At 68.7% G+C, this 50,201-nt stretch carries 48 protein-coding genes and 1 tRNA gene; 30 read left to right on the top strand and 19 right to left on the bottom strand.

Translation table 11 applies throughout. The annotated features are described in order from the left end of the window. The 5 genes from carB to HY049_12485 form a co-directional block, all read left to right on the top strand. A partial coding sequence (gene carB, locus HY049_12505) for a carbamoyl-phosphate synthase large subunit (GenBank protein ID MBI3449722.1) occupies positions 1-3,070 on the top strand: 3,070 nt, incomplete at its 5' end. Beyond that, positions 3,067-4,344 carry an aspartyl protease family protein gene (locus HY049_12500; protein MBI3449721.1) on the top strand — a complete coding sequence of 426 codons (1,278 nt, stop codon included), beginning with the start codon at positions 3,067-3,069 and terminating at the stop codon, positions 4,342-4,344. The genes carB and HY049_12500, both read left to right, overlap by 4 nt. Beyond that, the gene (locus HY049_12495) at positions 4,341-4,565 is read left to right on the top strand and encodes an addiction module protein (GenBank protein ID MBI3449720.1); all 225 of its coding nucleotides are present in this window, start codon (positions 4,341-4,343) and stop codon (positions 4,563-4,565) included. The genes HY049_12500 and HY049_12495 overlap by 4 nt, the downstream gene beginning before the upstream one ends. A gap of 379 nt (positions 4,566-4,944) precedes the next feature. Then, a complete protein-coding gene (locus tag HY049_12490) occupies positions 4,945-5,262 on the top strand; it encodes a hypothetical protein (GenBank protein MBI3449719.1) in 318 nt (105 codons plus the stop codon). Beyond that, complete coding sequence (locus tag HY049_12485; protein MBI3449718.1) at positions 5,259-5,705, top strand: type II toxin-antitoxin system VapC family toxin; 447 nt, start codon at positions 5,259-5,261, stop codon at positions 5,703-5,705. Before HY049_12490 ends, HY049_12485 begins: the two co-directional genes overlap by 4 nt. Here the strand turns inward: HY049_12485 and HY049_12480 are convergent. Genes HY049_12480 through HY049_12455 form a run of 6 tightly spaced genes read right to left on the bottom strand, consistent with a single transcriptional unit; the run spans position 5,702 to position 11,135 of the window. Then, positions 5,702-6,196 carry an adenylyltransferase/cytidyltransferase family protein gene (locus HY049_12480; protein ID MBI3449717.1) on the bottom strand — a complete coding sequence of 165 codons (495 nt, stop codon included), beginning with the start codon at positions 6,194-6,196 and terminating at the stop codon, positions 5,702-5,704. The two genes, HY049_12485 and HY049_12480, sit on opposite strands and share 4 nt — an antisense overlap. Next, positions 6,189-7,229 (bottom strand): bifunctional hydroxymethylpyrimidine kinase/phosphomethylpyrimidine kinase, encoded by a 1,041-nt coding sequence (locus HY049_12475; protein ID MBI3449716.1) that lies wholly within the window; start codon positions 7,227-7,229, stop codon positions 6,189-6,191. The genes HY049_12480 and HY049_12475 overlap by 8 nt, the downstream gene beginning before the upstream one ends. Continuing rightward, positions 7,229-7,801 (bottom strand): HAD family hydrolase, encoded by a 573-nt coding sequence (locus HY049_12470; protein ID MBI3449715.1) that lies wholly within the window; start codon positions 7,799-7,801, stop codon positions 7,229-7,231. Before HY049_12470 ends, HY049_12475 begins: the two co-directional genes overlap by 1 nt. A 12-nt stretch (positions 7,802-7,813) precedes the next feature. Then, a complete protein-coding gene (locus HY049_12465) occupies positions 7,814-8,779 on the bottom strand; it encodes a lysophospholipid acyltransferase family protein (protein MBI3449714.1) in 966 nt (321 codons plus the stop codon). After that, positions 8,776-9,828 (bottom strand): tetraacyldisaccharide 4'-kinase, encoded by a 1,053-nt coding sequence (lpxK, locus tag HY049_12460; GenBank protein ID MBI3449713.1) that lies wholly within the window; start codon positions 9,826-9,828, stop codon positions 8,776-8,778. Before lpxK ends, HY049_12465 begins: the two co-directional genes overlap by 4 nt. After that, positions 9,825-11,135 carry a 3-deoxy-D-manno-octulosonic acid transferase gene (locus HY049_12455; GenBank protein ID MBI3449712.1) on the bottom strand — a complete coding sequence of 437 codons (1,311 nt, stop codon included), beginning with the start codon at positions 11,133-11,135 and terminating at the stop codon, positions 9,825-9,827. Before HY049_12455 ends, lpxK begins: the two co-directional genes overlap by 4 nt. A 208-nt stretch (positions 11,136-11,343) precedes the next feature. Between HY049_12455 and HY049_12450 the strand changes: the two genes are divergently transcribed. The 3 genes from HY049_12450 (at position 11,344) to HY049_12440 (ending at position 15,602) form a co-directional block, all read left to right on the top strand. Further along, positions 11,344-12,327, top strand: coding sequence for a HAMP domain-containing histidine kinase (locus HY049_12450; protein ID MBI3449711.1), 984 nt, complete (start codon positions 11,344-11,346; stop codon positions 12,325-12,327). Further along, a complete protein-coding gene (locus HY049_12445; protein ID MBI3449710.1) occupies positions 12,327-13,760 on the top strand; it encodes an HD domain-containing protein in 1,434 nt (477 codons plus the stop codon). Before HY049_12450 ends, HY049_12445 begins: the two co-directional genes overlap by 1 nt. An 81-nt stretch (positions 13,761-13,841) precedes the next feature. Then, positions 13,842-15,602 carry an HD domain-containing protein gene (locus HY049_12440; GenBank protein MBI3449709.1) on the top strand — a complete coding sequence of 587 codons (1,761 nt, stop codon included), beginning with the start codon at positions 13,842-13,844 and terminating at the stop codon, positions 15,600-15,602. 2 nt (positions 15,603-15,604) lie between these two features. On the opposite strand, the gene HY049_12435 is transcribed toward HY049_12440, so the two are convergent. Beyond that, positions 15,605-15,856 carry a hypothetical protein gene (locus tag HY049_12435; GenBank protein ID MBI3449708.1) on the bottom strand — a complete coding sequence of 84 codons (252 nt, stop codon included), beginning with the start codon at positions 15,854-15,856 and terminating at the stop codon, positions 15,605-15,607. Between the two features lie 18 nt (positions 15,857-15,874). Between HY049_12435 and HY049_12430 the strand changes: the two genes are divergently transcribed. The 3 genes from HY049_12430 (at position 15,875) to lexA (ending at position 17,719) form a co-directional block, all read left to right on the top strand. Continuing rightward, positions 15,875-16,270 (top strand): HAD family phosphatase, encoded by a 396-nt coding sequence (locus HY049_12430; GenBank protein MBI3449707.1) that lies wholly within the window; start codon positions 15,875-15,877, stop codon positions 16,268-16,270. A gap of 3 nt (positions 16,271-16,273) precedes the next feature. Continuing rightward, entirely contained in the window at positions 16,274-17,011 is a 738-nt protein-coding gene (locus HY049_12425; GenBank protein MBI3449706.1) for a hypothetical protein, read from the top strand. A gap of 84 nt (positions 17,012-17,095) precedes the next feature. Then, positions 17,096-17,719, top strand: coding sequence for a transcriptional repressor LexA (lexA, locus tag HY049_12420; protein ID MBI3449705.1), 624 nt, complete (start codon positions 17,096-17,098; stop codon positions 17,717-17,719). Here the strand turns inward: lexA and HY049_12415 are convergent. Further along, positions 17,691-18,608, bottom strand: coding sequence for an ABC transporter substrate-binding protein (locus HY049_12415; protein ID MBI3449704.1), 918 nt, complete (start codon positions 18,606-18,608; stop codon positions 17,691-17,693). The two genes, lexA and HY049_12415, sit on opposite strands and share 29 nt — an antisense overlap. Before the next feature lie 114 nt (positions 18,609-18,722). Here HY049_12415 and HY049_12410 point away from each other — a divergent pair, with 114 nt between their 5' ends. Together HY049_12410 and HY049_12405 are read left to right on the top strand one after the other, a co-directional pair. Beyond that, positions 18,723-19,091, top strand: a complete 369-nt coding sequence (locus tag HY049_12410; GenBank protein ID MBI3449703.1) for a PilZ domain-containing protein — start codon at positions 18,723-18,725, stop codon at positions 19,089-19,091. Positions 19,092-19,209: 118 nt separating this feature from the next. After that, on the top strand, positions 19,210-19,851 hold the full coding sequence (locus tag HY049_12405; protein ID MBI3449702.1) for a hypothetical protein: 642 nt from the start codon (positions 19,210-19,212) through the stop codon (positions 19,849-19,851). A gap of 18 nt (positions 19,852-19,869) precedes the next feature. On the opposite strand, the gene HY049_12400 is transcribed toward HY049_12405, so the two are convergent. From HY049_12400 to HY049_12385, 4 genes are all read right to left on the bottom strand, one after another. Continuing rightward, positions 19,870-20,154, bottom strand: coding sequence for a hypothetical protein (locus HY049_12400; protein ID MBI3449701.1), 285 nt, complete (start codon positions 20,152-20,154; stop codon positions 19,870-19,872). After that, positions 20,151-21,023: a hypothetical protein gene (locus tag HY049_12395; protein MBI3449700.1), complete on the bottom strand. Its 873-nt coding sequence runs from the start codon at positions 21,021-21,023 to the stop codon at positions 20,151-20,153. Before HY049_12395 ends, HY049_12400 begins: the two co-directional genes overlap by 4 nt. 106 nt (positions 21,024-21,129) lie before the next feature. Beyond that, the gene (gene amrB / locus HY049_12390) at positions 21,130-22,305 is read right to left on the bottom strand and encodes an AmmeMemoRadiSam system protein B (GenBank protein ID MBI3449699.1); all 1,176 of its coding nucleotides are present in this window, start codon (positions 22,303-22,305) and stop codon (positions 21,130-21,132) included. Positions 22,306-22,369: 64 nt separating this feature from the next. Continuing rightward, a complete protein-coding gene (locus HY049_12385; GenBank protein MBI3449698.1) occupies positions 22,370-23,449 on the bottom strand; it encodes a N(4)-(beta-N-acetylglucosaminyl)-L-asparaginase in 1,080 nt (359 codons plus the stop codon). Positions 23,450-23,585: 136 nt separating this feature from the next. On the opposite strand from HY049_12385, the gene HY049_12380 reads away from it, so the two are divergent. The 14 genes from HY049_12380 (at position 23,586) to HY049_12315 (ending at position 38,499) form a co-directional block, all read left to right on the top strand. Next, complete coding sequence (locus tag HY049_12380) at positions 23,586-23,945, top strand: hypothetical protein (protein ID MBI3449697.1); 360 nt, start codon at positions 23,586-23,588, stop codon at positions 23,943-23,945. Between the two features lie 152 nt (positions 23,946-24,097). Then, a complete protein-coding gene (locus HY049_12375) occupies positions 24,098-25,393 on the top strand; it encodes a TolC family protein (protein MBI3449696.1) in 1,296 nt (431 codons plus the stop codon). Further along, positions 25,386-26,801, top strand: coding sequence for an efflux RND transporter periplasmic adaptor subunit (locus tag HY049_12370; GenBank protein MBI3449695.1), 1,416 nt, complete (start codon positions 25,386-25,388; stop codon positions 26,799-26,801). The genes HY049_12375 and HY049_12370 overlap by 8 nt, the downstream gene beginning before the upstream one ends. After that, positions 26,798-30,055: an efflux RND transporter permease subunit gene (locus tag HY049_12365; GenBank protein ID MBI3449694.1), complete on the top strand. Its 3,258-nt coding sequence runs from the start codon at positions 26,798-26,800 to the stop codon at positions 30,053-30,055. The genes HY049_12370 and HY049_12365 overlap by 4 nt, the downstream gene beginning before the upstream one ends. A 2-nt stretch (positions 30,056-30,057) precedes the next feature. Then, the gene (locus tag HY049_12360; GenBank protein ID MBI3449693.1) at positions 30,058-30,630 is read left to right on the top strand and encodes a c-type cytochrome; all 573 of its coding nucleotides are present in this window, start codon (positions 30,058-30,060) and stop codon (positions 30,628-30,630) included. Positions 30,631-30,653: 23 nt separating this feature from the next. After that, complete coding sequence (locus HY049_12355; protein ID MBI3449692.1) at positions 30,654-30,965, top strand: hypothetical protein; 312 nt, start codon at positions 30,654-30,656, stop codon at positions 30,963-30,965. Beyond that, positions 30,946-31,761, top strand: coding sequence for a DUF4198 domain-containing protein (locus HY049_12350; protein ID MBI3449691.1), 816 nt, complete (start codon positions 30,946-30,948; stop codon positions 31,759-31,761). The genes HY049_12355 and HY049_12350 overlap by 20 nt, the downstream gene beginning before the upstream one ends. 82 nt (positions 31,762-31,843) lie before the next feature. Beyond that, positions 31,844-32,170, top strand: a complete 327-nt coding sequence (locus tag HY049_12345) for a metal-sensitive transcriptional regulator (GenBank protein ID MBI3449690.1) — start codon at positions 31,844-31,846, stop codon at positions 32,168-32,170. A gap of 25 nt (positions 32,171-32,195) precedes the next feature. Then, positions 32,196-32,543, top strand: coding sequence for a mercury transporter MerT (locus HY049_12340; GenBank protein MBI3449689.1), 348 nt, complete (start codon positions 32,196-32,198; stop codon positions 32,541-32,543). A gap of 471 nt (positions 32,544-33,014) precedes the next feature. Next, entirely contained in the window at positions 33,015-33,398 is a 384-nt protein-coding gene (locus tag HY049_12335; GenBank protein ID MBI3449688.1) for a heavy-metal-associated domain-containing protein, read from the top strand. A gap of 4 nt (positions 33,399-33,402) precedes the next feature. Further along, positions 33,403-33,924 carry a copper chaperone Copz family protein gene (locus tag HY049_12330; GenBank protein MBI3449687.1) on the top strand — a complete coding sequence of 174 codons (522 nt, stop codon included), beginning with the start codon at positions 33,403-33,405 and terminating at the stop codon, positions 33,922-33,924. Between the two features lie 209 nt (positions 33,925-34,133). After that, positions 34,134-34,883, top strand: coding sequence for a transporter (locus tag HY049_12325; GenBank protein ID MBI3449686.1), 750 nt, complete (start codon positions 34,134-34,136; stop codon positions 34,881-34,883). Positions 34,884-35,173: 290 nt separating this feature from the next. After that, positions 35,174-37,177, top strand: a complete 2,004-nt coding sequence (locus HY049_12320; GenBank protein MBI3449685.1) for a hypothetical protein — start codon at positions 35,174-35,176, stop codon at positions 37,175-37,177. A gap of 80 nt (positions 37,178-37,257) precedes the next feature. Continuing rightward, positions 37,258-38,499 (top strand): hypothetical protein, encoded by a 1,242-nt coding sequence (locus HY049_12315; protein ID MBI3449684.1) that lies wholly within the window; start codon positions 37,258-37,260, stop codon positions 38,497-38,499. Here HY049_12315 and HY049_12310 read toward each other — a convergent pair. Continuing rightward, positions 38,492-38,779 (bottom strand): hypothetical protein, encoded by a 288-nt coding sequence (locus tag HY049_12310; protein ID MBI3449683.1) that lies wholly within the window; start codon positions 38,777-38,779, stop codon positions 38,492-38,494. The genes HY049_12315 and HY049_12310 overlap by 8 nt on opposite strands. A gap of 192 nt (positions 38,780-38,971) precedes the next feature. Between HY049_12310 and HY049_12305 the strand changes: the two genes are divergently transcribed. Beyond that, positions 38,972-40,888 carry a hypothetical protein gene (locus HY049_12305; GenBank protein MBI3449682.1) on the top strand — a complete coding sequence of 639 codons (1,917 nt, stop codon included), beginning with the start codon at positions 38,972-38,974 and terminating at the stop codon, positions 40,886-40,888. Positions 40,889-41,019: 131 nt separating this feature from the next. Next, on the top strand, positions 41,020-41,787 hold the full coding sequence (locus HY049_12300; protein ID MBI3449681.1) for a hypothetical protein: 768 nt from the start codon (positions 41,020-41,022) through the stop codon (positions 41,785-41,787). 88 nt (positions 41,788-41,875) lie between these two features. On the opposite strand, the gene HY049_12295 is transcribed toward HY049_12300, so the two are convergent. The 3 genes from HY049_12295 to HY049_12285 form a co-directional block, all read right to left on the bottom strand. After that, a tRNA-Phe gene (locus HY049_12295) sits at positions 41,876-41,950 on the bottom strand. Between the two features lie 111 nt (positions 41,951-42,061). Beyond that, positions 42,062-43,249 (bottom strand): recombinase RecA, encoded by a 1,188-nt coding sequence (gene recA / locus HY049_12290; protein ID MBI3449680.1) that lies wholly within the window; start codon positions 43,247-43,249, stop codon positions 42,062-42,064. Between the two features lie 134 nt (positions 43,250-43,383). Continuing rightward, on the bottom strand, positions 43,384-43,812 hold the full coding sequence (locus HY049_12285) for a hypothetical protein (GenBank protein ID MBI3449679.1): 429 nt from the start codon (positions 43,810-43,812) through the stop codon (positions 43,384-43,386). Positions 43,813-43,971: 159 nt separating this feature from the next. Between HY049_12285 and HY049_12280 the strand changes: the two genes are divergently transcribed. After that, positions 43,972-45,807, top strand: coding sequence for a LysM peptidoglycan-binding domain-containing protein (locus HY049_12280; GenBank protein MBI3449678.1), 1,836 nt, complete (start codon positions 43,972-43,974; stop codon positions 45,805-45,807). A gap of 27 nt (positions 45,808-45,834) precedes the next feature. Here HY049_12280 and HY049_12275 read toward each other — a convergent pair whose 3' ends face one another. The 3 genes from HY049_12275 to HY049_12265 form a co-directional block, all read right to left on the bottom strand. After that, the gene (locus HY049_12275) at positions 45,835-46,806 is read right to left on the bottom strand and encodes a hypothetical protein (protein MBI3449677.1); all 972 of its coding nucleotides are present in this window, start codon (positions 46,804-46,806) and stop codon (positions 45,835-45,837) included. Between the two features lie 178 nt (positions 46,807-46,984). Further along, on the bottom strand, positions 46,985-48,100 hold the full coding sequence (locus HY049_12270; GenBank protein ID MBI3449676.1) for a hypothetical protein: 1,116 nt from the start codon (positions 48,098-48,100) through the stop codon (positions 46,985-46,987). Then, positions 48,097-50,201, bottom strand: a 2,105-nt coding sequence (locus HY049_12265; protein MBI3449675.1) for a hypothetical protein, incomplete at its 5' end; no start/stop codon positions are given. The genes HY049_12265 and HY049_12270, both read right to left, overlap by 4 nt.

Below are 50,201 nucleotides of genomic sequence, written 5' to 3'. Positions count from 1 at the left end.
AACGATCATGACCGATCCGGATCTCGCGCACGCCACCTATATTGAGCCGATCACGCCGGAGATCGTCGCCAAGATCATCGAGAAGGAACGGCCCGACGCGCTCTTGCCCACTATGGGCGGGCAGACGGCGCTCAATTGCGCGCTCAGCTTGCGCAAGATGGGTGTGCTGGACAAGTTCAACGTGCAGATGATCGGCGCGACCGCGGAAGCGATCGACAAGGCGGAGGACCGCGCGCTGTTCCGCGACGCCATGACCCGCATCGGGCTTGAGACGCCGCGCTCGCATCAGATCAAGACGCTGCCGCAGGCGCTGGAAGCGCTGGAAGATATCGGCCTGCCCGCGATCATCCGGCCCTCGTTCACGCTCGGCGGCACCGGCGGCGGCATCGCCTACAACGTCGAGGAGTTCCGCGACGTCGTCTCGCGCGGCCTCGATCTCTCCCCGGTGCGCCAGGTCCTCGTCGAGCAGTCGGTCCTCGGGTGGAAGGAGTACGAGCTCGAGGTGATGCGCGACCGGAACGACAACGTTGTCATCGTCTGCTCGATTGAGAACTTCGACCCCATGGGCGTGCACACGGGCGACTCGATCACCGTCGCCCCCGCGATGACCCTCACCGACAAGGAATACCAGCGGATGCGCGATGCCGCGCTGCGGATCATCCGCGCGGTCGGCGTCGAGACGGGGGGGAGCAACATCCAGTTCGCCGTCGAGCCGAAGACCGGGCGGATGACCGTCATCGAGATGAACCCGCGCGTCAGCCGATCCTCCGCCCTCGCCTCGAAGGCCACCGGCTTCCCGATCGCGAAGATCGCCGCGAAGCTCGCCGTCGGCTACACCCTCGACGAGATCCCGAACGACATCACGAAGGAGACGCCGTCGTCCTTCGAGCCCACGCTCGACTACGTCGTCGTGAAAATCCCGAGGTGGGCGTTCGAGAAGTTCCCTCAGGCCGACGCGACCCTGGGCGTGCAGATGAAGTCCGTCGGCGAGGCGATGGCCATCGGCCGCACCTTCAAGGAAGCGCTGCAGAAGGCCCTCCGTTCCCTCGAGGTGGGCCGCCACGGCCTGGGCGCCGACGGCGCCGAGAGCGCCGACCTGTCGAAGCTCCGCGAGAAGCTCACGATGCCGCACGCAGACCGCATCTTCTACATCCGGCGGGCGCTGCAGGCCGGCCTCACCGTGGACGCCATCGCCGACCTCACGCGCATCGACCGGTGGTTCGTCAAGAACATCGAGCAGATCGTGAACATGGAGGGGAACCTCAGGGCCTTCTCCCTCGAGTCGCTTCCCGTCGATCTCCTGAGGCAGGCGAAGCGGTGGGGCTTCTCGGACCGGCAGATCGGCCACCTCGTCGGCGCGAAAGAGCTCGACGTGCGGGCGCACCGGAAGGCGGTCGCCATCACCCCGGTCTACAAGCGGGTCGACACCTGCGCCGCCGAGTTCGAGGCGCACACGCCCTACCTGTACTCGACCTACGAGCAGGAGTGCGAGGCGCGCCCCGACGCGAAGCGGAAGGTGATGATCCTCGGCGGCGGCCCGAACCGCATCGGCCAGGGGATCGAGTTCGACTACTGCTGCTGCCACGCCTCGTTCGCCCTCCGCGAGGAGGGGTTCGAGTCGATCATGGTCAACTGCAACCCCGAGACCGTCTCGACCGACTACGACACCTCGTCGCGCCTCTACTTCGAGCCCCTCACGTTCGAGGACGTGATGAACATCATCGAGGTCGAGCGGCCCGAGGGGGTCATCGTGCAGTTCGGCGGCCAGACGCCGCTGAACCTCGCCCTGGCCCTCCAGCGCGCCGGCGTCCCGATCCTCGGCACCTCCCCCGACTCGATCGACCTCGCCGAGGACCGGCGCCGCTTCGGCGATCTCCTCCGCTCGCTGAAGATCACCCAGCCCGAGGCCGGGACGGCGACCTCGGTGGACGCGGCGCGCGAGGCGGCGCGGCGCATCGGCTACCCGGTCCTCCTGAGGCCCTCGTACGTCCTCGGCGGCCGGGCGATGTGCATCGTCCACGACGAGGAGCGGCTGACCCACTACATGCGCCACGCCGTCGAGGCCAGCTCCGACCGCCCCGTCCTCATCGACCGGTTCCTCGAGGACGCCTTCGAGTTCGACGTCGACGCGATCGCCGACGGCGAGACGGTGGCGATTGGCGGCATCATGCAGCACATCGAGGAGGCCGGGATCCACTCGGGGGATTCGGCCTGCGTCCTTCCCGCGTACAAGATCAGCTCCGAAAACCTGGCCCGCATCCGCGAGATCACGGTCACGCTCGGGAAGGCCCTAGGCGTGCGCGGCCTCATGAACATCCAGTTCGCGATCAAGGACGGCGTCGTCTACGTCCTCGAGGTCAACCCGCGCGCGTCGCGCACGGTGCCCTTCGTGAGCAAGGCGATCGGCGTTCCGCTGGCGCGCCTCGCGACCAAGGTCATGATCGGAAAGAGCCTCAAGGAGCTGGGCTTCACGGTGGAGCCGGCCCTTCATGGCTGGTACGTGAAGGAGGCCGTTCTCCCGTTCGCGAAGTTCCCCGGCGAGGATCCCGTCCTCGGCCCCGAGATGCGCTCGACCGGCGAGGTCATGGGGATCGCCCCCACCTTCGGCAACGCCTTCGCGAAGGCGCAGATGGCGAGCGGCTCGTCCCTCCCGACCTCGGGGACCGCCTTCATCTCGGTCAACGACTTCGACAAGAAGAACGTCATCCCGATCGCGCGCGACCTCGCGGCCCTGGGATTCCGCTTGATGGCGACGCGCGGCACCGCGCGGGCCTTCGAGGACGCAGGGTTGTCGGTCGAGTCGGTCCACAAGGTCAACGAGGGGCGGCCGAACGTCGTCGACCACATCAAGAACGGCCAGATCCACCTGGTCGTGAACACCCCTCTCGGCGGCGGCTCGTACGGCGACGAGCCCGCCATCCGCAAGTCGGCCTACGCCCACGGCGTGCCGTGCATCACGACGCTGTCGGCGGCAGCCGCCTGCGTCTCCGGTATCCGCGCGCTGAAGGACGAGCCTCTGGCCGTCAAGGCCCTCCAGGACTACGAGCAGTACGCGTATCTGAAGCGGTGAAGCTCTTCTTCCTGATCGCCCTCTGCGGGGCCTCCCTCGTGATGGCCGGGGACGAGCTTCCGATCCTTCGCGCCCACTCCCGCGTCGTGGATGTCCGGGACGGCGACCGGCTTCTGAAGGGCGTGTGGGAGGCCGACCCCGCTGTCGATCTCGATGTCTACCAGGCTCGCCGATCGCCGCGCCCGAAGCGGGTGACGTTCATATCCGACGTGGATTCTCTCTCCTTCGACGTCGAGCCGGGGCGCACGTACGACTTCGTCGTCATGCTCGACGGGAAGGACGCCTGCCCCGCGCGTCTCTCGACGATGACGGGGGTCGCCGAGCGGGTCGGCGCCGCGTCGGGACCGGTTGAGATCCCGATCTCGATCCAGAGCGGCAAGCTCCACCTCGTGGGGAGGTTCAACGGCTCGCAGCCTCTCGATCTCATCTTCGACACCGGCGCGGACTCGCACGTCCTCTACCCTTCGGCCCGGGAGAAGGGCGCCGGGTTCCGGCTGGATGGCCACGCGACGAACCGTGGCACCGGCGGCACGACCCTCCGCCGGCTCGGCAGCGGCAACCGACTCGAGCTCGGCGATCTGAGGTGGAGCCACGAGTCGATCATCGTCGTGGAGAAGCAGGCCGACGCGGCCGACGGCATCGTGGGGTACACCGCGCTCGAGGACCGCGTGGTGGAGCTCGACTTCGATCGGATGGTGATGCGCGTGCACGACGCGCTGCCACCCCTTGCCGCCGGCTTCGTCCGCATCCCGATGCCGGACGCGGGGTCGCTGACGGCGGTGGAGGTTCGTTTGGGGAGCGAGGGCGGCCTCTTCGTCCTCGACTCCGCGGGGACGGGGGCGCTCATGGTGAACCGGGCTTTCGCGGCGGCTCACGGTCTGCCGGGCTCGCTGCGGGTCCTCGGCTCGAGCACGTCGCGGGGTGTCGGTTCGGGAGTGGTCCGGAACGCCGTGCTCCTCGCCCCCGAGCTGACGCTCGCCGGGGCCACGCTGCACGACGTCCCGATCGACGTGGAGCTTCCGGGTGACGGCGAGGCGGCGCCTCCCGGCGGCGCGCTGTGCATGGAGGTGCTGCAGCGGTTCAACGCGGTACTCGATTACCCGGGGAGGGCGGCGTACTTCAGGCCGAATGCGCGGTTCGCCGAGGCGTTTCCGTCGCGAACTTCGGGGCCTTCGACGGTCGTGGTGGCCGGGGTCGCGGTGGGCGTCGTGGGGCTGGCTGTGTTCGTGGTAAGAAGGAAGCAGAATCGCTCGATGAGTTCGGGGAGCGCATGAGCGAGCCCGATTTCCTGGGAGAAATCCTGCGCCTCAGCGTCGAGGAGCGGCTTCGACTCGTAGATGCCGTGTGGGAAAGCATCGCGTCGCACCCGGGTTCACTCCCTCTGAATGATGCGCAACGCGCGGAGTTGGATCGTCGGCTCACGGAGCACTGTGAGAACCCCGAAGCGGCACGACCGTGGTCGGATGTCCGCGATTCGTCGAGCCTGCGGAAGTAGGCTGCCCACCCCCCCGCTACCCGGGAGTGGTTGAAAATCGTCCACCAAGTGGTTGATTTTCGTCCACCTCAAACCGCGCGTCGTGTCGTTAATACCGAAGCCGACGCGCACCCGCGGCCGCGCAGTTCTGCGGCATGACAAGTGATCGCTCTTCGATCCCGCCGCACCCGCGCTCAAGAGGGTGTTCTACGACACCATCACGAGTGTGGTGTCAGGCGCCGACAGGACGCTGAGGGCCAACAGATCCGGGACGACGCGACCGAACGCCAATCCCTGCCCCTGACACCTCGACCCCGCCGTGGAATGGACCAACACACGTTCTATGGTTCTTGACACACACATGAGTGTGTCGTAATGTATGTCATCAAGGAGGTGTCAAGTGGCCCGAGTCAACGTCTTCCTCGCGGACGAGCTGTTGCACCAGGTCGACGCCGAGGCGGCCGATTCCAGCATGAACCGAAGCGCCCTCATTCAGTCGGCGCTGGTCGCCTTTCTCGAGGCCCGAAAGCGGGAACGGGAGACGGCCGCCGTGCGAAGGGAAATGGAGAAGGCGGCGAAGGGCATGGATGCGCTCGCCGAAAAGCTCGGGGCGTGGGATCCGGTCAAGGTCATCCGGGAGTTTCGCGACAGCCGGGCGCTTCGCGTGAAGGAGCCCCGGAAGCGTTACCGCGCGAAGAGCGGAGGGCGGCGGCGGTGATTCGAGCGACGCACGCGGGATACGTGCTCGATGCTTCGGTGGCCGCGAAGTGGTTTACGCGGCACCACGAATCCGATCGCGAGACGGCGGTGGCCCTGCGAGGCATGCATCAAGCGGGACGGTGCCGGCTCATCGTGCCCGAGTTCGCGCTCCTCGAGATCCTCAACGCCATCCGATTCAGCGGGCGCGCCGAGCAGGGGGATGCCGAGACCGCGATTCGCTTCCTGGAGCTCCTTCGTCTGGAGACTGTGACACTGGACTGGGATCTCCTGCGCAAGGCGACCGAACTGGCGTGGGAGTACGAGCTCGCACTGTACGATGCGGCGTACGTCGCGCTCGCCGAACGCCTGGGAGTGCCGGTGTTGACCGCGGACGAGTCGATGGCAAGAAAACTTAGAGGGCACAACCTCGTCGCCCGGCTCGCCGACCTGGCGCTCTCCTAAGTCTTTCCCCCCCGAATCACCTCGATCAGATCCCTCGTCGCGTGCGCTTTCGGATCCCCGACGATCGCCACGCGCCCGCCGTAAGACGCCACCGCGTCGCGCTCGGGGACCGTCTCCAGGGTGTAGTCGGTCCCCTTGCAGTGGACCTCGGGGCGGAGCGCGAGGATGACCCGCGAGACGGTATCGTCGTCGAAGATCGTCACGTAGTCCACGCACCCGAATCCCGCGAGGATTTCCGCGCGCTCTACCGCCGGCACGATCGGGCGCCCGGGGCCCTTCAGCCGCGCCGCGGAGGCGTCGCCGTTCACGGCGACGACCAGGATGTCGGCCTCGCGACAGGCCGCCTCGAGGTAGCGAAGGTGACCCACGTGGAGGATGTCGAAGAGTCCGTTGGCGAGAGCCACCTTCGCCCCCGAAGCCCGCCGGAAGTGGATCGCGGCGAGCAGATCGTCAAGCGCGAGAACCCGGTGACGACCCCCGGCGTCAGCCACGCGCGGTCCCCGCGCGACGGAGGGCGTCGGTCAGCTCGCGGGCGGTGACGACGGCGGTCCCCCGCTTCATCACCACGAGGCCGGCGGCGGCGTTCGCGACGAGGGCGGCCTCGACAGGGGTCGCCCCCGAAGCGAGGGCGAGGGTGAAGGCGGCGATGACGGTGTCGCCGGCGCCGGTGACGTCGGCGACCTGGTCGGAGCCGAAGACGGGGATCTCGAACGGCCCCTCCTTCGCGTCGAAGAGGAGCATCCCGCGGCTCCCGCGGGTGATGAGGACGTGATCGGCGCCGAGGGCGCTCACGAGGCGCGATCCCGCCTCGCGGAGGCGGGCCACGTCGTCCTCGATCGGCCGGCCGAGCATCTCTTCCGCCTCGCCGAGGTTCGGGGTCACGGCCGAGACGCCCTTGAACTCGCGCACGCGGTGCCGCGAGTCGCACGTGATCTTGAGGCCGTCCTCGCGCGCCTCCTCGATGAGCGCGGCGGTCAGGTCGGGCCTCACCGCGTCGTAGCCGTAGTCGGAGAGAAGGAGCGCCTCCGCGCCGTCGAGGAGCCTTGAGGCCCGCTCCACCGCCGCGCGCGCGACGGCCGACGGGACGGAGTGAGGCGACCCCTTGTCGATGCGGACGACCTGCTGCGGGCGCGAGTGGGGGAGGGCGGCGAGGACGCGCGTCTTGGCGGGGGTCTCGTACGACGCCTCGACGGTGATCCCGGAGGTCTCGATGCCGGCGCGGTCGAGGAGATCGACGAGCCTCGAGCCCGCCTCGTCGGCGCCGACGACCCCGACGGGGATCGGCCGGCCGCCGAGGGCCTTGAGGTTGTGGACCGCGTTCGCCCCGCCGCCGGGCATCGCGTGGAGCGAGCGCTGCTGCACGATCAGCACCGGGGCCTCGCGCGAGACGCGCTCGATCTCGGCGTTCAGGAACTCGTCGAGGACCAGGTCGCCGAGGACGACCACGGGGACGTCCTCGAAGCGATCGACGACGGCGCAGAGCTTCGACCCCTCCTCGCGGTAGATCTTCAACCCCTCGTCCATCATCCGCTCCTTCCCAGGATCCACTCCGCCGCGTCGAGGAGATCCTCGGCGACGTGCGCGGGGCGCACGCCCTTCCACGACATCCGGTACTGCGCCTCGCCGCGGCCATAGCCCGTGAGGACGAGAACGCTTGTGACGCCGGCGCGGTGCGCCGCCTCGACGTCCGAAAGGGTGTCCCCGACCATGTACGAGCGCGCGAGGTCGAGCCCCAGCTCGCGCGCGGCGGTCAGGATCATCCCGGGCTTCGGCTTGCGGCAGTCGCAGACCCGTCGGTACTCGGGGTCGGCGCCGTCGGGATGGTGAGGGCACACGTAGAAGGCGTCGAGCCTCGTCCCCTCCGCCTGCATCCTCTCCTGGAGCTGCTCGTGGACCTGGTCGACGAGGGCGCGGTCGAAGAGGCGCCGCGCGACGCCGGACTGGTTCGTGACCAGCACGGCCATGAAGCCGGCTCCTCTCAGTCGCTTCACCGCCTCGGCGCTCCTCGGGAGATGCCTCACGCGGCCGATGTGGTTCACGTAGCCGTTCTCGTCGATGAGCGTGCCGTCGCGATCGAGGAAGACCGCCGGCCTCAGCTCTCCGCTCACTCACGCCCCTCCGGCGGTCGCGCCGCCCGTCGCCTTCCCGTCGCCCGCCCGCGGCCGCGTCTTCCAGCGGCGGTGCATCCACAGCCACTGGCCCGGCCGCCGCCGGATCTCCGATTCGAGCAGGGCCGTGCAGCGCGTCATGATACCAAGGACGTCCGCCTCGCGATCGCCGGTTGCGCGCGGCTCGATGGGCGGAAGGTACCGGATGACGTAGCGCCCGTCGGCGAGGAGCTCGCTCACGACCGGGACGATGGGGGCGCCCGTCCGCATCGCCAGGAGGCCGAGGGTCGGCGCGGCGGAGGCGTCGCGCCCGAAGAAGGGGACGAAGACGCGATCGGACTCGACGAAGTCCTGGTCGATGAGGAGCGCGATGCACCATCCGTCGGCGAGCGCCTTCAGGATCCCCCGGACCGCGCGCCTCTTGTGGACGATCTCGTTGCCGCTCGCGCGGCGCCCCTTCGCCAGCATCGTCTCGAGGCGCGGGTTGTCGAGCGGGCGCGTGACCATCGCCATCGGGAGCCCGACCCATCCCTGCAGGAGCGCGACCATCTCCCAGTTCCCCATGTGAGCCGAGACGACGAAGACCCCTTTACCCATCAGGTGCGCGCGCTTCAAGTGCTCGAGCCCTTCCCACTCGGCGAGGCGATCGACGTCCTTCACGCGGCGGTAGGGGAGGAGGAGGCAGTCGGCCGCGACGGCGCCGAAGTGGGAGAAGCACTCCCGTGCGATCCGCTCGGCGGCGCCGCCTGCCGACGCCTCCGGGAGCGAGGCCCTGAGGTTCTCGATCGCGATCCGGCGGTGGCGTGAGTCGATCGCCCACGCGAGGAGGCCGGCGAGGCGCCCGACGCCGAGGGCGGCGCGCCTGGGGATCACGCGGAGAGCGAGCTGGAGCGCGCGGATCGGGAGATACTCGACCCACGTGAGGATCGGCCCCTTCCGCGACGATTCGGCGGCGACGGGGCTCACGTCGGCGTCGCTCCTTTCACCACGAGCGCGCGAAACGACTCCTCCTCGCCGGGGCGGCAGGCCGCCTCCACGCGAAGAGCGAGAAGTCGCTCGCGCGCGAGATCCCCGAGGCTCGGCGTCCCGGTCAGCCGCGCGAGGTCCTTTTCGGTCGTGACCAGGGCGCGCGCGCCGTGGCGGGCGGCGGCCTGGATGATCCGCGAGACGTCCCCGCTCGCGAAGGGGTGGTGGTCCTTGAAGGGGTGGAACTCCGCGACGTCGGCGCCGAGGGCGCGGAGCGCCGAGTCGAACCTCTCCGGGCGCGCGATCCCGGCGAAGGCGACGACGCGCGCGCCGACGAGGGAGCTGAGATCCACGGTCTCCGTCGACGCATCGGCCCGCACGAGGGCCAGCGAGGCCGGAGACACGGTCACGTGAAAAATCGGAGTCCCGGGCGGCCTCCATCGCGCGAGGAGGTCCGCCGGATCGCCCCCCGCCCCGGTGACGAGGATCGCGCCGGCGCGGGCGAGGGCTCGCGGCGGCTCGCGGAGGAGGCCTGCGGGGAGGAGGCGCCCGTTGCCGAAGGGGGCGGCCGCGTCCACGAGCACGAGGTCGAGATCGCGTCGCAGCGCGACGTGCTGGAATCCGTCGTCGAGGACGATCGATCGCGCGCCGAGACGGGAGATGGCGAGGCGCGCTCCTTCGGCGCGCCGTCTCGCCACGACCACCGGGATCGACGGGAGCAGCCCCGCCAGCATCACGGGCTCGTCGCCGGCGGCCGCCGCCGCGACGGCGGGGGCCCCGGAGCCGTCCGAGACGACGAGGGGATCGACGGCGCGTTTCCCGCGGTAGCCGCGGCTCACGATCGCGGGATTCAGCCCGGCCTCGTGGAGCAGGCGCGCGACGAGCGCCGTGACCGGCGTCTTGCCGGTCCCCCCCGCGACGAGGTTGCCGACGCTCACCACGGGGACGGAGACGGTCTCGCTGCCGAGCCACCCCCGGCGGTAGAGGAAGGCGCGGGCGCCGACCGCCCCACCGTAGAGGGCCGCGAGCGGCGAGAGGAGGGCGCTCATCCGGCGAGCCCGCCGAAAACGGCCGGGATCCGCTCGCGGAGCGCGGTGAGGGTTCGAGCCGTCGCCCCGGCGTGCGCCGCGACGAACTCCCGCCCCGCGGCGCCTGCCCGCTCGCGGGCCGCGCGGTCGCCGAGCAGCGCCACCGCGCGCGCCGCCAGCGAGTCGGCGTCGCGCACCACGAACGCGGCGCCGCACGCGACGAGGGCCGACGCAGCCTCGCGGAAATTGTCCATCCCGGGGCCGAACAGGATCGGCACGCCCGCGCGCGCGGGCTCGAGGGGGTTCTGGCCGCCGCGCGGGACCAGGCTCCCGCCGACGAAGGCCAGGTCGGCGAGGGCGTACGCCGTTTCGAGCTCCCCGATCGTGTCGAGGAGGACGGCGTCGTGGCGCGCCGTTCCCGCGGCGCCGCGGGATCGCCTCAGCGGGACGGCGCCGGCCTTCGCCATCGCGGCGGCGACCTCCTCGAACCGCTCCCTGTGGCGCGGCGCGACGACGAGAACGAGTTCCGGCACGGCGCGCGCGAGCCGGCGCCAGGCGTCGAGGACGATCGCCTCCTCGCCCGGCGCGGTGCTCCCGGCGACCAGAACCGGGCGTCCGCCCGCGAGGCCCAGCTCGGCCGCGAGGGTGGCGGGGGGAAGGGCCCCGTCGCGCGGAGCGGCGTCGAACTTGATGTCTCCCGTGACGACGACCGCTTCGGCGCGCGCGCCGAGGGCCACGAGGCGCTCGGCGTCGGCGGCGCTCTGCATGCACGCCGCGCGGAGCGAGGCGAGCGCGGGGGCGACGGCGCCGGCGATCAGCCGGTAGCGCCGCGCGGAGCGCTCGCTGATCGAGCCGCTCGCGATGAAGGTGGGGATGCCGCGGCGCGCGCATTCCCCGAGCAGCCCCGGCCAGATCTCCGTCTCGATCGATCCGTACGCCGCGGGGCGCAGCGCGTCGAGAGTGCGGCGCACGAACGGATCGAGATCGAGGGGAAAGGCGAAGACGTCACCCGTGCCGCTGCCGGAGCGTTCGGCGCGGGCGAGCCCCGCGGGGGTCGTCGCCGAGAGGGCGAGGCGCGAAGAGAATCCCGACCTGCGCAGCGCCCCCGCCAGCGTCTCGGCGACGCGCACCTCACCCACCGAGACGGCCTGGAGCCAGAGGGAGCCGGGCTGCCGATCGCGCAGCGCGAGCCTCCCGAGCCGCTCGCGCAGGCGCTCCCCATCCCCGGGGTTCGAGAGGGCGCGCAGCCACAGCGCGGGGACCACCAGGGCGGCCCCTCCCAGCGTCAGCGCCTTGTAATAGGTGGTCATCGAGGGTGGTCTTACCACGTCTAACGCTCACAACCGAAACCATTTAGCCGCCGATTATACACGGCCCGCCGAGGGAGCGCCGAAAGACCCGCAACGCCCCGGACGCCGTTCCATCCTCTGATTGTTTCCCCTCCCGGCCCACCTTATATTCCCTCATCGTCTGGACTGATGCCGCGCGCCGGCCGACATGTCGACTCGATCGCGCGCCGGCGGGAGCCGCTGAGAGATGGCCGTCGTCCCCGATCGCGAGCTTCACGACGCGCTCCTCGGGCCCTCCCTCGTCCACGAGCTGAAAACCCCGATCGCCTCCCTCAGCGGCGCGTCGAGAGGGCTGCGCACCGGCCTCCAGTCGATTCTCACGTCGCTGACCGCCCCCGGGCCGCTCGAGCCGGCGGCGATCCGCGATCTCGGCGCCCTCATCGCCGACGATCTCGCGTCGGCCGAAGGGAGGCCTCCGATCACGGGGCCGATCCCGCAGAGCCGTCTCGACGACGCGTCGCGCGCCCTGATCGCCGCGGGCGTCCGCGGCGACGTCCCGGACATCTCGGCCGTGATCGTCCGCGGAGGATGGGACGATCGGATCGATCTCGTGGCCCCCCTCCTCGCCGCGGCGGATCCGCACTTCGCGCTCGGCATTCTCGAGGCGGCCTCGAAGCTCCGCTCGAGCCTGCGGAGCCTCGACGCGTCGATCTCGCGCCTCGGGGGGATCGCCGGCGCGGTGAAGGGAGGGTCTCCTTCCGGCCGCGCCGCCGAGGAGAGGACGGGGCTGAGGGCCTCGGTCGAGGACGCCCTCGCGACGCTCCGGCACGAGATCCCATCGAGCGTCCACATCGAGGTGCACGGCGCCGAGGAGATCGCCGTGCGGGCAGGGGCGGGGCGGGTCGGCCAGGCCCTGTCGAACGTCATCTTGAACGCCTTCGCGGCGCTGAGGGGCCCGGGAGGTCGCGTCGAGATCGAGGTCTTCCGCAGCGGGCGGCACGGCGTCGTCACCGTCACCGACGATGGCCCCGGAGTCCCCGAGGCGATAAGGCGCGATCTCTTCACGCCGTACGTCACCGGGCGCCGGGACGGGGAGGGGACGGGGCTCGGGCTCTTCATCGCGCGCGAGATCGTGAATGGTCTCGGCGGCGATCTCTCCTTCGAGTCGCGGCCCGGGCGGACCTGCTTCACGATCCGGCTCGACGCGGCCGCCGCGGGGGAGGGGGTCTGATGGCGGACAAGGGCTACATCATCTGCGTCGACGACGATCTCGCCCTCCTCGAGACCCTCTGGCAGCAGATCCTCGACCTCACGTCGGCGACGCACGAGGTGGTGATGGCGAAGAGCGCCGAGGAGGCGCTCTCGATGATCTACCAGCTCCACCACGACGGGAAGACGGTGGAGATGCTCATCACCGATCTCATCATGCCCGGCATGACGGGGGATCGGCTCCTCGAGATCGTCAACGCGCGCTTCCCGGTGATCGTGAAGATCCTCCTCACCGGACACACCGGCCTCGACTCCGCCCTGTACTGCATCAACAACGCGAACCTCGACAAGTACATCTCGAAGCCGTGGCAGATGGAGGACCTGCACATGACGGTCTCCTCCCTGCTCCGGCAGTTCCGGCTGCGGCGCGACAACCAGCGCCTCCTCGAGGACCTCCAGCTGCGCAACCTGCAGCTCAAGGGAGCGCTCCGCGAGCTCCGGAACGCGCACGGGCAGATCGAGTCGGCGTACATGCAGACGCTGCAGTCGCTCGCGGCGGCTCTCGACGCGAAGGACCCCTACACCGCCGGCCACTCCGAGCGCGTCGCGCGCTGGGCCGCGATGATCGGCCGGAGGCTCCAGCTTCCCCGCGAGGAGATCGAGGACATCCGGGCCGTCGCCCTGCTGCACGACATCGGGAAGATCGGCCTCCCCGAGAAGATCCTGAACAAGCCGGGGCGCCTCTCGAGCGAGGAGATGGACATGGTGCGCATGCACCCCATCATCGGGGCGCAGATTCTCGGCCCCATCGTCTCGTTCGCGCGCTACGTGCCGATCGTGCGGCACCACCACGAGTGGTACAACGGCTCCGGATATCCCGACAGGCTCGGCGGAGCCGACCTGCCGCTCGCCGTCTGGGTGACGGCGCTCGCCGACGCCTTCGACGCCATCACGAGCAACAGGCCCTACCGCAAGGGGCAGACCCTCGACTTCGCCTTCGGCGAGATGATCGGCGGGATGAGCACGCAGTTCCATCCCGACTGCGTGCGCCTCTTCGTCGAGGTGCTCCAGGAGCCGGGCTTCTCGTTCGAGGAGGCGATCCGGCTCGGCGCCGGACGCAAGCGGCGCGAGGGGGTCCCGGAGCCCCTCGAGGCGGCGATGCAGCACCTCGTCGAGTCGGGGGGGGTGGCGCGCTCCTGCTGCGCGATGATGCAGCAGTACGGCGCCCTCGACGATTCCTCGCTGCACGCGGGTCACACGCACGTCGGTCCGGGGGAGAGCGCGGCCGCCGGGCAGGTCCCCGAAGATCGCGAGAAGGGCGAGGCGCCCGCGGGCGACGCGGCCGGGCGCGAGGCCGCGCCGGGACAGCGGCCGGAAGGTGGCGCGCCCCGGGGCGCGGAACGATCCGCTTCCGAAGCGTCCGAGGCCGCCGGGCCCGGGACGCGCGGCACCTAGAATTCGCTTTCCCGCCCGGAGCCCCGTCTCTATAATGCCCGCTCGGCTCGATCATGCCGCGGAGGTCGACTGATCACCCCCATGCCTCCCCGAAAGCGCGTGCGCCTCGTCTGGTCGCTGCTCGCCGTCCTTCTGGCGACGTCCCTCGTCCCCCTCTTCGTCACCGCGTACGCCCTCATCGACATCAACCAGGAGACGCTCGAGTCGGCGACGCGCGAGTACCAGCTCCAGGTCGCAGGCTCTCTGGCCTCCCGCCTCGACGCCGCGGTGAGCGGCGGGCGCGCTCTCCTCAACGCGGCCGTCACCGCCGTGGGGCCGAGGGTGCGCGCGGCGGACGCGCCCGACGCCGGGGCGATCCGCGCCCTCCTCACCCCGTACCTCAGCTCCGAGGTCGTCATCCTCCGCTACACGTCGGCCACCGGAAGCATCGCCCAGGTCGGCGAGGCCCGCGGGCTCGACGCCGGCGCGGTGCAGGACGCGTGCTTCGAGGCGTTCGCCACCGCGGTGGCCGCGGCGGCCCCCGTCGTCGTGCCGGTCCGGCTCGCCCCCGCCGCGGCGGACCACGGGCCACGCCCCGGCGCGGTGATCGCCGCGCCCGCGGCGCGCGAGGGGGCGGCCGCGGGGGTGTTCGCGGCGGTGGTCGATCTGACCGACACCTGGAACCGGGGCGTGAACGACGTCGGCGCCGACTACGCTCTCTTCGCCATCGATCCGAACGGCGGCATCCTCGCGAGCGCCAATCTCCAGCCCGCCCTCGCCGACGGCACGTACCGCAGGCTCGACATCGTCGAGCGGTTCCTCTCGACCCGCGGCGGGATCAAGGAGGCCAGGCCGCTCACGCTTCCCGGCGGCGGCCTCGCGCGCGTGGAGCTCCTGGGCGCGTCGGTCCCCACGGATCTCGGATGGGGGCTCTTCGTCCTCGTCGATCGGGACCTCGCGTACCACTCCGCGGCCGAGATGCGATCCGAGATCTACCGGTGGGCCCTCTTCGCGATCGCCCTCGCGGTGATCGCCGCCGTCGTCGCCGCGGGGCTCATCACGCGCCCGCTGAAGTCCCTCGTCGACGGCGCGCGGAGCCTCGCGCGCGGCGAGTTCGGCAAGCCCGTCGGCGTGAGCAGCCGGAGCGAGATCGGCGAGCTCGCGGAGACGTTCAATTTCATGTCGGAGGAGATCCAGAACCACATCCAGCGCATCCACTCGGCGGCCGACGAGAACCAGCAGCTCTTCCTCGGCGCGATCCGGGCCTTCGCCGCGGCGATCGACGAGAAGGACCCGTACACGCGAGGCCACTCCGAGCGCGTCCACCGGTACTCCGTCGCCGTCGCGCGCCACATGGGGCTCGGGAAGACGGAGCTGCGCGACGTCACGGTCGCCGCGCTCCTGCACGACGTCGGGAAGATCGGCATCGAGGACGCGATCCTGCGAAAGCCCGCGGCGCTGACCGACAAGGAGTTCGAGATCATGAAGCGCCACCCGGAGAAGGGGTCGCACATCATGGAGTCGATTCCCCAGATGCGTCCCATCCTCGGCGGGATTCGCAACCACCACGAGCGCTGGTCCGGCGGCGGCTACCCCGACAATCTGACCGGCGAGAAGATCCCCCTCATCGCCCGCATCGTGCAGGTGGCGGACACCTTCGACGCGATGACCACCACGCGCCCCTACCAGCGCGCGATGAAGATGGAGGCGGGGGTCGCTCGCATCCGCGAGCTGTCGGGAATCGTCTTCGATCCGAAGGTCGTCGAGGCGTTCCAGGAGGCCTGGGTCGCAGGCGACATCAAGCCCGACATCCACCCGCCCGCGAAGGGGGTCGAAGCCCCCGCGCCGGAGGCGGACGCCTGACCTCACGCCGCCCCGCGCGGGAGCCCCTCCGCGCCGTCCTCTTCGATCTCGACGGCACGCTCACACCCCCGCGATCCTCCTGGCAGTACGTCCACGAGCGCCTCGGCCTCTGGGCCGGCGGCGCCGAGCGCATTCAGGATCGGTTCCGCGCCGGGGAGATCTCCTACGAGGATTTCTGCCGCCTCGACGCGGAGGCCTGGCGGGGCCTCCCGGCCGCGCGCCTTCGCGGGCTCTGCGACGAGATCCCCTGTCACGAGGGGGCCGCGGAGCTGATGCGGGAGCTGAGGCGGCGCGGCCTCCGGACGGGCATCGTCTCCACCGGCATCACCTTCCTCGCAGACCGCGTGGCGCGCGAGCTGGCCGTGGACCACGCCGTCGCCAACGAGATCGTCGAGGCAGAGGGGGTCATCACCGGGGAGGTCGTCATCCACGTGCCGCACGGCGCGAAGGACCTGGCGCTCGCGCGATTCTGCAGCGAGTTCGGCATCGGGGCCGGAGCGGTCGCGGCGGTGGGGGACTCGCATGGCGACCTCTCGATGTTCCGCGCCGCCGGCCGCTCGATCGCCTTCAACGCGACCGACGCCGCCGTCGAGGCCGGGGCCGACGAGGCGCTTCCTGGCGCAGACCTCAGCGCGCTTGTAGATTGCCTTCTCAGTCACGGGGGGTAGCGCGTGTCGCGACGATTCGATGTAGGGGCTAAGGTCTACAACTCTCAGCTCGGGGTCGGCGAGATCGTCTCCGTCGACGGGTACGGCGAGAAGGAGAAGCTGACGATCAACTTCGAGAGATCGGGCGTCCGCCAGGTTCTCTCGAAATTCTTCGTCCTCGAGCCGTTCGACAACGACCTCCACGCGACCCCGCTGCCCGCGCCCGATCCGCCGGCAGCCCCCACCCGGTTCGAGCCCGCGCACGCCCCGGTGCGCGCGGCGGATCCCGTCATGGCCGCCGCGGCTCCCGAACCGGCGCGCCCCACCGAGCCCCGCCGGTACGCCGAGCCGACCCCCCACGCGGCCGATGCGCCCGCCGTGGGCCGGGCGTACCCGGCCTCCGGCCCGACGACCTCGTCGATCAAGGAGGCGCTGCGCGAGGTGATCCGCGAGGAGATGGGGATCCCTGCGATCCGCATGATGGACCGGTGGAAGGGGGGGACCGTGATCCTCCGTCCCGGGCGCGAGGGGCAGGCGGAGAAGGTCGTCCCGATCGATGCGTTCTTCCACAAGATCGTCATGATCCGCGATCGGCTCCGCGTCCTCGAGCAGAAGATCAACGCCCATCCCGGCCTCGCCGACGCCGACAAGGTCGAGATCCAGCAGTACGTGACGCGCATCTACGGGTCGTTGACGACCTTCAACGTCCTCTTCGCCGACCGGGACGACTGGTTCGTCGGGCAGAAAGATCAGGACGACTAGCATTTTGCCTTGATCTCGACTTTCGATTTACATACACTCTCCTCGCTTTCGCCTTCCGCGGAGGCCAACACGTAGCGAGGAGTCATGGCCAAAGAGCTTCCCAGAATCCTCACCAAGCGCCAGAAGGAAGTCCTCGACTTCATCTCGAGGTTCGTCGACGAGAAGGGGTATTCGCCGAGCCTGGTCGAGATCGGCGAGAACTTCGGCCTCTCGTCGGTCGCCACGGTCCACAAACACGTCGAGAACCTCCAGAAGAAGGGGTTCGTGACGCGCGTCTGGAACGCGAACCGATCCCTCGATCTCACCGAGAAGTCGATGAGCGTGAGGGCCATCCGCGTCCCGCTCATCGGCCGCGTCGCCGCCGGTTTTCCCATCGAGGCGATCGAGCAGCACGAGCAGATCGCCATCCCCGAGGACATGGTCGGGAAGAACCGCACCTTCGTCCTCGAGGTCCGCGGCGACTCGATGATCAAGGAGCAGATCCGGGACGGCGACTACGTGATCTGCGAGGACCGCCCGCGCGTGAGGGAGGGAGATCTCGTCGTCGCCCTCATCGACGGCGAGGAGGCGACGCTCAAGAAGTTCTACCGCGAGGGGAGCCGCGTCAGGCTCCAGCCAGCCAACGACGACCTGAAGCCCTTCGTCTACGACGCGAGCCGGGTCAAGGTGCAGGGGGCGGTCATCGGGGTGCTGCGGAAGTACCGCTGATCGGGTGGCCGATCGGGTGAAGAATCCCCGCGATCTCCTCGATCGCGTCCACGATCCTCGGCCCCGGCTGAAGGATGTCCGTCGACAGCACGTGAACCCGCCCCGACTTGACCGCCGCGACCTCCGACCATCCCGGCTTCGAGGCGATTTCCTTCGCGAAGGCCGCGTTGTCCGGGACGGTGAGGAGGATCTCCGGATGCCTCGAGATGACCGTCTCGAGATCCACCTCCGCCCAGCGCGCAGAGAGGTCCTTCGAGATCGAGTCGGCCCCCGCCCGTTCGAGAGCGTCGCTCATGAACGTCCCCTTCCCGGGCACGAGCAGGGGGTCCCCCCACAGCACGAACAGCACGCGAGGTCGTGAGACCCCCGCCACCCGCTTCGCCACCGCCTCGAGCCGCGCCCGGAGAGACGCCACGACGCGCCCCGCCGCCTCGTCGGCGCCCGTGACGTCGCCGAGCTCCGAGATCGTGGAGAGGATCGACTCCACCGACGGCGTGTCGCAGGTGTAGACGGGGATGCCGATCCTCTCCATCCGATCCCGGTCCTCGACGTAGTTCCCGGACGTGGTCGCGACGACGAGGTCGGGCTTCAAGGACACGATCTTCTCGAGGTCGGGGTTCATGAGGCCGCCGACGCGCGCGGGGGAGGATCCTGCCGGCGGCTTGCAGAAGTCGGTGACGCCCACGAGGCGCGAGCCCACGCCGAGATCCCCCAGGATGTCGGTGAGGTTCGGCGCGAGAGAGATGATGCGCTCGGGCCGCGCGGGGACGCGGACCTTCCGCCCCACCGCGTCGGTGACGGTGCGGGCGTCGGGGGCCGCGGGTATCGCGGTGCTCGCCGCGAGCGTGAGCGGAAGCGCCACGGCGCAGAGAATTCGTGTGCAGAGCACCCGCATGTCGATCCCCCGGAAACGCCCTCGGTTGATGGCCCGTCGTGATGGACCGTATAATAAGCGCTCGCCGGCCCGGCCGGATGGAATTCAGCGAACTCGAGCGGAGGTGAAGTGGCAGCGGAAGGCAAGCCGCGTCTCGATCCCCGCATTGCCGTCAGACTTCGCGTGGACATCCAATACCCTCTCCGCGGCGCGCACTGGCGGCGGGGCGAGACGTACGACCTCAGCGCCAGCGGGAGCTGCTGCCGCTGCGAGCTGGACCTGCCGCTCAAGGCCCAGGTGGGTTGCCGCATCTACCTCCCTCCGGCGGGCGGAGAGGGAGAAAGCCTCATCGACACCGACGCCGTCGTCGTCCGGGTGGACTCACCCGAACCAGGATCGAGGGAGTGGCGCTATGGCCTTTACTTCGTCAACCTCAGCGAGACCGATTTCCAGAGCCTCAAGAGATTCGTCTACGCGTCGCGCGAAGCCGTCACCTGACGCCGCCGCGATCGCGCTCCTCGTCGCGATCGCGCTCGCTCTGACCGGCGTCGCGGGCTTTGCGGACGACGCGAAGCCGGCGTACTCCCTCATCACCCTCGACGGCCACCGGATCGACGTGACGGAGAAGCCGTCGCCGCAGGGGGAAAAGGTGCTCCTGAAGCTCTTCCCGAGCGGCGACACCGCCGTCTACCCTGCGAAGGCGATCGACTGGCCCGCCACCGAGCGATTCAACGCTCCACCTCCACCGAAGGCCGCTCCGGCACCGCAAGCGTCGCCGGCGGCGGGGACTCCGGACGTCGTCACGCCGGGGCGCGGGCGCTCGGCCACGCGCAGCGACGGCGTCCTCTCGCTCAAGCTGGTGGGCGGAGGGCATGCCCGTGTGACGACATCGGCCGAGGGCGCCTCTCCGGAGTCGCCCGCTCCCGCCCCGTCCGGCGCGCCGGCGGCGAAGCCGGCGGACCCGAAGGAGACGGCCTCGCTCCTCGCCTCCCTCGCGAAGGAGATGGCGGATCTGAAGCAGGTCCAGTCGGGGTTTGCGGCGAGCCGGGAGAGGCTCTCGGGAGATCTCGCCGCCCTCGAGGCGAAGGCGGCGAATGCCCCTCCCGCGGGGCTGAGCAACTACGAGTCGCCGACGAAGAAGGCGATCGAGGATCTGCGCGCGCAGATCCGGGCGGTCGACGACCAGCTCGGGCCGATCGAGCGGCGGATGCAGGAGATCCGCGTGAGGCAGTCGGAGCTCGGCCCGACGGCGGACTGAGCCGCGGCGGCGCCCCGCTCAGCTCCGGTAAATCGTCACCACGGACGTCCGATCGTCCCCCCCCATGTTGGCGCTGATCCCCAGGGGCGGAGCCGGAGCCATCTGATAGTCGGCGCAGAGCCCCTTCATCTGGCGGAATATCTCGACCGCCTGCTTCACCCCCGTCGCCCCCACCGGATGGCCGAAGGCGAGGAGGCCGCCGCCGGTGTTCACGGGGACGCGGCCGCCGATCTTCGTCGTGCCGTCCTTCACGAGGCGGATCCCTTCACCCTTCGCCGCGAAGCCCAGGGCCTCGTACATCATGACCTCGGCGATGCTGAAGCAGTCGTGCACCTCGGCGACGTGGCGTGCCCGTAGGAGAGGATCTCGACCGCCGAGGCGCGTCGCTTGCCGAGCTTCAGAAGCCCCGCGTCGGAGGCGAGGATCGCGCACGAGGCGCCGTCACTGACCTGCGAGCAGTCGCTGACCTTCATGAAGTCGCGGTACTCGGCGTTGTCGAGGAAGTTCGGGTTCCTGTCGGAGGAGGCGCGCGCGTTCTCGGGGGTCATCTTGAAAGCGCGCATGTGGGCGAAGGGGTTCTTGTTCGCGTTGCCGTACGCCTTGAGGACGATCTCGGCGAGGTCCGCCTCGCTCAGCGAGAAGGCCCGGCGGTACGCCTTGGCCCGCCGCGCGAAGAGGCAGGGGAAGGTGAACGGGTCGATCGATCGCTGCGTCGCATAGTGCGCGGCGCGCGCGAGGGCGTCGGCCCCCTCCTTCGCGGAGAGGGTCGTCTGCACCTCAACCCCTGTCACGATCACGACGTCGAGGCCGGCGCCGATCGCGTCCACTCCCGACGTGAGGGCGAGCCCGCCGCTGGCGCAGGCCCCTTCGACGCGGGAGAAGGGCTTGAACTTGAAGGCGGGGTCGGCGGCCGCGAGGGAGGCTCCCAGATGCCCCTGCTGCACGAAGATCTCCCCGGTGAAGTTGCCGACGTACCCCTTCTGGATCGCCGTCGCGGGGACGCCGGTCCGCGAGAGAGCCTCGTGCACGGCCCGGTGGAGATGCTCCTCGATCGTCGGGTTGCTTCTCTTCCCGAAATCCGGGTGCCCCTTCCAGATGAAGTCGGGATGGTGCTTGCCGAGAAACGGCGTGTGGGCGCCGCCGACGACGTAGACGGGTCGGGAGAGCTTCATTCCGGGCCTCCAGGCTCGATGCGCGCCGATCGCGCGCGATGCAGGTGTCTCGCGGGATCCCCAGAATAACGGAGGAACCTCCGCCCATCAAGGCGCGGCGCCGGGATCAGGGGGTGGTGAAGGCCATCGAGGCGAAGGAGACGAAGGTGGTGGCCTCCTCGTCCAGCGCCTGGCCGTAGTGGAGGAGCGTGCCGCGGGCCGCCCTCGGGAGAGCATGCAGGAGCGTGTAGATGGCGGAGATCCCGCAGACGCGCCGGCGATCCCCTTCGTCCGCGATCCCCCGGAAGAAGGCCTCGGGATCCCGGCGAGCCGTTGCGGCGAGCGCCTGCCGGTCGGCGTGGGCGCACGACGCGGTGTCGGCCTCGCTGACGGTGAGGGGATCGCCGAAGCGCGTGCCGAGGTGGGCGAGATCCGCGCCGGCGATCAGCCGGACGTCGCCGCGCCCCTCAATCGCTTCCCGGAGCGCGGAGACGAAGTCCGAGATCCGCGCGTCCTCGAGCGGGGACCTTCCCGACGCGACGCACTCGTGGAAGGACGAGCAGAGGATGGGGACCATCCGGATCTCCCTGGCCGGGAAGAGATGGCGCAGCCAGACCGCCTGGAACTCGATCGAGTGCTCCTTGCGGTGGACCAGCTCCTCACGGAAGAGGCGATCCCCGACCCTCGCCGCGATCGCGTCGAGAAGATGGGTGTCGGCCGGGACCTCGCCGAGGGGGGTCGCGTAGGCTTTGCGCGTCGCGACGTACATCTCGGGAGGGGCCTGGTGCGCGGTGCCGAGGACGACGAACGTCGCGGCGTCGCGGTCCGCGGCGAGGGCCGCGTAGGCGGCCCCGTACCCTTCGCCGCCGCGGTGCAGATCGATGTGCGGCGCGATGAGGCCGGCGATCTTCCCCGGGGGAAGCGGCGCGGCGGGGGCGGCGGCGAGAAGGCCCGCGAGCCCCGCGCGGAGGAGATCGGGGTCCCCCTCGTAGGCGCCTCCGGCATGGGCGGCAGGGCGGACGGGGGAGGCGCGGAAGGCGCGCTCGATCTCGGCCACCCGCGCCCGGAACGCCTCGCTGTCGAGCATCAGCGCCTCGTCGATCGCCTCCGCGAGGTCGCGGATCTGGTCGAGAGGGACGATCTCGCCGAACTTCCGGGTGCACTCCGCCTGCACGTCCCTGAGCGTGCTCCGGCCGTCGAAGCACGAGAGGACGAAGATCGTCTCGGGGGAGACGACGAGGACCGAGTCGGTCATCCCCGAGGGATCCCGGATCGCGACCGCCCGGCGCCCCTCCGCTTCCACGGGGAAGGCCTCGACAGGCCTCAGTCTCGGGCGGGCTTCATCCGCGATCACGCCGGCCCCGCGCCTACGCCGTCTTCTTCTTCAGGAGGTAGGCCGATTCGAGACGCCGGTTCTCGTGGCCGTCGTGCACCGTGAAGAACGACTGGCTCCAGATCGCGCACCCGGCGTAGCGACCCTTGCGATCGAGGACGTAGAAGTTCACGTTGAAGTCCGGGGTCCCGTCGGCCTTGAGGATTCTGGGGAGCTTCTTCGCCCGGGCGACGACGCGCTTGAGGACGTCGAGCCCGGCCTCCTCAGGGGACATCCCGCGCCTCAGGTTCTCGATGACGGACGCCGATCCGGCGGCGAGGATCACCTCCTCGCCCCGCCCCGTGGATCCGCAGGCTCCCACCTCGTTGTCCACGTAGAGGCCCGCCCCGATGATGGGCGAGTCGCCGACGCGCCCGGGCATCTTGAAGAAGAGACCCGACGTCGTCGTGACCCCCGAGAGATCTCCGTTGAGGTCGATGGCCGAGCAGTTGATCGTGCCGTAGGTGCGGACGTACTCCTTCACCTCTTCGGGCCACTCGGACTCCGGCGGCGCGATCCAGTCGTCCTTGGGAGAGAGGGTCTGGCGCCACCAGAGCCAGATCTTCCTCGATCGCTCGGTGAGGAGGTTCTCCTCCTTGAACCCCTCCGCCTTCGCGAAGTCGAGAGCCCCGTCGCCCACGAGGAGGACGTGGTCGGTCTGCTCCATCACGAGGCGCGCGACGCGCGAGGGATAGACGATGTTGTGGAGCGAGCCGACCGCGCCGGCTCGTCCCGACGGCCCGTGCATCACGGAGGCGTCCAGCTCGACGACGCCGCGCTCGTTCGGCAGGCCGCCGAGGCCGACGGTGATGTCGTTCGGATCCTCCTCGACGCGGTTCACCCCCGCGATCACGGCGTCGAGGGAGGAGCCCCCCGACTTGAGGACCTCCATCGCCTTCTCGGTGGCCTTGAGCCCGTTGCCGCTCGAGATGACGAGGGGGCGGACCCCATCCCCCCCGGCGGCCGCGGGCGCCGTCCCGGCCGTCCCGGCCTCGGCCCCCGCGCGGGAAATGACGCCGAGTGCGGCGGCTCCCGCACCCGCGGCCCCTCTGACGATGAAGTCGCGTCGCTTCATGGCGATCTCCTCCTCCCGCGTCCCGAAGCCCGTGAGGCCGGATTGTATCGGAAACGGGGGTGGCCGCGCCCGGGGGAGGCACGGAATTCGCTGTCGAAGGCTTGATGTCCTTCCGATCGAGGTATAGGTTCACGACATGAAACACGGGCGCCTCGAGATCGCGGTCCTGTGCGCGGCCGTTCTCGCCTCGGGCCTGGCCCCGTCGTTCCCCTCGACCCCGGCGAGCCGCGCGGCATGCCCGATGGCCGGCTGCGTCAAGGACACCGGCGAGTCCCTCGGTCCCCTCATGCCCTGCTGCTGCGACGGAAAGTCGCTGCCGGCCGCGGGGGATTCGAGTGCCCCGATCGCCGCTCGGTCGCATTCCCTCCACGCCCCCGGTCCGCCGATCGTGACGCCGCCGTCGTCGTTCCCGGGGTCGACACCCGCGTCGGAGCTCGCCGCCCGGATTGCCGACCAGGTCCCTCTCTACCTGCGCCACGCCTCTCTCCTGATCTGACCGCGGCGTCGCGGGGCTGAAGCGCGCCCCGCGAGGGTCCTCCTTCACCCCGAGATCTCGCATCGCGACCGCCGCGGCCAGAGCGTGCGCGGGGGCGCGTTCGTGGAGAAGGAAGCCGAACTTCCATCGCAGCGTCGTCAGGGAGGGGTGTCATGTCAAAGCGCAGCACGATCCTCGCCGCGTTCACACTCGCGGCGGCCGCACGCTTCTCCGCCATCGCGGCATCGCCGCTCGATCTCGCGGCGCTCCTGCGGGAGGCGGAGGTGAACAACCCGGAGATCGCGGCGCTGCGGCTGCGTCAGGAGGCGGCGCGCCTCGTCCCTGGGATCGCCGAGGTGCCGCCGGACCCGGTGGTGAGCGTCTCCTACCTGAACGACACGGTCACCGGCTTCACGCTCGGTCGGAGCGAGTTCTCGAATCTGGCGTTCGGCTGGACTCAGGAGATCCCGTTCCCGGGGAAGCTCCGTCTGGGCGGCGAGGTCGCGAGCCGCGAGGTGGAGATGGTTCGATCGCGCCTCGAGGCAGCCAGGCTGGGCGTCGCCGCCGCGATCAAGGGGGCCTACGCCGATCTCTACAGGATCGACCGGAGCGCCTCCATTCTGGGCGAGCGCCGGAGTCTCCTCGTCTCGCTCATGCAGACGGCTCGCGCCCGCTACGAGACCGGTGAGGGGCTTCTGGAAAACGTCCTGAGGGCGCAGTCGGAGATCACGCGGCTCGATCTCGAGGTCGAGCGCCTCGGGCAGGAGAGGCTCTCCGCCGGCGCCGTGCTCAACACGATGGCGGGACGGATCGAGGATCGTCCGCTCGCCGAGGCGACCGAGCTTCCAGTCCCGGCCGGGGAGATGGATCCGCGCGCGCTCGAAGCGGAGGCCCTGGCCCGCGCGCCCGAGATTCACGAGCGGGAGGCGGCGGTCCTCCGCGACGAGGCGCGGCTCGATCTCGCGAGGAAGCAGCTCAAGCCCGATCTGATCTGGGGAGCGGCCTATCAGAATCGCGGCGGCATCCCTCCGATGGTCATGGGAACGTTCGGCCTGCGGCTCCCGATCTACCGCGAGCGCAAGCAGGTTCAGGCGATCGCGCAGGTGCGGAGCGAAACGGACGCGTCGAAGCAGGAGGTCCTTGCGGCGAGGCTGAATGTCGCAGCGCGCGTGCGCGATCTCGCCGCGCGGGCATCGCGCGCGGGGACGCTGTCGAGCCTCTACCGGGAAGCTCTCATCCCGCAGTCCCTGAGCGCGCTCGATTCGGCGTCGGCCGCCTATGGCGTGGGGAGGGCCGACTTCCTCACGCTCCTCGACGACTTCTCGGCGGTCCTGGCCTACGAGATCGACTACGAGACGCAGCGGGCCGCGCGCGTCGCCGCCCTCGCGGCCCTCGAGCCCCTGACGGGCCGAGAGCTGGTGGCGGCGTCTCGAGGGGAAGCGGCCCGGGAGGGAGGTCCTCGTGAGTAACAACAGACTTCTCAAGATCCTTCTCGCGATCTCGGTGGTCGCCGTCGTAGTCCTCGCCGGAACGCTCTACCGGGCCTTGTCGTCGCGCGGCCCGGCGCCTCTCGAATCGAAGCCCGAGGGCGCCGTGAAGCGCAACGGTTATCACTGCGCGATGCACCCGACGATGATCTCGGACAAGCCGGATGCGTGCCCGATCTGCCAGATGCGGATGGTTCTCGATCACGACGAGGAGCCAGGATCCGGCGGCGCCCTGCCTGCCGGGGAAAGAAAGGTCGTTTACCGCTCCACGATGAACCCGACGGAGTTCTCGGACAAACCCGGGAACGACTCCATGGGGATGGCGATGGTGGCCGAGGAAGCGGAGGAGCGTTCGCCGGAGGGCCCGGACGTCGAGGGGCGCGTCAGCGTGAAGATCTCCCCGGAGAAGCGCCAGCTTATCGGGGTGCGGACGGCGGTCGTCGAAAGAAAGAGTCTCACGAAGACGATTCGCACGGTCGGGCGCGTCACGTTTGACGAGACGCGGCTCCATCACGTCCACACGAAGGTCGGCGGCTGGATCGAGCGACTCTACGCCAACACCGGCGAGGTCGTCGAGAAGGGCCAGCCCCTCCTGACGATCTACAGCCCGGAGCTCCTCGCCAGCGCGCAGGAGTACCTTCTCGCTCTGAGGGCGCGCGACAGGCTCGCCGGCTCGTCGATGCCGTCCGTCAAGGCGAGCGGCGACGATCTCGTGGACAGCGCGCGGCGGCGCCTTCTCCTCTACGACCTGACGGAGGATCAGATCGACGACCTCGCGAAAGCTGGAGAGGCGCCCCGGACGACGACGATCTACGCCCCGATGACCGGACACGTCATCATGCGCAACGTCACGCACGGGGAGAAGATCGACTCGGGAACGGCGCTTCTGGACCTGGCCGATCTCAGCCGCGTGTGGGTCCTCGCCGACGTCTACGAGTACGAGTTGCCGTTCGTCCACGAAGGCCAGGCGGCGACGATGTCCCTCTCCTACCTGCCGGGCCGGACCTTCGAGGGGCGGATCACCCTTATCTATCCCGTCCTCGAGGAGGCGACCCGCACCGTCAAGGTCCGGCTGGAGTTCCCCAACCCCGGCCTCTCTCTGAAACCCGACATGTACGCCGACGTGGAGATCCGCGCGTCGATGGGGGAGAAACTGACGGTTCCCGAGAGCGCTGTCATCAGTACCGGGGAGCGCGACCTCGCTTTCGTCGATCGAGGGGGCGGCTATTTCGAGCCGCGCACGCTCACGCTCGGCCTCAGGCTTCCCGACGGCTTCGAAGTCATCGCCGGCCTCGCCGAGGGGGAGAAGGTTCTCGTCTCGGCGAACTTCTTCGTGGACTCGGAATCGACCCTGAAGGCGGCTCTTCGGGAGACCGGGGGGAAGCGATGATCGAGAGAATCATCGACTTCTCGGCGCACAACAAGCTCCTCGTCCTCGCCCTCACGGCGGCGGCTCTGGCGGGTGCCGTCTACGCGATGAGGAACGTCCCGCTCGACGCAATTCCCGATCTCTCGGACACGCAGGTCATCGTGTACTCGCGCTGGGACCGGAGCCCCGACATCCTGGAAGATCAGGTCACCTACCCGATCATCACGGCTCTCCTCGGGGCGCCCAAGGTGAAGGCGATCCGCGGCTTCTCCGACTTCGGCTTCTCATACGTCTACGTGATCTTCCAGGACGGGACGGATCTCTACTGGGCGCGCAGCCGGACGCTCGAGTACCTGAGCAAGATCCTCCCGTCACTGCCCCAGGGAGTGCAGACGCAGCTCGGTCCCGACGCGACGGGGCTCGGCTGGGTCTACCAGTACGCCCTCAAGGACACGAGCGGCCGTCACGACCTGGCCGAGCTCAGGAGCTTTCAGGACTGGCACCTCCGGTACTCGCTCCAGAGCCTTCCCGGCGTGGCGGAAGTCGCCTCCGTCGGCGGGTTCCAGAAGCAGTACCAGGTCAACCTGGAGCCGGATCGCCTCCTCGCCCACAGGATCCCGATCCAGAAGGTCGTCGAGGCCATCCGGCAGGGGAACAACGACGTGGGCGGCCGGGTGGTCGAGTTCGCGGGCCGGGAGTACATGGTCCGCGGCCGCGGCTACGCCCGCTCGATTCATGACATCGAGCAGATCGTCGTCGGAAACGACTCGAAGGGCACGCCGATCCTGGTGCGGGATCTCGGCCGCGTCGTCCTGGGGCCCGAGATCCGCCGGGGCGTCGTCGATCTTGACGGCCAGGGGGACGCCGTCGGGGGGATCGTCGTCATGCGCGACGGCGAGAACGCCCTCAACGTGATCGAGCGCGTGCGGAAGAGAATCGACGAGCTCCGTCCCTCCTTCCCGCCGGGGGTCGAAATCGTCACGACCTACGATCGCTCGGATCTGATCCGGCGATCGATCGACAACCTCAAGGAAGAGCTGGTTGTCGAGATGATCATCGTCAGCCTCGTCATCCTGATCTTCCTCTGGCACATCCCGTCGGCGGTCGTCCCGATCGTGACGATTCCCGTTTCGGTGATCCTCGCCTTCATCCCGATGTACCTGATGGGGGTCACCTCGAACATCATGTCCCTCGCGGGGATCGCCATCTCCATCGGCGTCCTCGTGGACGGGGCCATCGTCGAGGTCGAGAACGCCTACAAGAAGATCCAGCTCTGGGACGAGGGGGGCCGTAAGGAAGACTTTCACGGAGTACGGCTCCGGGCGCTCAAGGAGGTGGGGCCTTCCGTCTTCTTTTCGCTGCTCGTCATCGCCGTCGCCTTCATGCCGATCTTCACGCTGGTGGACCAGGAGGGGCGTCTCTTCAAGCCCCTGGCCTACACGAAGAACCTGGCGATGGCGATCGCCGCGATCCTGGCGATCACGCTCGACCCTGCGATGCGGATGATGTTCGCCCGGATGGAGCCGATCCGCTTCAGGCCCCGGTGGCTCTCCTGGCCGATCCATCAAGGAGTGGTCGGCACCTACTACCCGGAGGAAAGACACCCCATCAGCCGCCTCCTCTTCCGGCTCTACGAGCCGGTCTGCCGGCTCGTGTTGAGGTTCCCGGGGAGCACGATCCTGGCTGCAATCCTGGTCATGGCGATGACCGTGCCGGTCTACCTGAAGCTCGGCGGTGAGTTCATGCCGCCGCTCGACGAAGGGACCTTCCTCTACATGCCGATCACCCTCCCGGGGATCTCGGTGACCGAGGCGCAACGCCTCCTCCAGACGATGGACCAGATCCTGATGGAGAGCCCCGAGGTGGAGCGGGTTTTCGGCAAGATCGGCCGCGCCGACACGCCCACCGATCCCGCTCCCTTCTCGATGGTGGAGACGACGGTTCTCCTGAAGCCCCCGTCTCAATGGCGCCGTGTCCCGCGCTTCTACTCGGAATGGCCCGAGTGGCTCCAATCATCGTTGCGGCACGTCTGGTACGACAGGATCACGAAGGACGATCTGATCGCCGAGCTCGATCGGAAGCTCCGTTTCCCGGGCGTGTCGAATATCTGGGTCATGCCGATCAAGAACCGCATCGACATGCTTCAGACGGGGATCAGGACGCCCGTCGGCGTGAAGATCTTCGGCGCCGACCCGAAGGTGATCGAGCGGATCGGCGGCGAGGTGGAAGCGGCGGTCCGGGAAGTGCGCGGCACGCGGAGCGTTTTCGCCGAGCGGACGGCGGGCGGCTACTTTCTCGACTTCGATCTGAAGCGCGAGCAGCTCGCGCGCTACGGCCTCAGCGTCGAGGAGGCCGAGATGGTCATCCAATCGGCGATTGGCGGGGAGACGGTCACCCGGACCGTCGAGGGGCGCGAGCGTTACGGCGTCTCGGTCCGTTACGCCCGCGAGGAGCGCGACAGCCTGGATCGCCTTCAGCGTGTTCTTGTCCCGACTGCGGCCGGGGCGCAAATCCCCCTCGCGCAGATCGCCGACATCCGCATGGAATCCGGCCCCTCGATGATCCGCGACGAGAACGGGATGATCGCGGGCTACGTCTACGTCGATCTGTCCGGAAGGGACGTCGGGGGCTACGTCGAGGAAGCGAAAGCAATCGTGGCGCGAAAGGTCGCGCTCCCCGAGGGGTACTCGCTTCAGTGGAGCGGCCAGTACGAGAACATGATCCGGGTGCGCGAGAGGCTGAAGGTCGTCGTGCCGATCACCGTCTTTTTGATTTTCATGCTTCTCTACATGAACACCAAGTCTGCGGTCAAGGCGAGCATCGTCATGCTTGCGGTGCCGTTTTCGGTCGTCGGCGCGGTCTGGCTCCTCTACCTTCTCGGGTACAACGTGTCGATCGCCGTCTGGGTGGGGATGATCGCGCTCATGGGTCTCGACGCCGAGACGGGGGTCTTCATGCTCCTCTTCCTCGACATGTCGTACGGAGACGCCGTGAGGCAGGGGAGGATGCGGACGAAGCAGGACCTTCAGGACGCAATCATCCACGGCGCCGTGAAGCGCATCCGCCCGAAGATGATGACTGTCTGCGCGGCGATGGCGGGTCTGATGCCGATCCTCTGGTCGCTAGGGACGGGCGCCGACATGATGAAGCGCGTCGCGGCGCCCATGGTCGGCGGCCTCGTCACCAGCTTCATCATGGAGCTGCTGGTCTATCCGCCGATCTACGAGTTCTGGAAGTGGAACTTCGAGATGAAGCGGGGGAAGATGGCGGCGTGAAGATGCGGATGTGGATAGCGATCCTGATCCTGGTCACGCTCGTCGTCGGGGCCGTGGTCGCGATCTTCCCTTCGTGGACTCACGGCTTCAGCGCCCGCGAGGAGCCGACGGCTCTCGAGGCGTTCATGGCGCGCCGCATGCGCCGGCACGCCCTTCCGCCCGGCGCGCGAGAGATTCGAAATCCCCTGCCGGCGACGTCGGAGGTTCTCGCACAGGGTCGAGCCCACTTCGCCGACCACTGCGCCCTCTGCCACGGCAACGACGGCCGCGGCCAAACGACTATGGGTCGGAGCCTCTATCCGAAGGCGCCGGACATGGGGTCCGAGGGGACCCAGTCCCTCTCGGACGGAGAGATCTTCTACATCATCAAGAACGGCATCCGGCTCACCGGGATGCCGGCCTGGGGGGAGGAGACGCCGGAGGACGATCGTGAATCCTGGGCGCTCGTCCAATTCATCCGTCATCTCCCGCGAATCACCTCCGAGGAGGTTCAGGAGATGGCTGAGGCGAACCCCAGGACACGGAAGGAGTTCGAGGACGACGAAGAAGCCCGCAGGTTCCTCGAAGTGCACTGAGCGACGCACAGGAGAGAAACGCGATGAAGAAAACAGCCATGGCTCTCTCGATCGCCGTTACGTGCGTTCTCGCGGGCCCCGCCCTCGCGCACGAGGGGCACGACCACAAGATCATGGGGACCATCGCGGCGATCGATGCGACGCACGTCGAGCTCGCGACGAAGGACGGCCCCAAGGCGACGATCGGGCTCAACGCAGACACGAAGATTCTCCGAGGGAAGGCCCAGGCGACCGTAGGGGATGTGAAGGTCGGCGAGCGCGCGGTGGTCACGGCGATCCAGAAGGATGGGAAGATGATCGCCCGGGAGGTGCTCCTTGCGGTCGCGAAGAAGTGACGTCGCGGCCGGAGTGCTCGCGCTCCTGACGGCCGTCCCGGGGATGTCGTTCGCCCACGATACCTGGATGGCGCCCGAGCGATGGTCCGTTCCGGCAGCGTCGGTCGTGGGATTGGATCTCACCAGCGGGATGGGGTACCCGGCGCTCGACTACGCGATCGAGCCGGATAGGGTCGACCGGGCCGTCTGCCGCCTCGGCGGGAGGACCTCGGGGATCGAAGAACGCTCGAAGATCTCCCATTCGATGCGCCTCACCGCGCGGCTCGAGACGGTGGGAATCGCGACGATCTCCGTGGACCTCAAGCCCAGGGCGATCGAGATGACGCCCGATCAGGTGAAGGAGTACCTCGACGAGATCGACGCCCCCGAGTCGATCCGGAAGACCTGGGCCGCCTCCGGCGGGAAAAAGCCCTGGCGGGAGACGTACACGAAACACGCCAAGACATTCGTGAGGGTGGGGGAGCCGGGAGCCGATCGCTCGTGGGCCGTCCCGATCGGGGCGGCGCTCGAGATCGTCCCGGAGAGCGATCCGACGACGCTCCGATCGGGTGTCGGGCTGACCGTTCGCGTTCTGAAGGGAGGGTCGCCGGCCGCGGCATTTCCCGTCGGGGTGGTCCGTGAAGGCGACGCGGCCGGCACCATCCGGACGACCGACGCGGAGGGACGCTGCGTCATCTCCCTCGATCGGCCGGGCCCCTGGCTGTTGCGAGGGACCGACCTGCGTTCGTCCTCGACGCGTGATGGTGAGTGGGAGAGCGATTTCGCGACGCTCACCCTCGAGGTTCGCCCCGACTGAGTGCCGCTTGCGGAATAAAGGGCCTCGGAGTATCGTTGAGATTCCAGTATCCCCCTCCCGGGGATGGGCATATGGAGGCGGCATGGTGCATGCGCGGAGAAAGGCGGCAGGCGGCGGCGAGCTGAGCTATGCGAACCTCGGAGAAGTGCACCAGGGCGAAATCCGCAACCGACTGGCCCGCATCGAGGGACACCTCAAAGGACTTGGCCGCCAGATGGAGGCCGGCGCCGAATGCCACGAGCTGCTCATGCAGGCCTCGGCCATCCGCTCGTCCCTGAGCGGCCTGATGGCGAAATTGCTCGAAGCGCACATCGACACCTGCGTCCTGAGCTGCGCCCGCAAGGGCAAGGGAGAGGAGGCCCTCGCAGGTTTGAAGGCCGCCCTGACGATGGCCTTGCGCCAGATCTGAGGGCTGACCCGGTGAAGAGGAAGCAATGAACGCATCGAAAGAGGGGCTGACTCTGGGAGGGGCGCTCGCCGCGGCGGTGGCGGCGTCGGCGTGCTGCATCGGCCCCGTCCTGTTCGTGGCGCTTGGTCTCGGCGGCGCCTCCTTCGCCGTCGCGATCGCTCCCTACAGGGGTTGGCTCGTCAGCCTGACGCTGTTGCTGCTCGGAACTGCGTTCTACCAGATCTATCGAAAACCCGACGCGGAGGATTGCGATGAGGACGGAGCCTGCCGGACGGCGTCCCGAACGCGCGGCTTGAAAGTCCTCCTCTGGATCACCTCCGCCATCGTGGTTGGCGTCCTCGCGTTCCCGTACTACGCGCCGTATTTGTTCTGAAAGGGGGGACTCTTGCGTCGAAGCATCGTGGCGCTGGCAATCGTACTCGTCCTCGTCGCTGGTTTGTACCTGCTCACGGCACCCCCGGCCGATGGCGGCCCGCCGGATGTCTCAAGCGTCGAGAGTTTCGGCGCTCGATTCGACAGGGACCTCGGTGTGCCACGGGTTGTCCTGCTTCTCTCTCCGACGTGACCGGTCTGCGTCGAGGGCGCCCGGAGGGTGCAGGAGCAGATACTCGATCGAAACCCGTCGCTGAAGGTGAAAGTGTACGCAATCTGGTTCGAGATGATTCTCACCGATCGCCGCTCGTTCTGGCCGAAGGGGATCTTCAAGGACGCTCGAGTCACGGAATTCTGGGACGGCGACAAGGCTCTCGGCACGTGGTACGGCCGTCAGCTCAGACCCGACGACCAGGGAGTCGTCCTCTGGGACACGTATCTCCTCTACGAACCCGGGGCGCGCTGGAACGAGATGCCGCCGAGACTCGTGAGCTGGGGCGGCACCGTGGTGCAGGAAATCCACCACCTCGAAACGGACTTGCTCGCCGCCGCGGGGAAGCCGGGAGGCGGAACCGAGGGGGACACGGGCTCCCCGAGCGGAACTGGATCCCGGCCCAGGGCCGGTGAATCCACCGTCACCCTGAAGGTCAGCGGGATGACGTGCGGCGGCTGCGAGGCGGCGATCAGGATGGCACTCAAGAAACTGGATGGGGTCGTTTCCGTCCACGTGGACTCCACGAGAGGGACGGCGACGGTGGCCTTCCTCGAGGCGACGGTCACGATTGAAAAGATCGTCGAGGCGATCGACCAGACCGGCTTCAAGGCGTCTCTCGCGCAAGCGCCGGCGGGCTCCTGACGAGATGGAAGAGACCTGTTGCCCCGCGATCGCGAACCGGCCGCACATCGCTTGCCCCCGATGCGGAGCGCAGGGGCGCCTCGTCTCGGCCAGAACGGTATCGGCTCACGTGCGGGCAGACGTGGCGGCACGGTTGCTCGGGGTCGAGCAGAGGTTCTGCGGCTCGAGAGACTGTCCGGTGCTTTACTACGGTTCGGACGGGCGCCTCGTCGAAAAGGACGCCTCTCTCACAAGAATCGGCGCCAAGGAATCGACGGATCCCATTCCACTCTGCTACTGCTTCAACGTCACCGCCGGAGACGTGCGCGAGGAGATCGTGCGCACGGGGCGAAGCGCCATCGCCGACTGGATCGCGGCGGAGGTGAGGGCTGGCCGATGCGCGTGTGAAGTGAAGAACCCGTCGGGGGTGTGCTGCCTCGGCGATGTGAGACGATGCGCGCAGGCGTCGCAGAGGAATCCGGGGCCAGCCGCTCGAGCGCGCGATCTTGACGCCGGCCTCGAACGCGAGGAGAGTGAATCGTCATGAAGGCGCCGCGCAGTTTCAGGCCGATCACCCTGGTGCTTCTCGTCATGGCGTCGAGCGCCATCCCGGCCCGGGCCGGCATCGGGTGAGCCTGAGCCAGCCCCCAGCTCCCGGTCGGGAGCTTCGGATTCCACTCGGTCCGTCCCGTGGGCGAATGGTCCGCCGGCGTCGCGTACGGCGATCAGATCCTCGACGTGCCCTAGCTCGACGCGGTGCGGAATGGTCACACCGACAGCCCGAGGACCGTCCAGCAGTCGGTACTCCTCACCGGTGAAGTCGGGCTGAGCGAGCGCTTCTCCCTCACGGGGTTGGCCCCGCTTCGTCGCACCGCGCTTTCAGGGCCTGGCGCCTTCGAAACGACGGGAACGGGGGATCTTCTTCTCGACGCGCGCCAGTCGCTGACCGACCCCGAGAAGAACGGGCGCTTCACGGCCGTCGCGATCTACGGGGCGTGGCTCCCGACGGGGAAAGCGAACAGCTCCCGCGACATCGCGGAGAACGTCTCATTCACACGCGGGGCCGTGACGCTCGACGTCGGCGGCGAGGTGGCGTGGAGGGCGGGGCGATCGCGGATCTTCGGACAGATCGACGCGCAGTATCCGCTCGGGGACGACCGGAACGGGTACCACTTCGCGGCGAGCCGCACCGGCGCCGTGACCCTCTCGCACCCTCTCGCAGGAGACTCTCTGTCGTGGCTGCTCGGCGCGCAGTGGCGCTACACCGGTGTCGATGAGCTGAAGGGCGTCTCCATGGTGACCCGAGGCGGATCCTCTTCACGTGCGAGCGGCGGCATCCTCTGGAGCGTGAGGCGCCGCCAGAACGTCGGGCTCCTCGTCTCCCGGCTGATCCGGGCCGACATGAACGGCGATCGCGCGACCGGCGAGGGGCAGCTCGTCGCGCGCAACGAGTTCGTCGTCGCGTGGCAGGGGACCTTCGGCACGCACCGGCACCCGGTGGACTGAGCGATTCCGCTCGGAGAAGCGCCGAGCGGCAGCGCTCTTGCTAGATCCAGCCGAACCCCGGTGTCATCACCGGAGACAAGCGAGCGCCTCCGCGGGCGCCTCGTGAGTCCGGAGTTCCGGGATCATCAAGAAGACGCGCGTCTTGCGACCGGCCGCGCTCGATCCCGCGGCCTTCATCCCGGTTGTGTCGCCCTCCGCGCCGCCCCCCGCGCCTGCGTCCCCTTGCCCCCTGCGTGGGTGTGGCGGCGCACCCGACCACGGCATCGACGGGCCCTAGAGGAGGAATGAACATGCGTGCTCCACGGCCGATCCGTGCGACGGCGGTCCTGACCCTCCTGGCGCTCGCGGCCCTTCCGGGTGCGAGCCCGGCCGACGCCCACCCGTCCTACTTCAGCCGGTACTGCGCGAAGAGCGGGTGCCATGACGGCACGTCACCCGATCGTTCGCCGGCGGACGGCCCCACCTGCGCCGGGTGTCACTATCACGGGATGTTCGCGAACGGCCGCACGCAGCAGATCAACTTCCGGGGGTGGACGGACAAGTCCTCCTACAGCGCCGGCGAGCCGATGACGGTGTTCGTGACGGGAGGGAACCAGCCCGGGTGGATCCGCGCGCGGGTGGAGGACGAGAACGGTGTCGAGCTGGCGCGGGCCACCGGCCCGACCGGCATCGGCGACGACGGCGATCCGAACTGGACGGCGAGCCGGCTGCCCGGGCCGATCGTCCTCAGGATCACGGCCCCCTACGTTCCCGGCACACATCGATGGCGGGTCGCATGGTTCGGCAACATCCAGGAGCCGAATCCACCTGCGTCGATCGCTCACGTCTTTCTGAGGTGGCACGCCGTACCTCTGCCGCCCTTCGACGTCGTCTCCACCGATGCGACGGGGCCGACCATCTCGGGCATCACGATGTCCCCGACGCCGACAGGAGGCGTCCGGCAGATCGCCGTGAGGGCGATCGCGAGCGATGCGACGAGCGGAATGTCGCCGATCCGGGAAGCGCGTGTTCACGTCGGATCGATTCTCCAGGAGGCGGCCGGCGTCTGGCGGCCTCTCGTCGCGAGCGACGGGCAATGGAGTTCTGCCGAGGAAGGGGTGACGGGGACGCTGGACATCTCCGGACTGCTCGCGGGATCGTACATGGTTGATCTCCAGGGCGCCGACATCCTCGGCAACTGGGGTCCTGTCGAGTCCGCCCCCTTCGAAGTGACGGCGCCTCCTGAGGGCGACGTCCAGGCGCCCTCGGCGTCGTGCGGCGCCGCCTGGCCGGCTGTGGTGCCTCCGGGGCAGCCGGTCTACGTCAGGGCGGGGATCGACGATTCGTCGACGGGCGGCTCGCCGATCTACGGAGCGGAGGCGTTCCTGGGAGCGCCAGGCCAGGACGGCACCGGAGTTCCGCTTGAGGCGGAGGATGGCGTCCTCGATTCGGCGGCCGAGGAGACTGGCGGGGATCTGCCGACGACCGGCCTGGCCGACGGCGTGTATCCGGTGGTCATTCACGGCGTCGACGCCGCCGGACTGTGGAGCCCGTACTGCGACGCCTCGTTCGAGGTCAATCGGTCCGCGGATACGACGGGACCGACCGTCATGGCGGCCCGCTTCGCTCCCAGCCCGACCTCGGGCGCTCCCACGGCTCTCCTGTACGCGACCGCGGACGACGCCTCGACGGGCAATGCCGTCGTGACCGCCGCCGAGTACTACGTCGGCACGGCGCCGCCGCCAGGCGAAGGCATTCCCATGACGGCCGACGACGGCGCCTTCGATTCCCCCCGGGAGCTGCTGACCGCGGCGATGGACGTGACGGCATGGCCGCCGGGAGCCTACGTCGCGGGAGTGCGCGCGAAGGACGCGGCCGGTCACTGGGGGAAGGAGAGGCTCGTCCCGCTGAGCGTCAGCACCGGCGGGCCCGACGAGGCGGGTCCCGAGATCGTGTGGTTCGACGCGATGCCCCACCACACGTCGGGGGCCCGGAGGGTCACCCTCATGGGGAAGGTCGACGACTCGGCGACGGGAGGCTCCCGCCCCGCTTTCGTGGAGTACTCCCTCGACGGACGGAGCCTGCCGGGCGCCGGAACCCTCGTGCGGTTGAAGTCCAGAAACTCCGCGGCGCGGTTCAGGGCGATCGTGGACGTCAGAGATCTCGTGATAGGCGCCACCTACACTGTCTACGCCAGGGCCATGGACACGCACGGAAACTGGGGGCCTCTCTCCACGACGGCGTTCAAGGTCACCACGGGCCGCATGGACGGCGGCATGGAGATGCGTCCGGCGGAGCCGCGGGGACGCCGGTGAGATGAAGCGGGGGATGCGACCTGTCATAATGCGCGCCCTTCCGGAGCGCGATGGACCGGAAGAGCGGAGACTGAGACAGGTTGAAGATCCCGGGCAGTCTGTTCCGACTCTACCGTGAGTTCGTCGAGGGGAGCGCCCCCGCGTCCGCTTCGTCGGCCCTGTGGACCTTCCCGTCGATCGTCCTCGCGGCGCTGATCATCGCGTGGGGGGCGGAGGCCGCGCAGTTCCTCATCTCGCAGGGGCTGGCGCTCGCCATCCTCGCGTGGCTCCAGACCCTCCCCGAGTTCGCGGTCGAGGCGGTCATCGCCTGGAACGCGCCCCACACGCCGCACGGCGTCGAGCTGATCTCCGCGAACTTCACCGGGAGCCTGAGGCTCCTCGTCGGCCTCGCGTGGCCGGCCATCTACCTCGTCGCCGCGGTCGGCTGCCGGCGCAAGCACAGGAGACCGCTGCGCGAGATCCGGCTCGAGAACGAGCACTCCGTGCAGGTGATGGCTCTCGTCCCCCCGCTCCTCTACTTCATCTTCATCTGGGCGAAGGGGACGCTGACGATCGTGGACTCGGTCGCCCTCATGGTGATCTACTTCGCCTACCTCTTCCTCCTCAACCGCCTCCCTCCCCAGGAGGCCGAGCACATCGAGGACATGGAGGCGATCCCCAGGGCCATCCTCGGGCTGAAGCCTGCGACGCGGAACGCGGTCATCTTCGGCCTCTTCCTCGCCGGCGGGCTGATCCTCTATCTCGTGGCGGAGCCGTTCCTCGAGAGCCTCCTCGCGCTCGCCGTGTCGATGGGGATGTCGCAGTACTTCTTCGTGCAGTGGATCGCGCCGTTCCTGTCGGAGTTCCCGGAGAGCGGGAGCGCCTTCTACTGGGCGCGGAAGATCCGGGGGGCGCCCGTGGCCCTCATGAACATGGTCTCGTCCAACATCAACCAGTGGACGATGCTCGTGGCCATGATACCGGTCGTCTACTGCTGGAGCTCGGGCTCCGTCGTCCCCGTGGTCTTCGACCAGCACCAGAGGACGGAGATCCTGCTGACGATCAGCCAGTCCGCGCTCGGCTTCATCCTGCTGTGCAACATGTCGTTCGCGTGGTACGAGGCGGTGGGGATCTTCGTGCTCTGGTTCGTCCAGTTCGTGGGCCCGCTGGTCGGCATGCCCGAGATCCACTTCCAGGTGACGGTCGCCTACCTCGTCTGGAGCGCCCTCGAGGCGCTCTCGGTGCTGACCGGAAGGCGGGCGTTCCGCGCGGCGGGGATCTTTCGCGCCCTCTGGCGCTCGCACCTGTCCCCCTGGCGGAGGATCGACGGTCGCGCTACTTGACGGGGACGCGGGTGGTGCGGCGCTCGTGGATCTTCCCGGCGAACTTCTCCTCGACCCACTTCCTGAGGTTGTCCATCGCCCCCTCGCGCGTCGGGCCGGTGACGGTGTGGTCGGGGTTCGCGAGATCGAAGAGATCCTCGTCGGAGTCCTCGCCCGGGGTGGGGGCCATGTAGGCCGGGAAGAAGCCGGCCATGAAGCCGTCGCCGTCCTCCTTGACGGCGATGAAGTAGACGACCTTGCCGATGCCGCTCTTCTCGACGACGTACTCGACGTAGCTCATCGCGTTCGCATCTCCGGCCGGTGGGGTCTCTCGCCGGCGGCGAGAATCTCGTGAAATCGTGCGGTGGACGGCGGAGTATATCACGCGCTCCCGCGCCTCCCGACGCAACCGGGGGGCGGTCGCCCGTGTCGCATGAGAGGGAAGGGGAGCGTGTAATCTAGGATGACGCATCCATCACGATCGGGAGGGGGCATGGGCCGGGGCCGGCATCGTTCCACGCGCGTTGCGATCGCCGTCGCGGTCGTGGCGTCGCTCGCTCTCGGCTCCGCATCGCGGGCCGAGGGGGCGAAGAAGATCCGCTACGACGTCGTCGCGATCCGCCCGGGGCTCGCCGAGAGCGCCGTGCCGGGACGCGAGATAGCCGCAGACGCCGCGCGGCTCGCGTACCTCGCCCTCGTCCTCACCCCTCACATCGACGTGAGGTGGCGCCCGCTCGATCCCCCCGCGCGCGAGACGTTCGTCCTGACCGCTCCGGCCGTCGGCCGCCTCGCGGGGGCGCGGGGCGCCGACGCCCTCGACGCCGCCCGCCGGATGCTCTTGGCGCTCCCCAGGCACTCGCGGCGCTCGGCGGTGAGGACGCTCGCCGATCTCGGCATCGGCGGTCTCGGCGACGCGGCGTCGGCGGCGCTCCTCGACACCCTGCGCGCGTGGGTCGCGGGCGAAGCAGGAGGTGAGATGGCCGCAGGAGGCGCGGCGGGCGCCGCCGCGGCCCGTGCGCCCTCCGGCCCGGTACCCGCCTTCGCGCTCGGCCTCGCGCGCCTGGACGGCGGCGACATCGCCGGCGCGAGCGAGGCGTTCCGAGGCCTCGACGACGCGAAGCAACTCCCCGGCGCGGCGAGGCGGCTCGTCCGCGCGACGCGCGCCGCCCTCTCCGGGGACGCGCCGCAGGCGCTCGGCGACGTCGACGGCGTCGTCTCCGAGCTCCCATCGCTCGCCCCGGCGCGCGTGCTGCGCGCCCTCCTCCGCCGGAGCGAGTGCTCCCTCTACGACCTCGACGCCATCCGGGGGGATCTCGCCGCCGCGCTCCTCGCGCATCCCTGCTGCGCCGCCTGCTCGATGGAGGAGGCGGAGATGGCCGCCTTCGCAGGCTTCGCCCCCGAATCTTTCCGCACGATCGACGCCCCGGGGTGCAGCCACGAAGCTCTCGATTCGGCCCGCGACCGCGCCCTCGCCCTTATCGAAGGGGCCTCCGGCCACGCCGAGCCCTCGTTGGCGGCGGCCGCCCGCGCCGAAGCGCGCGACGTCAGCGCCCTCAGAAGGGGGCTGGCGCCGGCCTTCCTCCTCGCCGGGGACACCGCGCACCTCGACGAGTCGTACGACTCCGAAGCCGACTTGAAGCTCACTCCCGCGATCGCCGTCGAGGAGCGCCTCCACGCCGGCCTCAACGCGCTCTGGGCCGGGAGGCCCGCGGCGGCGGCCGCCCAGTTCGAGAACGCCCTCGATCGCGATCGGAGCGGCGCCCCGCCCGGCGGCGCGCCGACGCCGCGCGCGCAGCTCCTGATGTCGCTGCGGGTGAGGTCGTATCTCGCGGCCGGCAGGATCGAGGAGGCGAAGCGCGCGGCCGCCGAGGCGCGCGAGACGCTCGCCGGCCGCGGCGCCGGTCTGGTCGAGTACACGGCGGCCCTCGTGGACATCGCGTCAGGGGACAACGAGGGGGCGCTCCGGCGCATGGCCGCCTCGGGGCGGCCGTCCATGAAGGTGTGGAGCTACCTCACCCAGGCCCAGGTCCACCTCGAGCGAGGCCGCGGGCGGGACGCCTACGAGATCTCCACGCAGGCGCTCTCCGCCGTCGGGTCGCAGCTCACGATCTGCCCCGGCGTGTCGACCGACGCCTACCTCCTCGAGCCGAACGCGAGGGCCCTTCTCGCCCTCGGAAAGCCGAAGGAGGCCGAGCGCGTGCTCGATCGCCTCTTCAAGCTCGGCGGCCGGGGGCTCTTCGCCCCCGACGTCATCGTCCCGGCGCACCTCCTCGACGGCCAGGCCCGCGAGGATGCCGGCGACCGGGCCGGCGCCCGGGCCGCGTACGAGGCCGTCGTCTCCGCGTGGGGTCGCGGCGAGGAGACCCCGGCGCTCCGCCGGGCGCGCGAGAGGCTCGCCGCCCTCCCCTGAACGGCCGACTCCCGCGTATCTTTCTCGTTCGTCTCGTTTCACGGGACATCCAGAACTTGCGTGATATAATGGCCGACCTCTGAGAGAGATTCCCGACGCGAACCGATCGCACTGAAATCGAGGAGATGACGGTGGCCCGAGAATCAGCAGTTGTGTACAAAGGCATCAAGCCCATCACGGAACGTTACCCCGAGGCCCAGAAAGAGGCCGTCGCCGACCTTCGCGAGCTGATGCAGGCGGCCGAGCCCCGCGTTCGCAACCTGTTCCAGCAATCGCTGGGGGTGCGCCTGAAGTTCAGGGACCAGGTCAACGCCTACATGCCTGGCGACGCATGGGACGTGTACTACGTGGACGGCGAGGCGTACAACGAGAACTGCCACTTCACGGTCAGCCTCTATCACCGGACGCTCGAGGTGGGTCTCACCATCCCCAGCCACGCGAAGAACCGGCAGTGGGAGCGCTTCAACACCCTGGCGCGCGACAAGGAGAAGTTCGTCGAGATCCTCAAGGGGATCCGCGAGGAGAGCCCCGAGCTCTGGATGCGCCTCTGGCACCGGCACGACATGGGCGGCCAGAAGCTGGTCCAGGACGGGGAGGCCCGGTTCAAGGTCGACACCATCTACGGGTTCGACGTGGAGCAGACCGAGAACCGCTACTTCAAGCCGGCGTCGTCCTGGTACGTGCTGATGAAGGAGCTGGTCTCAGAGCGCCTGAACCACAGGTTCAACCTCGAGGTGCAGTTCTACGTCCCGTACTTCATGGAGGTGGACGATCCGCGGCGCCAGTACCGCGAGAAGATCGCCCCGTACCTCGCGACCCCCGATCAGCCCGCCTTCATCGACGAGCTGGTCCGCATCATCCAGATGTACGGCCCGTTCCTGACGTACCTGATGGGGTAGGACGCGGCCTCGATCCCGCGACATCGATCACACGAAGGCCGGTGGCCCGAACGGGCTGCCGGCCTTTTGTGGTTTTTGGGGGAGGACTTGGTGCCTCGGGACGGAATTGAACCGCCTACGCAGGGATTTTCAGTCCCTCGCTCTACCGGTGAGCTACCGAGGCACCCGTGGGGAATCTGTGGAAGGCCCGCACCATACCGGCCGGGTTTCGGGGTGTCAACTGGCGTGGCCCGGGGTGGTGCGGCCGGCCTTCGCGGCCGGCCGCTCGTGAGATCTACCGCCGCGGCGGAGGAGGGGGCGCCGCCGTCGGGCGCGATCGGCCGCCGCCGTCGATCGGGACCACCGGGGTGTCGGCCTTCGCCTTGCGCGGCTCGCCCTCCGCCGGATGCGGTGCCGTGGCGGCGGCTGCCGTGGCGGTGGGTGCGGCCGCCGGGGCGGGGGTCGGAGTGACCGCCGGCGTCTTCGTGAGGCCGGTGAGGACCCTGAGCTTCTTCTCGACCTCGGCCCTCACGTCGGGGTTCTCCTTGAGGAACTGGCGCGCGTTCTCGCGCCCCTGGCCGACGCGCATCTCGCCGTAGGAGACCCACGAGCCGCTCTTCTGGAAGAGCTTCTTGTCGATGGCGAGATCGACGAGGTCTCCCTCGCGCGAGATCCCCTCGCCGTAGAGGATGTCGAACTCGGACCACCTGAAGGGGGCGGCCATCTTGTTCTTGACCACCTTGACCTTCGTGCGGTTGCCGACGACCTCCTCCCCCTCCTTGATCGACGCGATCTTCCGGATGTCGAGCCGCACGCTCGAGTAGAACTTGAGGGCGCGCCCGCCGGTCGTCGTCTCGGGGTTTCCGAACATCACGCCGATCTTCTCGCGGATCTGGTTGATGAAGACGAGCGCCGTGCCGCTCTTCGAGACGACGCCCGTGAGCTTGCGGAGCGCCTGCGACATGAGCCGCGCCTGCAGCCCCACGTGCGAGTCGCCCATCTCCCCCTCGAGCTCGGCCCGGGGGACGAGGGCCGCGACGGAGTCGATGACCAGGATGTCGATGGCCCCCGAGCGCACGAGGACTTCGGCGATCTCGAGCGCCTGCTCGCCGTTGTCGGGCTGGCTCACGAGCAGGTTGTCGACGTCCACGCCGAGCTTGCGCGCGTAATCGGGGTCGAGGGCGTGCTCGGCGTCGATGAACGCGGCGAGGCCGCCCATGCGCTGGGCCTGCGCGATGACGTGGAGCGTGAGCGTGGTCTTCCCGGAGGATTCCGGGCCGTAGATCTCGGTGACGCGGCCCCGCGGGATGCCGCCGATTCCCAGGGCGGCGTCGAGCGACATCGCCGTGGTCGAGATGACCGGAATGTCCTGAACCTCCCGCGCGCCGAGCTTCACGATCGAGCCCTTGCCGAACTGCTTTTCGATCTGGCCGACCGCGGCCTCGAGCGCCTTGCCCTTGCCGTTCGCGTCCTGCGTCGTCATGCCGTTTCTCCTTGGGCGGGGAGGCTTCTCAGGAAGGCATTCTTGCCGTTTTGGGGGTCCGAAAGCAAAGCGAACCTCGGCATCTTAGACGAGCCGCGGCGTGACGGTCAAGGGATCCGAAGCCGGGGCCCGCGTCAGGGGGCGATCATGAACTGCACGGACGGAGAGGTGGCCTCGGTGCCGTCGGCGCGCGTTCCCGCGACGCGCCAGAAGTGGCTCGCCCCGGCGTCGATCACCTTCACGATGCTCTCGGGCACCTCAAGGCTGTCGCCGCGGACTTTCTCCGAGCGGTAGATCGTCCGGAACTGGTTGTCGAGGATGTAGGCCTGGTACTCGTCGACGCCGTCGACGCGGGACCAGTGGAGCGTCAGCGCGCCGTGAGGCACCGTCCCGAGCGGCGAGATCGCGCTGGGGCTTCCTGACTCTCCCTTGCCGATCGACGGGGAGAGGGCCACGCCCCCCTTGACGAGAGGCGCCGGCGCGGCCTCTCCCTTCCGGAGGACGGCCACGCCCATGGCGAGCAGGATGATCCCAAGGGCTGTGAGGCCGACGTAGAGGGACATCGGGCGTGCCTTCGCGGGCGGTGAAGCGGGATAGATTTCGGGATCGGACATCGAGGCCCTCCGGGGCGTAAGAGACTGAAATTATAGCCCAATTCGGTTGACACCCGTCGCGCGATGAACTTAACATTCCCGTCCATCGGAACGGACGAGGAGGGGCTGTTGCGACGATCAAGTTCCGCCATCGGCGTCGTCGTTTTCTCGATTTTCTGCCTCCTCGGCTGCGCCGCGGGCCATCCGGCCCCCCTCAGCGCCCCGGCCGCCCCCGCGCCGGCCCCTCTCTCCGGGGGCGCCGCCTCTCACGATGAAGGTCCGGCACCGGAAGGTGCCCCGCCCCACCCCGCTCCCGTCCTCATCGATCAGATCTCGGTCGTCATCCAGGAGTCGAACGACAAGTACCTGATGGGGGAGGAGGCGTACCGCGCCGGAGATCTCGAGCGCGCCCGCTCCCACTTCGACGCCGCCCTGCTCACCTTCATGACCTCGGGGCTCGACGTGCTGAACGAGCCGCGCCTCCGTGAGGCGTACGATCGCATGGCGCGCGACATCCAGTCGCTCGAGGCCGAGGCGCTCGCCTCCCCCGACGGCGAGGCGAAGCCCGACGCGAGCGACGTCCCGGCCGACGAGCTGAAGGACATCAAGCAGTTCCTCACCCCCGAGGAGCTCGCCAGCGAGATGCGCAAGGTCAAGCCTCTCGCGGCGGGGGACAGTTTCTCGATCCCGGTCGTCCTCAACGATCGCGTGCTGACGCTCGTGCAGGCGTGGCAGACGCACTTCACGAAGGCCTTCGCCGGCGGGTATGAGAGGATGGGGCGCTACGAGCCGATGATCCGCCGCGTCCTCCGCGAGGAGGGGCTCCCCGAGGACCTCATCTACCTGGCCTTCACCGAATCGACGTTCAAGCCGAGCGCCTATTCGCGCGCGCGCGCCAGGGGGATCTGGCAGTTCATGGCCTCCACCGGCAGCCGCTACGGCCTGACGAAGAACTCGTACGTGGACGAGAGATCGGATCCCGAGAAGGCGACCCGCGCCGCGGCGCAGTACCTCAAGGAGCTGTACGGGATGTTCGGGGACTGGAACCTCGTCCTCGCGTCGTACAACTGCGGCGAGGGGCTGGTCCAGAAGGCGATGGCGCGGACGGGGAAGACCGACTACTGGGATCTGATGACGACGCGCTACTTCAGGAATGAGACGAAGAACTTCGTCCCGTCCATCATGGCCCTCTCCCTCATGTCGCGGGACCCTTCGGCATACGGCTTCGACGCCATCGAGAAGGACGCGCCGCTCGAGTTCGACCGCGTGACCGTCGACGGGCCGGCCGACCTGTCGCTCGTCGCGCGCCTCTCGGGCACGACCCCCGAGGCGATCAAGGAGCTGAACCCGGAGCTCACGCGCGCCGTCACTCCCCCGGGGCTGAAGTCGTACTCGCTGCGCGTGCCGAAGGGGAGCGGCGAATCGTTCCAGACCGCTTATGCGTCGCTCGCCCCTTCCGACAAGATCGCGAACGTCCGGCTCATCGCCGCCTCGAGCGGCCGCCGGCGCGGGGGTCGCGCTTCGGCCGCAGACGTCGAGGCAGGAGACGACGGGCGCTACACGGTCCAATCGGGTGACACCCTCTCGGACATCGCGCGCCAATTCGGGATGTCGGTCCGCTCCCTCACGTCGGCGAACGGCATCACGGAGAAGTCGCTCCTCTTCCCGGGCCAGTCGCTGAAGGTGCGGATGGCGTCGTCCACCGCCGCCTCGAAGTCGGCCCGCGTCGCCCCCGCTCCGGCGCCGTTGGCCGGGCACCATGGCTCGACGTCGAGCCGTGCGAAGACCGCATCCGCCGAGAAAGACGCCGCGCAGAAGCTCTCGTACAAGGTCCGGCCCGGCGACAACCTCTACCGGATCGCCCAGCGCTATGGGGCGTCGGTCGACGACCTACGGTCGTGGAACGGCCTCAAGAAGTCCGGGGACATCTTCCCCGGCGACATGCTCACGATCTACGCGCGGTAGGGCTCAGACGCCCCTGAGCGCGCGGACCTATTCCAGCTGATCTCGGCGCAGCCGCTGCTCCACTCCGGAGAACTTCTTCTCGATCGGCGGCGCCCAGACTCCTTCCAGGAGCTGTATGGCGATCCGACGGAGTTGAAACGGACCATCCCTCCCCGATCGCAGGACCATCGATCCTTCAAACGCGACCCGAATCGTTCTGAGTCCTACTGACAGATCGAGGGAGTTCGCACTCCATCCTGCCTGCTTTCCGTCCGGGTCGGTCAAATAACTGCTGACGGCGACCTTTCCCCCCTGACGGACGTCGACATCCACGTCGAAGGGGATCTCCTCGAATCGTCCGTTCCCGTCGGCGTCCACCGGCGCCGCGGCCCGAGCGGAGAGGATTTTCAACGTGTCCGGAATGACGCCGAGTCCGTGCCGAAGCGCCCAGGCCCTCTGAAACGATCCACCCGAGACGTCGCCGCGCGCGACCACCTGCCCCCGAAACGTCCCCCGCTCGGTCGGCACCGCTCGGCCGAAGTACGAACCATCGCCGCGGTCGTCCAGCGGGACCACCTGGAAAACGAAAGGAGGGTCGCGGTCGGGAATCAGCCACACTTCCACGCGCGCCCCGGGCACCGGCACGCCCGCGTTCAAGACCTTCGCGGTGAACTCGATCGGAACTCCAGGCGCGTAGGCCTCGCCGTCCGTCTCGGCGGTGACGACGAGCGGCGAGTCGGCGTGGGCCTCGTAGGTGTAGACGACGTCGCTCCCCGCGCGAAGACGGACCTTCCAGAGGCCCACGCCGGGCTTTTCCTGCGCCACGTTTCTGAACCCGTCGTCGGCTCCGTCATCGTCGAGGCGATGGAGTTTTCCCGAGGGATCGAGGACGGCGACTTCGAGATCCGTGACGTTCGGATCGGTGGCGACGAGGACCGCGACGCGAGCCACCGATGCATCGATGGGGAGGTCGTAGGTTTTCTCCTTGCCGGCCTTGAGCGATTCGGTGAGGCCGACCATGACCACGGCGAAGGGATTGCGGGGTCTGGCAGCCGTTCGATCCGACTTATCCGTCGGCGCCGCGACAACGCAGGCGATGGTCTCCATCAAGACGGCGACAACCACGAGCACCCAGTCTGGCGACGTTCTGCGTCGATTCGACATTAAGTAAAGCTCAGAAGTTCAAGAGCGCGCGGACTCATTCCAACTGATCGCGGCGCAGCCGTTGCTCGACTCCAGAGAATGTCTTTTCGATCGGCGGAGCGGATTCTTCCTGCATGTCCTGGATGACTACCTTGCGGAGGTGGTACGGCCCGTCCCTTCCGGAGCGCACGACATCGGATCCAATGAAGGCGATGCGAATCGTCCGGAGTCCAACAGAAAGGTCGATCCAGTCCGTTCTCCAAGCCACCTGCGCACCGCCACTTTCAGAGAGATGGCTCGTGACGACGAACTTGCCCCCCCGACGAACATCCACCATCACGTCGAACGGGATCTTCTCGAAGCGCCCGTTCCCGTCGGGATCCTCGGGCGTCACGGCCCGAGCGGAGAGGATCTTCAACGTGTCCGGGATGACGCCGAGTCCGTGCCGGAGCGCCCAGGCCCTCTGAAAGGACCCACCCGGGACGTCGCCACGTGCGACTACTTCGGCCCGAAACGTCCCCCGCTCGGTCGGCACCGCGCGGCCCACGTACGAGCCATCGCCGCGGTCCTCGAGCGGGACGATCTGAAAAATAAGGGGGAGATCGCGGTCGGGAATCAGCCATGCCTCCACGCGCGCCCCGGTGACCGGCACGCCCGCGTTCAAGATCTTTGCGGTGAATTCGATTGGCGCCCCCGACGCGTAGGCCTCGCCGTCCGTCTCAGCGGTCACGACGAGCGGTGAGTCGGCGTGGGCCTCGTAGGAGTATACGATGTCGCTTCCCGCGCGCAGCCTCACCTTCCAGAGACCCACGGCTGGGGCCTCCTGCGTCAAACCAGTAATCCCATCGTCCCCATCCGCGACGCCGTCGTGGGACTTCCCTGAAGGATCGAGGAAGGCGATATCGAGGTCCGTGACGTTTGGATCGGTGACAACGTCGACGAAGAGCCGCGCCACCGAAGCGTCGATCGGGAGGTCGTAGGTCTTCCCTTCGCCGGCCTTGAGCGACGCCGTGAGGCTCACCATCACGACTGGGACCGGCGCCCGAGGGTCTGGATTGGACTGAGTTACGCCCGTTACGGGTGATGCGATCGCGCATGCCGATGCGCCGACCCACACGGCGAGGACGAAAACACCCCGTCCCCCAGGTGAGTCACGATGGCTCGACATCACTCTTCCTTTCCCGGCAATGGATCCCCGGGGTGACCTCCTCCGCCCGTCCCCTGGCCGCATCCGCCCGCCTGGAAGGTGCACGCCTGATACATCGCCGTAGTGTACGCGTTGGGCGTCGTCAGGGCCACGGACGGATCGCCAAGGTTTGAGAGAACGAGGTTGCCAAGGCGATATCGTTGGCCATCCTCGCCGGGGTGAAAGGAGCTTGCGGGAAACTCGAGCCTGATTGTGTTGACGCCGGTCGCCAGGGTCAGGTTCGGCTCTTCAATCGTCATAAGTGGGGCTCCGGTGAGATCCTGGAGCTCGGCCGCGAGCGCGTAGGTTCCTGCCCTGGTCGGGTCAGCGACGACATCGAGATTCACGACGAGCGTGTCGGGGTGGCCGCCGGCCTGCAGAGCCTCCACGAGATCCCGGGCCGCTTTCAAGAAAAGCGGCGGGCCGTCAAAGTCGTAGAAGCGATAGAGGAGAGTCGGATGCTGGAGCGACCGGGAGTCGCTCTCGAGCGCGAATCGCGTCAGGTCCGTGATGCGGACCGACGTCAGCGTGTATGGCCCGTCAACCCCCCATTTCCTCAATTCCGTTCCGTCGAAGGGGATGGATACGGGCTGTGTCGCGGCGGAGCTCGCCAGGTGCACCGTCACCGAAGACGAAAGCGAGTTCGACTGGGCACCGTCCGTGAGGACACCTCTCACCAGGTAGTCGCCTGCGACCCTCGGGTTGGAGATTCCGATCTGGATCTGCAGCGAGTCGGAAAGCCCGTCTCCGTCCGAATCCACGGATGACTCCGTGATCGGAAACGCCGCGTCGACCCTGGCGGACGAGGGTTTCTGTGAAATCATGGGGATTCCGGCTTCGCGCAGGAACGAGAAGTTCCCGTGAGGGTCGATGCGATCCTCGCAGAGCCATACGCCGGGACCTCCGAACACCTGGCTCCAGGTGCAGTGAATCAGGCCGTATGCGGCGATTCGAATCTGGTAGTACCCGCCGTTCGGATAGGAGTTCCAACCGATGATGTAGTCGCCGTTCCCGAGATCCGACATGGTCGGCGACGCGACGAACTCTCTGTCAGCGTCGTAAATCCCAGCCTGGATCGACGCCCCCGGAAGACTCACCCCATGGCTGCTCAGGTGCGCCCTTATCACGATCGTGTCGTTCGCACCGTAATCGACCTTGTCCGTTGAAGCGACGAGCGTCAGGTCGGTCTGGCCTGTGGTGGCCCCGGCCTGCAACTGGACGGCAGCGTCGGTCTGGTAGTCGTAGCGCCACCATCCAAGCTCGGGGTTATTGAGGGTGTAAGAAAGGACGCCGGGGCTGGACTCAGCGGGCACCGGGATTCGGGCGCCTGAGGGGCTGATCAGATTCGCCTGGACGTTTGCGGTTTCTGGGGAGAACCGGAACGAGAAATTGACCTGACCCGCACCGGGATCCACCGGGAAATTAAGGCAGCACCAGCTCCCCGCCCCGGGAAGACGCAGATCGAACGTCCTCAGCCCGAGCACGCCGCCAGACAGGTTTACGGTCGTGAGAGGGGAAGGCGGCGGCGAGGGGAGGGGCTGGGTTGCGGGGAGCGTCGAGTTGTCGCCGTCTCCTGCCGCGGAGCTCCTCATGACGGCCACCGCCCACGCGGCGACGGCTGGGTCCGAGAGCATCGGTTGAGCTGCTGGCGCGGGGGGCGATTTCGGCATGAACCCTGAGCTCGTGTGAGAGTCCGGCCGGGTAACCGCGCTCGAGGCGAGCGGTGGAAAGGCTCTATCCACCGGGACGAGCCCGTCGTTCGAAACCTGGAAGATCTGCGTGTGGTGCGGGAGCGGGCAGACTGTGTCCGTCGAACTGTATTCGCTTCCGGCGAAATTGAATTGGCGCACGCTGATCGGTCGCCAGTTCTCGGCGTACCACGAGAACCGCTTGAAGGTGGTTAGTTCCGATATCGGGAAGGGGTGACCGAAAACCATGTTCAACACCAAGACGTCAGGGTGCTCGTAGTAGAAGTGATCGGCGAACTCCGTGCCCTGCAGCGGAGACCCCAGGGTCAGAAATGACTCGACTTTCGAACGGGTGGCATCGTCCGTGAGAGCCTGGGTACAATCTAGGCCGCCCTTGC

This window comes from Acidobacteriota bacterium, assembly GCA_016195325.1.
In the GTDB taxonomy this organism is placed as follows: Bacteria; Acidobacteriota; Polarisedimenticolia; order JACPZX01; family JACPZX01; genus JACPZX01.
This window is presented reverse-complemented; position numbering and strand designations above follow the sequence as displayed.

Excerpts from the sequence above, each read along its gene's own strand:
- HY049_12285 (MBI3449679.1), bottom strand. The coding sequence starts at position 43,812 with ATGTCCCTCTACGTCGGCCTCACAGCCCTTGGGATCATCCTGCTCGCC.
- HY049_12355 (MBI3449692.1), top strand. The coding sequence starts at position 30,654 with ATGAAGAAAACAGCCATGGCTCTCTCGATCGCCGTTACGTGCGTTCTC.
- HY049_12305 (MBI3449682.1), top strand. The coding sequence starts at position 38,972 with ATGGGCCGGGGCCGGCATCGTTCCACGCGCGTTGCGATCGCCGTCGCG.
- lpxK (MBI3449713.1), bottom strand. The coding sequence starts at position 9,828 with ATGAGCGCCCTCCTCTCGCCGCTCGCGGCCCTCTACGGTGGGGCGGTC.
- HY049_12365 (MBI3449694.1), top strand. The coding sequence starts at position 26,798 with ATGATCGAGAGAATCATCGACTTCTCGGCGCACAACAAGCTCCTCGTC.
- HY049_12395 (MBI3449700.1), bottom strand. The coding sequence starts at position 21,023 with ATGAAGCTCTCCCGACCCGTCTACGTCGTCGGCGGCGCCCACACGCCG.
- HY049_12335 (MBI3449688.1), top strand. The coding sequence starts at position 33,015 with ATGCCGCCGAGACTCGTGAGCTGGGGCGGCACCGTGGTGCAGGAAATC.
- HY049_12360 (MBI3449693.1), top strand. The coding sequence starts at position 30,058 with ATGCGGATGTGGATAGCGATCCTGATCCTGGTCACGCTCGTCGTCGGG.
- HY049_12495 (MBI3449720.1), top strand. The coding sequence starts at position 4,341 with ATGAGCGAGCCCGATTTCCTGGGAGAAATCCTGCGCCTCAGCGTCGAG.
- HY049_12310 (MBI3449683.1), bottom strand. The coding sequence starts at position 38,779 with ATGAGCTACGTCGAGTACGTCGTCGAGAAGAGCGGCATCGGCAAGGTC.
- HY049_12380 (MBI3449697.1), top strand. The coding sequence starts at position 23,586 with ATGAAACACGGGCGCCTCGAGATCGCGGTCCTGTGCGCGGCCGTTCTC.
- HY049_12440 (MBI3449709.1), top strand. The coding sequence starts at position 13,842 with ATGCCTCCCCGAAAGCGCGTGCGCCTCGTCTGGTCGCTGCTCGCCGTC.
- HY049_12430 (MBI3449707.1), top strand. The coding sequence starts at position 15,875 with ATGCGGGAGCTGAGGCGGCGCGGCCTCCGGACGGGCATCGTCTCCACC.
- HY049_12385 (MBI3449698.1), bottom strand. The coding sequence starts at position 23,449 with ATGAAGCGACGCGACTTCATCGTCAGAGGGGCCGCGGGTGCGGGAGCC.
- HY049_12450 (MBI3449711.1), top strand. The coding sequence starts at position 11,344 with ATGGCCGTCGTCCCCGATCGCGAGCTTCACGACGCGCTCCTCGGGCCC.
- recA (MBI3449680.1), bottom strand. The coding sequence starts at position 43,249 with ATGACGACGCAGGACGCGAACGGCAAGGGCAAGGCGCTCGAGGCCGCG.
- HY049_12475 (MBI3449716.1), bottom strand. The coding sequence starts at position 7,229 with ATGGACGAGGGGTTGAAGATCTACCGCGAGGAGGGGTCGAAGCTCTGC.
- HY049_12275 (MBI3449677.1), bottom strand. The coding sequence starts at position 46,806 with ATGGTCGGCCTCACCGAATCGCTCAAGGCCGGCAAGGAGAAAACCTAC.
- HY049_12340 (MBI3449689.1), top strand. The coding sequence starts at position 32,196 with ATGAACGCATCGAAAGAGGGGCTGACTCTGGGAGGGGCGCTCGCCGCG.
- HY049_12445 (MBI3449710.1), top strand. The coding sequence starts at position 12,327 with ATGGCGGACAAGGGCTACATCATCTGCGTCGACGACGATCTCGCCCTC.
- HY049_12400 (MBI3449701.1), bottom strand. The coding sequence starts at position 20,154 with ATGATGTACGAGGCCCTGGGCTTCGCGGCGAAGGGTGAAGGGATCCGC.
- HY049_12320 (MBI3449685.1), top strand. The coding sequence starts at position 35,174 with ATGCGTGCTCCACGGCCGATCCGTGCGACGGCGGTCCTGACCCTCCTG.
- HY049_12330 (MBI3449687.1), top strand. The coding sequence starts at position 33,403 with ATGGAAGAGACCTGTTGCCCCGCGATCGCGAACCGGCCGCACATCGCT.
- HY049_12345 (MBI3449690.1), top strand. The coding sequence starts at position 31,844 with ATGGTGCATGCGCGGAGAAAGGCGGCAGGCGGCGGCGAGCTGAGCTAT.
- HY049_12375 (MBI3449696.1), top strand. The coding sequence starts at position 24,098 with ATGTCAAAGCGCAGCACGATCCTCGCCGCGTTCACACTCGCGGCGGCC.
- lexA (MBI3449705.1), top strand. The coding sequence starts at position 17,096 with ATGGCCAAAGAGCTTCCCAGAATCCTCACCAAGCGCCAGAAGGAAGTC.